Annotated in this window: 50 protein-coding genes (1 of these 50 only partly in view); 21 read left to right on the top strand and 29 right to left on the bottom strand. The window is 73.5% G+C overall.

The annotated features are described in order from the left end of the window. From ABZ495_RS13880 to ABZ495_RS13860, 5 genes are all read left to right on the top strand, one after another. On the top strand, positions 1–736 hold the 3' portion of the coding sequence (locus tag ABZ495_RS13880; protein WP_359835856.1) for a class II aldolase/adducin family protein. 14 nt of this gene lie to the left of the window's left edge; the window shows 736 of its 750 coding nt (coding positions 15–750); its start codon lies off the left edge, out of view; it ends in the stop codon at positions 734–736. Between the two features lie 117 nt (positions 737–853). Then, positions 854–2122 (top strand): MFS transporter, encoded by a 1269-nt coding sequence (locus ABZ495_RS13875; RefSeq protein WP_359806723.1) that lies wholly within the window; start codon positions 854–856, stop codon positions 2120–2122. A 46-nt stretch (positions 2123–2168) separates the two neighbouring features. Further along, positions 2169–3620: a condensation domain-containing protein gene (locus ABZ495_RS13870; RefSeq protein WP_329485258.1), complete on the top strand. Its 1452-nt coding sequence runs from the start codon at positions 2169–2171 to the stop codon at positions 3618–3620. After that, positions 3617–4444, top strand: coding sequence for an HAD family hydrolase (locus ABZ495_RS13865; protein ID WP_359835854.1), 828 nt, complete (start codon positions 3617–3619; stop codon positions 4442–4444). The genes ABZ495_RS13870 and ABZ495_RS13865 overlap by 4 nt, the downstream gene beginning before the upstream one ends. After that, positions 4441–5580: an acyl-CoA dehydrogenase family protein gene (locus ABZ495_RS13860; RefSeq protein WP_329485260.1), complete on the top strand. Its 1140-nt coding sequence runs from the start codon at positions 4441–4443 to the stop codon at positions 5578–5580. The genes ABZ495_RS13865 and ABZ495_RS13860 overlap by 4 nt, the downstream gene beginning before the upstream one ends. Positions 5581–5697: 117 nt before the next feature. Here the strand turns inward: ABZ495_RS13860 and ABZ495_RS13855 are convergent, their stop codons facing one another. After that, positions 5698–6201, bottom strand: coding sequence for a GNAT family N-acetyltransferase (locus ABZ495_RS13855; protein WP_359806717.1), 504 nt, complete (start codon positions 6199–6201; stop codon positions 5698–5700). A gap of 525 nt (positions 6202–6726) precedes the next feature. On the opposite strand from ABZ495_RS13855, the gene ABZ495_RS13850 reads away from it, so the two are divergent. From ABZ495_RS13850 to ABZ495_RS13840, 3 genes are all read left to right on the top strand, one after another. After that, positions 6727–7101: a hypothetical protein gene (locus ABZ495_RS13850; RefSeq protein WP_359835852.1), complete on the top strand. Its 375-nt coding sequence runs from the start codon at positions 6727–6729 to the stop codon at positions 7099–7101. Between the two features lie 386 nt (positions 7102–7487). After that, positions 7488–7847 (top strand): hypothetical protein, encoded by a 360-nt coding sequence (locus ABZ495_RS13845; protein WP_359835920.1) that lies wholly within the window; start codon positions 7488–7490, stop codon positions 7845–7847. Beyond that, positions 7847–8533, top strand: a complete 687-nt coding sequence (locus ABZ495_RS13840; RefSeq protein WP_359835850.1) for a rhomboid-like protein — start codon at positions 7847–7849, stop codon at positions 8531–8533. Before ABZ495_RS13845 ends, ABZ495_RS13840 begins: the two co-directional genes overlap by 1 nt. Positions 8534–8653: 120 nt before the next feature. On the opposite strand, the gene ABZ495_RS13835 is transcribed toward ABZ495_RS13840, so the two are convergent. From ABZ495_RS13835 to ABZ495_RS13825, 3 genes are all read right to left on the bottom strand, one after another. Further along, on the bottom strand, positions 8654–9547 hold the full coding sequence (locus ABZ495_RS13835; RefSeq protein ID WP_359835848.1) for a carbon-nitrogen hydrolase family protein: 894 nt from the start codon (positions 9545–9547) through the stop codon (positions 8654–8656). A gap of 184 nt (positions 9548–9731) precedes the next feature. Continuing rightward, positions 9732–10130 carry a VOC family protein gene (locus ABZ495_RS13830; protein ID WP_352292756.1) on the bottom strand — a complete coding sequence of 133 codons (399 nt, stop codon included), beginning with the start codon at positions 10128–10130 and terminating at the stop codon, positions 9732–9734. A 189-nt stretch (positions 10131–10319) separates the two neighbouring features. Then, positions 10320–11120, bottom strand: coding sequence for a helix-turn-helix domain-containing protein (locus tag ABZ495_RS13825; protein ID WP_359835846.1), 801 nt, complete (start codon positions 11118–11120; stop codon positions 10320–10322). A 64-nt stretch (positions 11121–11184) separates the two neighbouring features. Here ABZ495_RS13825 and ABZ495_RS13820 point away from each other — a divergent pair, with 64 nt between their 5' ends. Further along, positions 11185–11778, top strand: a complete 594-nt coding sequence (locus ABZ495_RS13820; RefSeq protein ID WP_359806703.1) for a TIGR03086 family metal-binding protein — start codon at positions 11185–11187, stop codon at positions 11776–11778. A gap of 258 nt (positions 11779–12036) precedes the next feature. On the opposite strand, the gene ABZ495_RS13815 is transcribed toward ABZ495_RS13820, so the two are convergent. Then, positions 12037–12504, bottom strand: coding sequence for a MarR family winged helix-turn-helix transcriptional regulator (locus tag ABZ495_RS13815; RefSeq protein WP_359835844.1), 468 nt, complete (start codon positions 12502–12504; stop codon positions 12037–12039). A 282-nt stretch (positions 12505–12786) separates the two neighbouring features. On the opposite strand from ABZ495_RS13815, the gene ABZ495_RS13810 reads away from it, so the two are divergent. The 6 genes from ABZ495_RS13810 (at position 12787) to ABZ495_RS13785 (ending at position 17390) form a co-directional block, all read left to right on the top strand. Next, positions 12787–13371, top strand: coding sequence for a hypothetical protein (locus tag ABZ495_RS13810; RefSeq protein WP_359835842.1), 585 nt, complete (start codon positions 12787–12789; stop codon positions 13369–13371). Further along, on the top strand, positions 13368–13748 hold the full coding sequence (locus ABZ495_RS13805) for a transcriptional regulator (protein ID WP_359835840.1): 381 nt from the start codon (positions 13368–13370) through the stop codon (positions 13746–13748). The genes ABZ495_RS13810 and ABZ495_RS13805 overlap by 4 nt, the downstream gene beginning before the upstream one ends. 180 nt (positions 13749–13928) lie before the next feature. Further along, positions 13929–14819: a MerR family transcriptional regulator gene (locus tag ABZ495_RS13800; protein WP_359835839.1), complete on the top strand. Its 891-nt coding sequence runs from the start codon at positions 13929–13931 to the stop codon at positions 14817–14819. 277 nt (positions 14820–15096) lie between these two features. Further along, entirely contained in the window at positions 15097–15804 is a 708-nt protein-coding gene (locus ABZ495_RS13795) for a tRNA-dependent cyclodipeptide synthase (RefSeq protein WP_359806694.1), read from the top strand. Further along, positions 15801–17021, top strand: coding sequence for a cytochrome P450 (locus tag ABZ495_RS13790; protein WP_359835837.1), 1221 nt, complete (start codon positions 15801–15803; stop codon positions 17019–17021). The genes ABZ495_RS13795 and ABZ495_RS13790 overlap by 4 nt, the downstream gene beginning before the upstream one ends. 195 nt (positions 17022–17216) lie before the next feature. Next, positions 17217–17390 carry a hypothetical protein gene (locus ABZ495_RS13785; RefSeq protein ID WP_359806689.1) on the top strand — a complete coding sequence of 58 codons (174 nt, stop codon included), beginning with the start codon at positions 17217–17219 and terminating at the stop codon, positions 17388–17390. Between the two features lie 89 nt (positions 17391–17479). Here the strand turns inward: ABZ495_RS13785 and ABZ495_RS13780 are convergent, their stop codons facing one another. From ABZ495_RS13780 to ABZ495_RS13765, 4 genes are all read right to left on the bottom strand, one after another. Further along, positions 17480–19420 carry a YhgE/Pip domain-containing protein gene (locus ABZ495_RS13780; protein ID WP_359835835.1) on the bottom strand — a complete coding sequence of 647 codons (1941 nt, stop codon included), beginning with the start codon at positions 19418–19420 and terminating at the stop codon, positions 17480–17482. Beyond that, on the bottom strand, positions 19417–20196 hold the full coding sequence (locus ABZ495_RS13775; protein WP_359806685.1) for an ATP-binding cassette domain-containing protein: 780 nt from the start codon (positions 20194–20196) through the stop codon (positions 19417–19419). Before ABZ495_RS13775 ends, ABZ495_RS13780 begins: the two co-directional genes overlap by 4 nt. Positions 20197–21516: 1320 nt before the next feature. Beyond that, positions 21517–21873 carry an STAS domain-containing protein gene (locus ABZ495_RS13770; RefSeq protein ID WP_359806682.1) on the bottom strand — a complete coding sequence of 119 codons (357 nt, stop codon included), beginning with the start codon at positions 21871–21873 and terminating at the stop codon, positions 21517–21519. Positions 21874–22173: 300 nt separating this feature from the next. Further along, positions 22174–23067 carry an SDR family oxidoreductase gene (locus ABZ495_RS13765; RefSeq protein ID WP_359835833.1) on the bottom strand — a complete coding sequence of 298 codons (894 nt, stop codon included), beginning with the start codon at positions 23065–23067 and terminating at the stop codon, positions 22174–22176. A gap of 186 nt (positions 23068–23253) precedes the next feature. Between ABZ495_RS13765 and ABZ495_RS13760 the strand changes: the two genes are divergently transcribed. Next, positions 23254–23727: a hemerythrin domain-containing protein gene (locus tag ABZ495_RS13760; RefSeq protein ID WP_329485275.1), complete on the top strand. Its 474-nt coding sequence runs from the start codon at positions 23254–23256 to the stop codon at positions 23725–23727. Positions 23728–24446: 719 nt separating this feature from the next. Beyond that, positions 24447–25502, top strand: a complete 1056-nt coding sequence (locus ABZ495_RS13755; protein ID WP_359835831.1) for a substrate-binding domain-containing protein — start codon at positions 24447–24449, stop codon at positions 25500–25502. A 98-nt stretch (positions 25503–25600) separates the two neighbouring features. On the opposite strand, the gene ABZ495_RS13750 is transcribed toward ABZ495_RS13755, so the two are convergent. Continuing rightward, positions 25601–29086, bottom strand: coding sequence for a carbohydrate binding domain-containing protein (locus ABZ495_RS13750; RefSeq protein ID WP_359835828.1), 3486 nt, complete (start codon positions 29084–29086; stop codon positions 25601–25603). A 715-nt stretch (positions 29087–29801) separates the two neighbouring features. On the opposite strand from ABZ495_RS13750, the gene ABZ495_RS13745 reads away from it, so the two are divergent. Beyond that, positions 29802–32078 carry a carbohydrate-binding module family 20 domain-containing protein gene (locus ABZ495_RS13745; RefSeq protein WP_359835826.1) on the top strand — a complete coding sequence of 759 codons (2277 nt, stop codon included), beginning with the start codon at positions 29802–29804 and terminating at the stop codon, positions 32076–32078. A gap of 82 nt (positions 32079–32160) precedes the next feature. Here the strand turns inward: ABZ495_RS13745 and ABZ495_RS13740 are convergent, their stop codons facing one another. The 18 genes from ABZ495_RS13740 to ABZ495_RS13655 form a co-directional block, all read right to left on the bottom strand. Further along, positions 32161–33096 (bottom strand): aldo/keto reductase, encoded by a 936-nt coding sequence (locus tag ABZ495_RS13740; protein WP_359835824.1) that lies wholly within the window; start codon positions 33094–33096, stop codon positions 32161–32163. Then, positions 33093–34586, bottom strand: coding sequence for a GMC family oxidoreductase (locus ABZ495_RS13735; RefSeq protein WP_359835822.1), 1494 nt, complete (start codon positions 34584–34586; stop codon positions 33093–33095). Before ABZ495_RS13735 ends, ABZ495_RS13740 begins: the two co-directional genes overlap by 4 nt. Next, a complete protein-coding gene (locus ABZ495_RS13730) occupies positions 34583–35509 on the bottom strand; it encodes an adenosine kinase (protein ID WP_359806665.1) in 927 nt (308 codons plus the stop codon). Before ABZ495_RS13730 ends, ABZ495_RS13735 begins: the two co-directional genes overlap by 4 nt. A gap of 172 nt (positions 35510–35681) precedes the next feature. Next, a complete protein-coding gene (gene malQ / locus ABZ495_RS13725) occupies positions 35682–37781 on the bottom strand; it encodes a 4-alpha-glucanotransferase (protein WP_359835820.1) in 2100 nt (699 codons plus the stop codon). Next, positions 37765–38673, bottom strand: a complete 909-nt coding sequence (locus tag ABZ495_RS13720; protein ID WP_359806660.1) for a Cof-type HAD-IIB family hydrolase — start codon at positions 38671–38673, stop codon at positions 37765–37767. The genes malQ and ABZ495_RS13720 overlap by 17 nt, the downstream gene beginning before the upstream one ends. 3 nt (positions 38674–38676) lie before the next feature. Continuing rightward, positions 38677–40836 carry a glycogen/starch synthase gene (locus tag ABZ495_RS13715; protein ID WP_359835818.1) on the bottom strand — a complete coding sequence of 720 codons (2160 nt, stop codon included), beginning with the start codon at positions 40834–40836 and terminating at the stop codon, positions 38677–38679. 38 nt (positions 40837–40874) lie between these two features. Continuing rightward, positions 40875–41417, bottom strand: a complete 543-nt coding sequence (locus ABZ495_RS13710) for an NUDIX hydrolase (protein WP_359806654.1) — start codon at positions 41415–41417, stop codon at positions 40875–40877. Next, entirely contained in the window at positions 41414–42301 is an 888-nt protein-coding gene (locus ABZ495_RS13705; RefSeq protein WP_359806651.1) for a sugar nucleotide-binding protein, read from the bottom strand. The genes ABZ495_RS13710 and ABZ495_RS13705 overlap by 4 nt, the downstream gene beginning before the upstream one ends. Beyond that, positions 42298–43326 (bottom strand): ROK family protein, encoded by a 1029-nt coding sequence (locus ABZ495_RS13700; protein ID WP_359806648.1) that lies wholly within the window; start codon positions 43324–43326, stop codon positions 42298–42300. The genes ABZ495_RS13705 and ABZ495_RS13700 overlap by 4 nt, the downstream gene beginning before the upstream one ends. After that, on the bottom strand, positions 43319–44419 hold the full coding sequence (locus ABZ495_RS13695) for a sugar phosphate nucleotidyltransferase (protein WP_359806645.1): 1101 nt from the start codon (positions 44417–44419) through the stop codon (positions 43319–43321). Before ABZ495_RS13695 ends, ABZ495_RS13700 begins: the two co-directional genes overlap by 8 nt. Continuing rightward, positions 44412–46517 (bottom strand): glycosyltransferase, encoded by a 2106-nt coding sequence (locus tag ABZ495_RS13690; protein ID WP_359806643.1) that lies wholly within the window; start codon positions 46515–46517, stop codon positions 44412–44414. Before ABZ495_RS13690 ends, ABZ495_RS13695 begins: the two co-directional genes overlap by 8 nt. A gap of 5 nt (positions 46518–46522) precedes the next feature. Further along, positions 46523–47989, bottom strand: coding sequence for a hypothetical protein (locus ABZ495_RS13685; RefSeq protein WP_359806640.1), 1467 nt, complete (start codon positions 47987–47989; stop codon positions 46523–46525). A 2-nt stretch (positions 47990–47991) separates the two neighbouring features. After that, positions 47992–48798: an ABC-2 family transporter protein gene (locus ABZ495_RS13680; RefSeq protein ID WP_329485290.1), complete on the bottom strand. Its 807-nt coding sequence runs from the start codon at positions 48796–48798 to the stop codon at positions 47992–47994. Continuing rightward, on the bottom strand, positions 48795–49640 hold the full coding sequence (locus ABZ495_RS13675) for an ABC-2 family transporter protein (protein WP_359835816.1): 846 nt from the start codon (positions 49638–49640) through the stop codon (positions 48795–48797). The genes ABZ495_RS13680 and ABZ495_RS13675 overlap by 4 nt, the downstream gene beginning before the upstream one ends. Next, on the bottom strand, positions 49637–50653 hold the full coding sequence (locus ABZ495_RS13670; RefSeq protein ID WP_359806633.1) for an ATP-binding cassette domain-containing protein: 1017 nt from the start codon (positions 50651–50653) through the stop codon (positions 49637–49639). Before ABZ495_RS13670 ends, ABZ495_RS13675 begins: the two co-directional genes overlap by 4 nt. Continuing rightward, a complete protein-coding gene (locus ABZ495_RS13665; RefSeq protein WP_359835814.1) occupies positions 50650–51951 on the bottom strand; it encodes an aminotransferase class III-fold pyridoxal phosphate-dependent enzyme in 1302 nt (433 codons plus the stop codon). The genes ABZ495_RS13670 and ABZ495_RS13665 overlap by 4 nt, the downstream gene beginning before the upstream one ends. Further along, on the bottom strand, positions 51948–52355 hold the full coding sequence (locus tag ABZ495_RS13660) for a cupin domain-containing protein (RefSeq protein WP_329485294.1): 408 nt from the start codon (positions 52353–52355) through the stop codon (positions 51948–51950). Before ABZ495_RS13660 ends, ABZ495_RS13665 begins: the two co-directional genes overlap by 4 nt. Positions 52356–52422: 67 nt before the next feature. Beyond that, positions 52423–53643: a sedoheptulose 7-phosphate cyclase gene (locus ABZ495_RS13655; RefSeq protein ID WP_359835812.1), complete on the bottom strand. Its 1221-nt coding sequence runs from the start codon at positions 53641–53643 to the stop codon at positions 52423–52425. 176 nt (positions 53644–53819) lie between these two features. Between ABZ495_RS13655 and ABZ495_RS13650 the strand changes: the two genes are divergently transcribed. From ABZ495_RS13650 to ABZ495_RS13640, 3 genes are all read left to right on the top strand, one after another. Then, a complete protein-coding gene (locus ABZ495_RS13650) occupies positions 53820–55481 on the top strand; it encodes a glycoside hydrolase family 13 protein (protein ID WP_359806625.1) in 1662 nt (553 codons plus the stop codon). A gap of 132 nt (positions 55482–55613) precedes the next feature. Continuing rightward, on the top strand, positions 55614–56048 hold the full coding sequence (locus ABZ495_RS13645) for an Hsp20/alpha crystallin family protein (RefSeq protein ID WP_359835810.1): 435 nt from the start codon (positions 55614–55616) through the stop codon (positions 56046–56048). Between the two features lie 162 nt (positions 56049–56210). Then, positions 56211–56609, top strand: coding sequence for a DUF2267 domain-containing protein (locus tag ABZ495_RS13640; RefSeq protein ID WP_329485298.1), 399 nt, complete (start codon positions 56211–56213; stop codon positions 56607–56609). Positions 56610–56709: 100 nt separating this feature from the next. Here the strand turns inward: ABZ495_RS13640 and ABZ495_RS13635 are convergent. Next, positions 56710–56981 (bottom strand): carbohydrate-binding domain-containing protein (locus tag ABZ495_RS13635; protein ID WP_359835808.1); only part of this gene is annotated, 272 nt, incomplete at its 5' end.

Here is a 56981-nt window from a genome sequence, read left to right as displayed (position 1 = left end):
GGGGCGGCCGCTGAGCCCCGCCGAACACCGGCTCGTCCTCCAGGTCGCGGTCGGCGCGCGGATGCTCTCCCTCGACGGGCACGACGACTTCAACCAGGGCCAGATCTCGGCCCGGATCCCCGGCCGGGACGAGTTCTTCATCAAGGGCGCCCTGGTCGGCTTCGACGAGGCCGCCCCCGCCGACGTGGTCCGCTGCCCGGTCGACCACACGCTGCCCGCCCCGCCACTGGCGCCCCCGGAGCTGCCGCTCCACCAGGCGATCTACCGGGCGCGCCCGGACGTCAACGGCATCGTGCACAGCCATGCGCCGTACACCCTGCTGTTCGGGGCCACCGACCTGCCGATGCGCCCGATCTCGCACGACGGCGCGTACTTCCGGGACCGGATCGGGCTGTTCACCGAGACCAGCAACACCGTCCTGGACATCGAGACCGGTGACCACATCGCCAAGGACCTCGACGACCACCCGGCCGTCCTGCTCCGGAACCACGGCGGCGTGATCGTCGGCAAGAGCGTGCGGCACGCCGCCGTCTTCGCCCAGGTGCTGGAGCGCGCCTGCCGGCTCCAGCTGACCGCCGAGGGCACCGGCGTCCCGTACACCTGGTCCACCGAGCAGGACGTGGCCGCCAAGCAGGACTTCATCTACGCCGACCTCTCCGTCCGGTCGTACTGGGACTACGCCGTCCGCCGGGTCGGCCGGCACTGGCCCGAGACCGCCGACTGGGCCCGCGGCTGACCCGCGGGCCCGGCCCGCCACGGGCCGCCCCTCGGGGCGGCCGGAGATCCCCCCACCACCCCCACCACCCCCGCAGACACGCACAGACCCCGCAGACACGCACAGAGCCGGAGCGCCATGCCGACCTTGACCACCACCACCGACCCGCCGCGCCACGACCGCGCCCGGGTGCAGCGACGGACCGTCCGGACGCTCGTCGTCGCCGAGGTGATCAGCGGCAGCGGCATCGCCACGGGCTTCGCCGTCACCAGCCTGCTGGCCGAGGACCTCGGCGGGAGCGCCACCCTCGCCGGCCTGTCGCAGACCGCGGCGACGCTCGGCGGCGCGGCCGCGGTGGGGGCGATCGCGGCGATCACCCACGTCCGGGGGCGCCGGCCCGGGCTGGCCACCGGCTACCTGGCCGCCACGGTGGGCGCGGTGGCCTGCGTGGTGGCCGCCGTGGCGCACAGCTTCCCGCTGTTCCTGGTCGGCATGGTGCTCTACGGCGCCGCCGGGGCGACCGGCCTGCAGGCCCGCTTCGCCGCCGCCGACCTGGCCGAACCGCAGCACCGGGGCCGGGCGATGTCGCTCGTGCTCACCACCACCGTGGTCGGCGCCGTGATCGGCCCCAACCTCACCGGGCCCGGCGCGGCGATCGCCGAACACCTGGGCCTGCCGCCGCTCTCCGGCACCTACCTGTTCGCGGTCGTCGGCTTCGCGATCGCGTTCACCGCGATCGCCGTCCTGCTGCGCCCCGACCCGCTGCTGCTGGCCCGCGGGCAGGACGAGGCCGGGGAACGGGAGAAGCCGCCGCCGCTGCGCACCATGCTGAAGGCGCTGCGCGGCAACCGGCCGGCCGTGCTGGCGATCCTCAGCATCGTCGCCGGACACCTGGTGATGATCGCCGTGATGTCGATGACCGGCATCCACATGCACCACGCCGGTACCGGCCTGGGCGTGATCGGCATGGTGCTGAGCGGCCACCTGGCCGGGATGTACGGCTTCTCCACCCTGTTCGGCTGGGCCGTGGACCGCTTCCGGAGCACCCCGGTGCTCTACGGGGGCACCGCCGCGATGCTGCTGTCGCTGTGGCTCTGCGGCACCGCCGACGGCGACGACGTCGTCCAGCTCTCCATCGCGCTGGCGCTGCTGGGGCTCTCCTGGTCGGCGGTGCTGGTGGCGGCCTCGGTCCTGCTCTCCGAGAGCGTGCCGGTCGCCGAACTCCCGGCCGCCCAGGGGTTCTCCGACATGGCGATGAACCTGGCCGCGGCCGCCGGCGCCGCACTGTCCGGCGTCGTCCTGGAACGCCTCGGCTTCGCCACCCTGAGCGCGCTGTCCGCGATCGTCCTGCTGCTGCCCCTGCTCGCCCACCCCGCGCTGCACCCGAAGTCCGACCGATCCGCCTGACTCCCCGGCCGCCCCGGGCCTCTCCCTGCGAACGGACCGCCACACCATGACGATCCCCACCACCGTCCACGTCACCCGGCCGGAACCCAACACCTCCACCGAGGTCCGCCCCGCCACCCGGGGCGCGGCCGTCCCGGCCACCCACACCCAGCGGGAGCGCCTGCTCTGGGGCCGGCACGTGCACCAGGTGAACAACAACATCGCGCTCGGCCTGCGCTTCGACGGGCCGCTCGACGTCGCCCTGCTGGAGCGCAGTCTGAACCTGCTGGCCGAGCGCCACGAGACCCTGCGCACCGTCTTCCCCGAGGTGGACGAGGCGGCCGGGGAGGAGCACGTGATGCTGCTGCTCCCGCCGGAGCCGCGCGCCCTACCCGTCCTGGAGGCGCCCGACGAGCCGGCGCAGACCCGCCTGCCGCGGGTGTTGGCCCTGCTCGCCGAGCACGCCAACCAGCCCTTCGACCTGGCCGCCGGACCGCTGTTCCGCCCCGTGCTCGGCCGGGTGAGCGAGAGCCTGCACGTGCTCTCGATGACCACCGACCACATCGTCTTCGACGCCTGGTCGGCCCGGATCATGATCAACGATCTGCTGACCATCTACGCCACCGAGCAGGGCGACGCCGTCCCCGCGCTCCCCGAACTCGGCGTCCAGTTCCCCGACTTCGCGCTCTGGCAGCACGGCCACCTGGACGGCGTCCAGCTGGAGCGCCAGCTCGGCTACTGGCGCAAGCAGCTCGACGGCATCACCCCAATCCCCGCCTCCGGCCTGGCCGACCCGCAGGCGCCGACCGGCGCCGAGCCGGGCGTGACCAAACTGCTCGAACCGATCGGACCGGAACTGAGCGCCACCGTCGAGGAGTTCGCCGCCCAGGAGCGGGTGACCTCGGCCGTCGTGGTCTCCGCGGCGCTCAAGGCGGCCATGTGGCGGCTGCGCCTGGAGACGGTGGGCGAGGACGCCGCCGGCGACGTGGCGACCTTCGGTTCGCTCGCCAACCGGACCCGGCCGGAGACCGACGCGATGGTCGGCTACGTGGCCACCCCAGCCACCTTCCGCACCCGCTTCACCGGCGCGACGCCGTTCGGCGAACTCGTCCGCCTGGAGGCGCAGACGCTGTTCAACGCGATGCGCCACCAGCGGATCCCGTTCTCGCTGATCAGCCGGGAACTCGCCCCCGAGCAGTACGGCATCCGCTTCCGCGAGCCCGGCAGCGTGCCGATCTACCTCAACTTCGACATGGACATGGTGGAGGACGAGCGCGAGCCGCTGCTCCAGCCCACCGGCCTCGGCGTGCAGCCGATCGGCATCCCGATGCCCGAAGTCCCGCGCGGCGGCCTGCGGGTCATCGGCTACCAGCGCAAGGACGGCATCGCGCTCGAACTCCGCTACCGCCACGACCTCTACGGCCGCGACTGGTCCACGCGCTTCGTCCGCCTGATCCACGCGTTCCTGCAGCACGGCGTGGACGCGCCCGGCACCCCGATCGAGGAGCTCCCCGCATGACCGCCACCCCCGACCTGCCCCGACTGATCGCCGTCGACCTCGACGGCACCCTGCTGCGCCCCGACTACTCGGTCGCCTCGCGGACCCGCCGCGCCGTCGCCCTGGCCCACGAGCAGGGCATCGAGACGGTCTTCGTGACCGTCCGCCACGCCGCCGCCATCGAGTACATCGTCGAGGCCCTGGACCTGACCGGCGAGGCGATCTGCTGCGGCGGCGCCGCACTCTGGCAGGTGCCGTCGATGGAGCTGACCGAGGCGTCCACGATCGACGCCGCGACCGCGCGCGAGACGGCCGCCCGGCTGAAGCGGGCGCTGCCGGACGCCAGGATCGGCTGGATGCTGGCGGACCGCCGGGTCGGCTACGCACCCGACTACCCCGAGCCGCTGCTGATCGGCGAGTCCTACCGCGCCGACCCCGAGACCATCGACGTCCCGGTGCTCAAGCTCTTCGCCGTCACACCCCGGCTGCGCGAGATCGACACCGCGGAGGTCGAGGAGGTCCTCGGCGGGCTGGTCACCGTCTCCCACCACCACAGCGGTGTGGTCGACCTGGTCGCCCACGGGGTGAGCAAGATCGCCGCGCTGGAGAAGCTCTGCGCCGAGCGCGGCGTCGCCCCCTCGGAGGTGATCGCCTTCGGCGACGCCCGGACCGACCTGGACATGATCCGCTGGGCCGGCCGCGGGGTGTTCATGGCGAACGCCGACCCCGCCCTGCACGCCGAGGCCGACCTGATCGCGCCCTCCAACGAGGAGGACGGCGTCGCCGTCGTCCTGGAGAACCTGCTGCGGTCGCAGCACCCGACGCTCACCGAGGTGGCCCGATGAAGGTCCAGCGCATCCTGCCCACCGAGGAGGCCGCCGACCTGCTCGACCTGGTCCGGGATCTCACCGCCAACGAACTCGCCCCGAGGGTCGCCGAGTTCGAGGCCAACCACGAGTTCCCCCGGGAGGTCGTGCGCACCCTCGGCAAGGCCGGACTGCTGAGCCTGCCCTACCCCGAGGAGTACGGCGGCGGCGGGCAGCCGTACGAGGTCTACCTGCAGGCGCTGGAGGAGGTCGCCTACCACTGGCTCGCCGTGGCCGAGTCGGTCAACGTGCACAACCTCGCCTGCTTCGGCACCGCCACCTACGGCACCCGGGCCCAGCGCGAGGAACTGCTGCCCGCCATGCTCGGCGGCGAACTCCTCGGCGCCTACTGCCTGTCCGAGCCGGAGGCCGGGTCGGACGCGGCCTCGCTCACCACCAAGGCGGTCAAGGAGGACGGCGGGTACCGGATCTCGGGGACCAAGTCCTGGGTCACCCACGCCGGTTACGCGGACTTCTACAACGTGTTCAGCCGGACCGGCGGGCCGGGCGCCCGCGGCCTCTCCTGCCTGGTGGTGCCCGGCGGCACACCCGGCATGGTGGTGCACGAGCGGGAGAAGAAGCTCGGCGTCTGGTCCTCCCCCACCGCCCAGATCGGCTTCGACTCCGTCCAGGTCCCCGCGGACCGGCTGATCGGCCGCGAGGGCAAGGGCTTCCTGATCGCGATGGGCGCGCTGGACTGCGGCCGGCTCGGCATCGCCGCCTGCGCGGTCGGCCTCGCCCAGGCCGCCGTCGACTACGCGGTGCGGTACGCCAAGGAGCGCCGGCAGTTCGGCGAGCGGATCATCTCCTTCCAGGGCATCGGCTTCATGCTGGCCGACATGGCCACCCAGGTCGCCGCCGCGCGGGCGCTCACCCTGGCGGCCGCCCGCCTCAAGGACGCCGGCCTGCCCTACTCGCTGGAGGCGGCCAAGGCGAAGCTCTTCGCCACCGACATGGCGATGAAGGTGACCACCGACGCCGTCCAGGTGCTCGGCGGCGCGGGCTACGTGGCCGACCACCCGGTGGAGCGCTGGATGCGTGAGGCCAAGCTGCTGCAGATCGTCGAGGGGACCAACCAGATCCAGCGGCTGGTCATCGCCCAGGGCCTGGCCTGATACCGCGGTGTGGTGCGCCCGGCCGGACCGGTCGGGCGCACCACACCGTCACGCTCTCCCGGGCGGGCCCAAACTCCCGACAGCGCCGCGAGGCGGGCGATCCGGCGCACCCCGGTGCTACGCGCCGGGGTGCGCCGGCAGGGCGAGCCAGCGCGACCAGGAGATCTCGCGGCCGACGAAGCGCGGCCGCCCGAACGGCCAGTCGGCGGCGATCCACTCCGGTACCAGCGCGTCCAGCGCCCGCTCGACCCCGCTGCCCACCAGCTCGTCCACCACCCACCAGGAGATCTCGGCGTCCGCGCCGGCCCGCTCCGGCGGGTCGATGTAGACGCAGCCCAGCAGGGCCGTCTCCGCCGTGTCGAACAGCGCGTAGTTGAAGGACTGGTGTGCGGCGATCTCCTTCTCGTGCCGCAACAGGTCGGCCTGATCGGCCTCGTAGGTCATCGTGGCCGCGGGCCAGCCCCAGGCCGGACCGAAGAGGGTCCACAGTCGCTCGCGCGAGCCCATCACCGCCGGATAGTCCAGCGGGGTGTCCGCCTCCCGGATCGGCCGCAGATGATGACCGCCACCCGGCAGCGGCACCAGGACGGGGTGGACGAAGTCGTCGGGAAGCCAGTTCATGGCGCCCGACCGTAGCACCGCGCGGGCATCCGGGCTCCTGGATTTCCCCCGCACCCCCGCCCGGTGGTCACCGCCGGGTCCAGGCCCGGCACGCCATCTCGTGCCAGGTCGTGCGCACGGCCGCGCCGCCCAGCGTGAGGTGCTGGCTGGACCAGGTCCGACAGCATCCGCCCGTCACGCGCGGCCGGGCCGGTGCCGCCGGCCTCGCCACGCGGACCGGGGCGGCCGGGGAGGCCGGGGAAGCCGGGGAAGCCGGACGGCGCCGGCGTAGTGGACCACTGGTCGAAGGTGTCGTCATGCCGCAGGCTCTGCCCACGTCGCCGGGGCACCGAACCCCGCCGCCACTCGAACGGCCCAGCCCAAACCGCCCCCAGGCGTACGCTGCGCCGCACCGGACAGCCGGAGGCCGGGCGGGCGTGCCCGCCCGGGGGGCGCCCGGCGTCGACGGCCGGGGACCGACGGATAATGGCCTGGCCGCAGGCCGCCCGCGCCGGTGGCAGTGACCGACGGAGAGGCGGAGAACGGATGACCCTGGACGAGGGCCGACGCGTGAGGTTGGCCGAGGACCTGGCGATCGGTGAGGCGGTCGCCGGGGAACCCGGGGCCGCCGTCGGGTTCCTCTCGCTGGGGGCCGGGGCGGAGGGCACCGTCGAGCGGGTGGACGGGGAGCTCCCGGAGAGCACGGAGGTCCGCGAGTACCAGCGGCTCAAGGCTCTGTTCGAGGACTACGGGCACACCATGCCGGCGGCGAGCCGGGAGCGGCTGGAGAGGGAGATCGCCGCGCTCGAGCCGGCGTGGGCCGCGTACCGGGAGCGGGGGCGGCGGGTGACGGTCCGGGTCCGGCTGGACAGCGGCTTCGTCCTCGACGGGCTGCACCAGGACGTCCTCACCCCGCTGTGACGCAGGGCGTCCCGGTGCGACGGCGGCGGCCGGGGTTCCCCTCGGCGGACGGAGAAGCCCGGTAACGGGACGGCCGGTGGCACCGGTGCCCCGTCCGGTCGGCAGGGGCCGGTCTCCCGCGGGCAGCGGAGGAGCCGGGGCCGGCTCCGGCCCGCACCACCCGTACGCTGGTGGCCGGTCCCCTCGCGTCGACGAGCGCGAGGGGGCCGACCATCTTCGCGGGCCGTCCATCTTCGCGGGCCGTCCACGGCCGGGGACCGCCGGGGCGGGGCGGGTGGAGCGGGGCCGGGGCGGGGCGGGTGGAGCGGGGCCGGGGCGGGGCGGGTGGAGCGGGGGCGGCATACGATCGGCGGGTGTCGGAACGCAACGATCCCTCGTCATCGGCTCTGTCGGCCTCGGTCGCCGCAGCGGCCTCGTCCGTGTCGTCCTCGCCCTCGTGGTCCCGGTGGTCCGAGGACTCCACCCTCTCGATCGGCTCGGTGGCCTCGGTGCTGTCGATCGGTTCGGTCGGCTCGGTGCTCTCGGTGGGGTCGGTCGGCAGCGTGCTGTCGATCGGCTCCGCCGGTTCGGCCCTGTCCGTGCTGTCCGCCGGGTCGTGGCTCTCCCTCGGGTCACTGCTGTCCGCCAACTCGCGCTGGTCGGTGCTGTCCTGGCGCTCCCGCCACGGGCTGATGGCCGCCGGTGCGGTGGCCGTCGCCGCGGGCGCCGCGCTCGTCGGCGGTCCGCGGCCGCGGCGCGCCCGGTAGTGGCCGGCCCGCGCCCGACGCGCGCTTCGCTGCGGCGGCTGGTACGGAACCCGGCGTTCTGGTTCGTCGCCGTGCTCGCCGTGATGTGGCCGGTCCTGCGGCTGCTGCCGCCCGAGCGGGTGCTGGCACTGCGGGAGTGGGCGTCGACCAACCTCGACAACCTGCGCCTCTGGCCGTCGGGGCACCCCGTCGAAGCCCTGACGGTGTCCGTGTTCGTACCGCAGAGCACCCTCTGGGTGTGGCCGGTCTTCGCGCTGTCCGTGTTCGCCGTGGTGTCGGCGCTCGGCGCCCGCCGCGCGGTGGCGGGACTGGCCCTGGCCCACCTGACCGCGACCGGGCTGACGGAGGCGCTGGTGTGGTGGCGCATCGAGCACGGCGAACTGCCCGCCGCCGAGGCGCACGTGCTGGACACCGGCCCGTCCTACGTGGTGGTCGCCGCGCTGGCGGTGGCGATCGTAGTGGCCCGCCCGGCGTGGTCGCGGGCGGTGTGGCTGGTGATGCTGGCGGTGGCCGCACCGGACCTGCTGTCCGGGCTCGGGGACGGCGAGGTGTCCGCGGTGGGCCATGTGCTCGCCTTCGCCGCCGGCCTGGCCATCGCGGGCGCCCACCGGCTCGGCCTGCCACCCGTGGCCCGCCGGGCCCGTCCGGGCGCGGCGCCGGCGCCGTCCGGAGGCCCTCGTCGCTGAGGCGCCGCCGCTCCGGGTGGAGGCCCCTCGACGGGCCGGCCGCCGCAGGTCGTCCCACGCGCGGGGGCGCCGGGCCGGGGACACCGGGAGCCCGTGCCCGCGGGACGGGATCGTCTGCCGTCAGAACGCGGTGCGGTCGGCGCTGCGGGGGTCGTCGGCCGCCGTGTGGCCGTCGTAGAGGCCGGTGCGGGCGAGGCGGCGCCAGGGGCGGACGAGGTGCAGGGCGGTATGGATGTCGGGCTCGGTGCTGTCGAGGTCGAGGTCGGCGATGGCGAGGCCGGGCCGGCCGTCGCCGGGGCAGCGCGCGAGCCAGCGGCCGCCCGGGGCGACCAGGCCGGCGGGGACGGTGGCGCTGTACTGGGCGGGCAGGGCGTAACCGAGCCAGTAGGAGTGGAGGTTTGCGTAGGCCTGGGCGAGGGTGGCGCGGGCGGCGTCGTCGACCATGACGGAGAGCAGGACGCAGTCGACGTCCAGGGCCTCGTACTCGGCGAACAGGGCGGGGAAGTTCGCCTCGATGCACAGGGCGGTTCCGAAGCGGATGCCGTCCACGTCGAAGACGAGCGGGTCGGTGCCCGGGGTGTAGAGGTAGGAGAGCTCCGTGTGCGAGAGGAAACGCTTGTCGTAACGTGCGCTGAGGCGGCCCTGGTCCGAGACCACGTAGAGGCTGTTGTGCGGGCGGCCGGGGGCGGTGAGGGGGTGGATCGAGCCGAACACCGTCCACAGGGCCAGCTCCCCCGCGAGCCCGGCGACCGCCTCCGCCTCCTCGCGCAGGACGTCCCAGGCGGCCCCCTCCCAGCTCGCCGGGCCGAGGCCTCCCTCCGGGCGGCCGGCGACCACGTGCTTGTCCGGGTAGACGAGCGAGCCCTCCGGGAACTGCACCAACCGGACGCCCGCACCCGCCGCCTGACGCATCAGCGCCCGCATCTGCCGCCCGGCGCCCCGGATCGCCTCCTCGTCCCGCGGGTCCTCCGGGACCGTGCTCTGCGCCACCGCCAACCGCAATGTCCTCGCCATCGGGCGACGATACAACGCCACGCTCGCCGGCCCTGGGGAACGGCCGCGGACGGGCCGCCGATGACCGGATCCCGCGCGAGCGGATCAGGCCACCGACCGGCCCACGTCCCGCGCCCCGGCCCGTGCGGACGAGCCGCGGCCCCGCCCTCCGGGTGCCGCGGCTCGCCGTTCCGGACCGGGGAGGTCAGCGGGCGAACTTCTGCCGGGCGGCCGGGGTCACCGGGGTGAAGAAGTTCACCAGGTTGCCGTCGGGGTCGCGGAGGAGGAGCGAGCGGTTGCCCCAGGGCATGGTGGTGGGCTCGTTGACGAAGTCCTCCACGACGCCGGTCAGGTCGCGGTGCACGCGGTCGACGTCGTCGACGAGGAACTCGATGACGACGCTGCGGTTCGCGCCCGGCTCGGCCGAGCCGGGCGCGAAGAGCGGGACGGTGCGGGTGCTGCCGATGGCGAGCGCGGCCGTGGCGGTGGTGAGTTCGGCGAAGTCTTCGTTGGCCCACTGCGCCGTCACGCCGGTGGCGCGCTCGTAGAAGCCGACCAGTCGTGCGACGTCGGCCGTGATGACGCGGATCGAGACGAGGTTCACGGGTGTTTCTCCTGGGGTACGTCGTGCTGTCGACCACACGTTATGGCCGATACCGGACAGAATCGGCCCGGTATCGGCGAGTGGATTCCGGGCAGGCCGCGACCGGTCATCCCCTGGTCGAACCCCATCGGCGGAGGGAACGGCCCGGACCCTCGGTGCAGGCGGCAACCCGCCTGCCGGGGACCGGAGTTACGGCCTTCCCGAGGCGTAGCGGACCGGTGACGTACCGACCGTGGCCGTGAAATCGCGGGTGAGGTGGGCCTGATCGGCGTAGCCGAGGTCGGCGGCGAGCGCCGCCCAGTCGATGTCGGTACCGCGGTCGGCTCGCTCGGCGGCCTCGTGCAGGCGGGCCCGGCGCAGCACCCACTTCGGGGTGGCCCCGACGTACTCGGCGAACAGCCGCTGCAGGCGGCGCACGGTGATGCCGAACTCCTCGGCCAGTTGGTCGACCCGGCGCAGATCGGTGGCGCCGGCGATCCGCTCGACCATCGCGGCGACCTGCTCGGCCACCGGGTCGGGCGCGGGCGTCCGGGCGAGCAGGAAGGAGTCCACCCGGGCGGCGAGGGCGTCGAGGTCCCCGGCACCGCGGAGCACCTCGTCGTTGAGCCGGTCCGCCCCGGGGCCGAAGACCTCGGCCGCCGGGACGATCCGGTCGGCCAGGTCGGCCACCGGGCGGTCGGTGAACGGGCGGAAGCCGCCGGGGCGGAACTTGGCTCCGAGGACGTGGCCGGTCCCCTCCAGCCTGCGGACGAAGAGGGACTTGCCGACCCCGTGGACGTGGGCCGCCGGCGCCTCCAGGACGAGGTGGACGCTGGGGTGGACGAGCACCTTCTGCTCGTGGGCGGGCAGGCCGTCACGGTTCCAGCGCACCAGCCAGTAGAACTCGACGAAACGCGCCAGCTCCGGGGCGGGCTCGTACCGGATCAGGCTGATCGCGGCCGCGGCCCGGTCGGGATGGAGCACTCCGCGTCCGAGGTCCGGGAAGGTCATGCCGCCAGGCTAGCCGTCGCGTTTGTTCAAGACGGCGCCCGGCCCCCGGGGCGAGGATCGGCACATGAACGGTCACGCACTCCACCCCCTCATGTCCCGCGCCGCAGCGGAGGCCGCGCGCATCGCCCGCGGTGTCCGACCGGAGCACCTGGACGGGCCGACGCCCTGCACCGCGTTCGACACCAGGACCCTGGTCAACCACTGGGTGCTGTACACCTCCCACGGCCTCGAACGCCGGGCACGCCGGGAGCCGCTGCCGGAGGAACTGGTGGCGCGCGACTTCACCGCCGACCCCGATTGGGCGCTCGCCTACGCGGACCAGCTCGACCGTGCCGTGGCGGCCTGGTCGGACCCGGCGGCCTGGGAGGGTGAGATCGATCTGGGCGGGATGTCGGTGTCGGCGGCATCGGTCGCCCGGATGGTGGTCAAGGAGATGGTGCTCCACGGCTGGGACGTCGCCCGGGCCACCGGCCGGCAGGCGGACGTCGACGACGATCTGGCCCGTCTGGTTCTCACGGTGGTCGAGGAGAACGCCGAGATCTACCGCCAGTACGGCGGCTTCGCCGAGGCGGTGCCGGTGGCCGCCACCGCCTCGTCCCTCGACCGCGCCCTCGCCGCCTCCGGCCGCGACCCGGGCTGGGAGCGTGCCACGGGCTGAGTTCCCGACGGCCGCCGTCGGTACGGCGGCCGAACCGATGGAGGGCGAACCGACGGCGGGCGAACCGACGGCGGCGCAGCGGCTTTCGCGCGGCCACGAGCGGCGTGAGCCACTGGCAGCCGACCGGATGGTGCCGCCCGGAGGTCGTGTTCGACCGCGGCTGAGACCCGCAGCCGAGACCCGCGGCTGAGCCGCGGGGCGGAGGCCCGGGGCCGTGGTGCGCCCCTGGCCCGGGCCGGACGCCCGGGCCAGGGGCCGCTAGGCGAGCAGCCCGCCCGCGTTGCGGATCAGTCGCCGGAGCACCTTCAAGGCGGTGACGTAGTCCGCGTCGTCGATGCCTTCGTGGAGCGCGGCGCGGATCGCGGGGGCGTTGCGCGCCAGGTCCAGGCGGGCCCGCTCCCCCTCCTCGGTGAGCCGGAGCCGGTCCCCGGTGTCCCGGCTCAGCCAGCCGCGCTCCAGGAGCACCGCGGCCTCCGCCGCCAGGTCGTCCTCGGGCCGGAGGTACGAGGCCATCGCCTCCCGCAGCTCGGACAGCGTCATGCCCGCGCCGTCGGGCGAGATGTCGTTCACCGACAGATTGCGCAGCAGCCAGAACTGCGGCTGCGTGTAGCCCTTCTCGGCCTGCCGGGCCCGGGTGAACGCGATGAGCGACTCGTAGGCGACACCGGTCCAGTACGCGGCGGGCTGGCCGGCGAGCTCGACGTCGGACATCTGCTGGGTCGTCATGGGGTGTCCCCTCGTGGTGCTCAGGTGGAATCCGCGGGCCCGGCACCTGCCGGGCGGGTCATACGAAGACCGTAGAACCTCAAGTCCGGTTGAAGGCAAGCCGCCCGAGCCGGTCCGACCGAGCCACGCTCGACGCCGCCGGTCCGGATCCGTCGTCACCGAGGGCGCACCGCAAGGAGATCTCTAGGCAGAACAAGTTTGTTGTGCAAACCTGTCTGCATGACAACTCATCCTGGCCCGGCCGCGGGCGACCCTCGCCATCTCCTGACGATGCAACGGGACTTGGTCCGCCGTGTCCGCCGTGAGCAGCGCGGAGCCTGGTTCCCGCTCCTGGTCTTCGCCGTGGTGCGGTTCGGCGCTGCGCCGGTGGTCCGCTTCGGCCAGGGCGACAACGTCCGGCTGGCGATCTGGTACTACCCGGTGGCGTTGGGGCTGGCGTTCGCCCTGATCGGCTGGTTCTACCTGCGCCGTTCCGCCCGGCTCGGTGTGGGCACCCGGGTCGGTCCCTACCTGGCCGTCGGCCTCGTCCTGGCCGTGCTCACCACGGGTTACCAGGTGTGGGCGGCGCTGGGGACGGCGCCCTACCCCCACTTCCGCGAACCGACGTTCCTCTACACGCTCTACAACGCGGTGGAGAGCCCGGCCGGATCGATCGGCTTGGCGCTGCTGCTGCTCGCCCGGATCGAACGCAGCTGGCTGCTCCTCGCCATCACCTGCGCCTACCTGGCCCTGCTGCTCGATTTCGACAACCGCCCCACCGCCTCCGCGTGGGGCGGCTGGGACCTCCTGTTCTCGGGGGGCGTGCTGCTGCTCGGCAGTGCCGTCCTCGCCCTGCGGCAGCGGTTCCAGAGCCGGTCAGCCGAATGAGCGAGCATCCCACCAGCAGCCTCGACGACGTCGTGCACCAACGGGTGCGCCTGGGCATCCTCGCGGTGGCCAGGGAAGCCCGGCGGGTGGAGTTCACCTTCCTGCGCGACACGCTCGGTCTCACCGCCGGCAACCTCTCCCAGCACCTCGGTGTCCTGGAGAAGGCGGGCCTGGTCACGATCGACAAGGGCTACGAGGGCAGACGCGCCCGCACCTGGATCCATCTCACCAAGGCGGGCAGGCAGGCGCTGCACGACGAGGTCACGGCGCTCAAGGCGCTGATCCGGCAACTCGAAGGACCAGCGGCGCTTCCGGGGCCCGAGGAGCATGACGGACACGACGTGCAGGCCCGTCCGGCGGAGGACGGCACTCCGTAGCGACGGCACGAGGCCCTGCCGCGCGCTGTGAGCCGGGTGCCCACCCGCTCTCCCCGGCCCGGTCGGGGCGACAGGCCACGGCCGGGCACCCCGACCACCGGGCCCGGATGGGGGGTTGCAGATGCCGTAGCGGCATGTGGTGTCGTCGAGGGCACCACAGCACGAAAGGCCCTGTCTGCGATGTACTCCTCGTTCACGCCTCCTCGCCAGGTGAGGATCGGTGACGCCGCCGCCTTCGCCGGGACCACCCCGCGCGCCGTTCGCCACTACCACCAGATCGGTCTGCTGCCGGAGCCCGAGCGGGGAGGAGACGGCCGCCGCCGGTACAGCTACGACGACATGGTCCGCCTGCTGTGGATCCGCAGAATGGCGGAGGCCGGAATCGGCCTGGACGACATGCGGACGGCCTTCGACGACGCCCTCGACATCGAGCAGACCCTGGCCCGGCTGGAGCGCGCCCTCGCCGCCAAGGAGGCCGACCTCAAGCGTCAGCGCGCCGCCGTCCAGCGCCTGCGGGCCGTCGGCAGCCCGCTGGGCCTGCTCTCCCCGCTGGTGACGGACCGGCTCAGCCACCTGCCCCCGGGCGCACTGCTCCCTTCCGATCTGGACGCCCTGCTGATCACGCAACGCATCTTCGGACCGCTGGGCGCCGCCATCCAGGCCAGTGTGTTCATCATCCTGGCCACCCACCCCGACCTGCGGGCCGAAGCGGACCGCCTCGACGCGGCCGGCGCCGCGCTCGACGACGGCGTCGACCCCCACGATCCGCGCGTCGAGGAGCTCGCCGCGCAGAACTGCGGCCACCACAAGGCGCTGCTACGGGCGATCGAGGCGGCCGGACTGGACGCGGCCGAGGAGAAGCTCTTCGAGCTCTACGACGCCGAACCGGACGCCGCATCACATGCCGCATCACATGCCGCATCACATGCCGCATCACATGCCGAGGAGGACACCGGGATGAGCGCCTTCGAGACGGCCGCGAAGATGCCCTACGACTTCTCACCAGCCCGGATGCGGTGCATGGAACTCACGGCCCAGCTCCTCGCCCGGGACCTCTCCGACGACAGCTGACGGACACCCGCCGGCCGGCCCCGGCGGCGCCCGCGGCTCGTGGCCGGCGCCGGCCGCGAAGGCCCGCAGCCGGTTCCCGGACGCGTGGCGCTGGGCGAGGGAGTCCCGGCCGCCCCTGGTCGGGGCCCGCGGCGTGCGGACGCCGGCCACCGTTTCGGACAAAGCCCGGCGGTGACTGTCAGTGCCCGTGCACTGCGGATAGAGTGACGGGGCCGCGGCGTCACACCGAGGGGCACGGGGCCCGGTCGGCAGCAGCGCGCGGTGGAGGACTACGCGTGTGATCACAGCACCCCCGGTGAAGGCCGCCGACGTGTTCCGGGTCAAGCCCTACACGCGCCACTGCGAGGTCATCCACGACGAGGGCGCGCACGCCGTCATCGGCGTCTCGCCCGGCAACAGCTACTTCTCCGCCCAGCGCCTGCACGACCTCGCCGCCTGGGGCCTGGACCATTACGGCCGGGTCGACTTCGTCTACACCGACCTCCATGTGGCCGAGATGTACGAGGCGTGCGGGTACGGCCCCGACGACGCCCGCAGAAAGGCGGCGAAGAACCTGCGGAGCGTTCGGGCGAAGGTCCGCGACGCCGTGACGACGGCGGATCCGGGACAGACGCGGCTGCACTGGCGGCCCATGTCCGACTTCCGCCCCAACACCGCCTACCAGGAGATCCACCGGCAGCTGACGCGCCGCCTCGAAACGGACGCCGACCTGCGCCGGGCCTGCGACGACCTGGTGAGCCGGTTCCTGACCGCACGGGGGCAGGAACCCACCGAACGGCAGCGCGCCGTGTGCCTGGAGTACGTGTGCGCCGAGGCGCCGCTGTTCCTCGACACCCCCGCAATCATCGGCGTGCCGTCCTCGCTCAACTGCTACCACCAACTCCTGCCACTCGCCGAACTCCTGTACGCCCGGGGCGCCGGCCTGCGCGCCTCCCGCAACCAGGGCCACGCCATCGTCACCCCCGCCGGAGGAGCCCGCGCATGAGCACGACCACCACGACCGGGCACCCGGCCGTCGCCAGCCCCGGCCTGCTCGACTTCCCGTTCTCCCGGGACGGCACCCGGCTCCCCGCCGACCTGGCGCGGCTGCGCGCGGCCACCCCGGTCCGGCGGGTGCGCACGATCGCCGGGGACGAGGCCTGGCTGGTGTCCTCGTACCGGCTGTGCAAGCAGGTCCTGACGGACGACCGGTTCTCGTTGAAGGACACCTCGGCACCGGGCGTGCCGCGCCAGTACGCCCTGACGATCCCGCCCGAGGTCGTCAACAACATGGGCAACATCACCGGCGCCGGACTGCGCCGAGCGGTGCTGAAGGCGCTGAACCCGAAGTCGCCGGGGCTGGTGCGATGGCTGCGCCAGGAGGCCGAGCGGCTCGTCGACGGGCTCGTCGAGGACGGCCCCACGGCCGACCTGCGCGGCGCGTTCTGCGAGCCGTACTCCGCGGGGCTGCACTGCCGCATCCTCGGCATTGCGCAGAGCGAGGGCCGCGCGTTCCTGCGCAGCCTGGACATCGCCTTCATGAACTCGGCCTGCCCGATCGCCGGCGCCGCGATCAACTGGGATCGCGACATCGCCCGCATGACCGTCCTGCTCGACGACCCCGCCACCTCCGGCCTGGTGGGCGAACTCTCCGCCCTGCGCGAGGACCCGGACTACGCGCACCTGACCGACGAGATGCTGGCCACCGTCGGCGTCACCATGTTCGGCGCCGGCACCGTCTCCACCTCCGGCTTCCTCACCATGGCCCTGGTCCACCTCCTCACCCACCGCGACACCTGGCACCTGTTGCGCGACCGCCGCGACCTGCTCGACGCGGGCGTGGAGGAACTGCTGCGGGTGAACCTCTCCATCGGAGATGCCCTGCCCCGGCTCGCACTCGCCGACGTGCGGCTCGGCGATGTCGACGTCCAACAGGGGGAGTTGGTCCTGGTGCTGGTCGAGGGCGCGAACTTCGACCCGGAGGAATTCCCCGACCCGCACCGCTTCGACCTCGACCGCGCCAACGCCGCCGACCACCTCTCCTTCGGCGGCGGTTCCCACTACTGCCCCGCCACCGCGCTCGGACGCGTTCACGCCCGGATCGCCCTGGAGACCCTGCTCGACCGGCTGCCGGACCTCGAACTCGCCGTTCCCGTCGCTCAACTGGTCTGGCGGACGGGCTTCATGAAGCGGATTCCCGAACGGCTCCCGGTGATGTGGTAGGCGGGGCCGCCGCCTCCGCGGCCCACCATCGGTCCGGGCCCGGCGTGACCGCGGTCAGCCGGCCACCCTCCCCGCGGGCCCGCCCGCCCGCGGGACCACCGCCACCATAGGCCGCACCGCCTCCGCCGCCGCGGGCCAGGTCCGCGACATCGCCGCGCCGCCTGGAGCCGCGCCGCCGGCTGGACGCCCTGGATCATGACCGGTGACTGGAAGTACGGCGGCTCCCCCACCACGGTCTACAACCCGGACACCAGGACGGCCGAGGTGTTCGCCCTGCGCACCGACGGCGTCATGGCCCACGCCGCCGACCCGGCCGGCGGAGGCTGGACCGGCTGGTCCGTGGTCGGCCGGATCCCCACGACCGGCTGACGGGGAGGGCCGGGCGCCGTGCGGCCCGCCCTCGACGTGAGGGCGAGCCGCACGGCGCCCCCGTGCGGGGCCGCGGTCGGGTCCGTCCGTCAGAGGTCCAGGTCGGGGTGGAGCCGGGCGACCGTCCACACGCGCCGACGGCGCACGGCCAGCGAGGTGAGGACCAGGAACAGGACACCGAAACCCGCCAGAACGGCGATGTCCCGGATGACATGGGAGGACGGGCCGCCGCTGATCGTCACCCGGAGCCCGTCGACCAGGTAGGTCATCGGCAGGAAGGGGTGGACCGCCTGGAACGGTGCCGGGGTGGTCTGCATCGGGTACAGGCCGCCGGAGGCGGTGAGCTGCAGGATGAGCAGGACCAGTGACAGGACGTCGCCCGCCGTACCGAACGCCGTCCGCAGGCAGTGGTCGATGGCGATGAACGCGGCGGCGCCGACCGTGAGGAGCAGGACGGTCGTCCACGGGGCGGCGGCGTGCAGCCCGAGACCGGCGCTGACGACGCCGTAGAGGATCACGGCCCCGAGCACGCCCAGCGCCGCGGCCGGGAGCCAGCCCGCCACGGCGACGGTGGAGGCCCGGGTGCGGGCGGCCAGCGCCCGGGTGTTGACCGGTCGCAGGAAGAGGTAGGCGAAGAGGCCGAACACCCACAGCGCGATGCCGAAGAAGAACGGGGCCAGTCCGCGGCCGTACACGCCGGCCGGGTGGAGGTTCGACCGGTCGATGGCGACGGGTGTCCCCAACACCTCGGCGGCGTGTTCCAGTTGGGCCGAGTCCAGGACGGGCACCTGCTTCTTCCCGTCGTCGATCACGGTGGCCAGGGTCGTGGCGCCGTTGTGGGCCTGGTCGGCGGCGGTCTGCAGCGCCACGGATCCCTGCTGAAGGGCGGACAGCCCCGTGGACACGGTGGCCGTCCCGGCGGCGATGCTCCGGGCGCCGGAGTCGACCAGGGCCAGCGGGGTCTGCGCGTTCTGGGCCGACTGCTGGACGGCCGCGGCCGTCCTCCGGAGACCGACGGCCTGCTGGAGCGCCGCGTGGGCGTTGCCGGCGGCGGTGGCGGCGTGACCGTCGATCTGCCCGGCCGCGGCGTCGGCCGCCGTCACGTCCTGTTGGAGGCGCTGGAACAGGGGGTCGTCGCCCAGTCCCGGGTGCGCCGCGGCCAGGTGGTCCAGATCGGTCACCGCCTTGGCGGTTCCCTGCTTCACCGTCGACGTCGCGGTGTGGACGGCGTCCACGCCCTGGGTGACGAGAGTGGCCGCGCTCACCACGGCGTCGGCGGCCGCGCCCAGCGGCGGCGCGGCCTCGCCGAGGGCGGTCGCCGCCGCGTGCACCTGGGTCGTGGCCTGGCTCAGCTTCTGGGCGCCGTCGGCGAGCTGGGTGGAGCCGGACCGCAGCGTGGCGCTCGCGCCCGCGGCGGCTGAACTACCCTGCTGGGCCACGGTGGTGGCGTTCACCAGCCCCTGGGCCGCCTGCGCCGCCGTGTCCAGCTTCCCGCCGATGTCCGCGAGCCGACCGTAGACGCCGCGGACGTAGGCCTCGTGCGCGGCGGAGTTGACCTGCTCCTGCAGCTTCGCTTCGACGACCTCGGTCATGACGCCCGCGATGTAGTTGTTCGCGTCGTTGAGCAGGATGTGGATCCGGGCCTGTTCGGGCTGGGTGTCGGGGCCGGTGGCGAGGCCGGCGCTGAAGTCGGCGGGGATCCGGATCGTGAACGCGTAGCGCCCGCGCTCCAGGCCGTCGCGGGCCGCGGCCTCGTCGACGAACGCCCAGTCGAACTGCCGTGAGGCCTTGAGCTCCGTCACCACCTGGGCGCCCGCGTCCACCCGCTGTCCCTGCCGGGTCTCGGCCGGGTGGTCCTCGTTGACCACCGCCACAGGGATGTGCCCCGTCTTGCCGTAGGGGTCCCAGTTCGCCCACAGGTACATGGCGCCGTACAGCAGCGGAACCAGGCACAGCACGAGCGGGACGAAGCGCCTCAGTGGGCCCCGGAAGCCGCGCAGCTCCAACACGGCCAGCCTGATCGCGGTCATGCGTCCTCCTCGCCCCGGCGCGCGCCGGTGCGCCCGCCGTCCGGTTCCCGCCGCCCGAGCAACCGCCACGACCGACGCGCCGACGCGTCCGTCCCGTCTGGCTCGGCTGCCCTGTCCGCCCCGTCTGGCTCGGCCGGCTCGCCTGCCCCGTCCTCCTCGGCGGCCGGCGCCGGCCGCTCGGGCAGGTGGCTGCGGCGGGGCAGCGCCACCAGCACCGGCGCCGGGTCGAGGCCGGAACCGGAGGCGGGAGGGTCGAGGGCGCCCGCCACGACCGTGCAGCCCACCCGGCAGACCCGCCCCACGAGCTGCCAGGCCCGGACACGCTCGTCCGCCGGGCACCCGCGGTCCACGTCGTCCGCGACGATCACGGCGGGGCGCGTGGCCAGAGCGAGCGCGAGGGCCACGCCCAGTGCCTCCACCGGCGGCAGGTCCCGGACCAGCGTCCGGTGGTCCACGTCGACGCCGAGGACCGAGAACGCCTCCCCGAGCTGTGCTCTGCTCAGCCGGCGGCTCAACCAGCGGCGTTCGTCCACCAGCTCCCGCACCCGCAGATCCGGGTCCAGGCCGAGGGCGGGCTCCGCACGGGCCACCGCCACCAGGTCCCTGACACGACGGCCGTCGCGGGGCAGGACGTGCCCGCCCACCCGAACCGCTCCGCCGTCCAGCCGCATCCGCCCCGCGAGCGCGAGCAACGCCGTCGTCCGGCCCGAGCCGCCCGGCCCGTGGAGCACCAGCAGCCCGCCGGGTTCCACCCCCAGGTCCAGATTCTCGAACACCGCTCCCCGGGGCCCTCGCACGCTCGCTCCGCGCGCGACCACGTCCATGCCGGCAATCTCCACTCCCAGTGGGTAACCCGTCCGTGCCGCGCCATGTCTGTCAGACCGGTCACACTCCCGCGTCCGCGGACCGCGGTCACCCCTCCCGGCCGGGCGGCGGGAGGGCGGACTGCCGGGCCGTGCACAAGCTACCCACGGCACAGCGGAGTTGGGCGGCATCGCAGTCGGAGCACATCGGCCTCCCGTAGCGCCATGGGCGGCGCGGCGAGCGCGAGGCTGTCGGCCGGCGGTCAGCCGTGCCCGATCGACGCGGCCGAGGGGGTCGGGAGGGGGTCGGGTCACGGTCACCGCTCTGCCGCACGCGGACGCCCCGATCGCGTACGCGAAGCTGCTCGGCGCCCGTGGGCCGCCGGCCGCCGCCCAGCGGCCCACGGGCCCGCGCGGTGCGGTACCTCCGCTCAGCCGTCACTCCGGCTCGGCAGGACCGCACCGGCTCAGGCCCCGCACGCCACGGCGCCTCGCCCTCCGGGCGACGGTCGGCCCGGCGGAAGTCCCCGGCCACCCGCCCGCGGGGCGGGCACTCCCCCGAATGGCAGGCCGGCGCCCGCCGCCGACCCGGGCGGCGGGCCGTGCCGGTCGGCAGCGGGGTGCGGCAGCGGTACTCCGGGGGCGGCGTCCTCGTCCACGTGCGCGCGCGGGTACGCCCCGCGCGGGCACGGGCGGCGAGGGAGCGGACGCCGCTCGGGGTCATGCCCATCCGCTGGGCGACGGTGGCGGCCGGCTCACCCTTCACCACGAAGCACCAGAGCAGCACCTGCCAGCGCTCGGGTAGCGACCCGTAGGCCCTGGCGACCAGGGCCGTCTCCTCGGCCGCGAGCAGCACGCCGTCGGTCTCCACCTCGTCCGCCAGGCGCTCGGCCCATTCGGTGAAGTCCTCCGGCAGCACGACGCGGCCCCTGGTCCGCGCGCTCCACTCCATCGCGGTCCGGCGGACGACCGCCATCAGGTAGGGGCGCCAGTGTTCCTCCTCGACTCTGTCCTTCTCTCGGCGGGGAGTTCGTGGGCCTGACCGACGGGACGGCCGGACGGACCGGGAAGGGGAAGTGGTGGCCGGATGAAGGGCGTCGACGGCGGTCTGCTGCTGCGGCCGACGGGACGGTGTGGCGGGAAGAGCCACAGCACACCCGTGCTACGGGTTTCAGGGCAACAGTTCCGGACACCGCCGGCCGCCCGGCGATTCCGGATCAGCCGTGGGAGAGTCAGCCCTCGCTCATGTCACCGTCCCCAGCGACGAGGCCGCCTGTTCCGTCCCGACCCTTCTCAGGCGGTGCGCGCCGGCGGCCCCTCGGTCACCTCGAACACCTGGTCCGTGCCGGTGACGTCGAGCAGCCGGACCACCTGGTGCGAGGGGCGGGCGAGAGCCAGGAGAGTCCCGCGCTGCTCGGCTTGCAGGCGGGCCCGGAGCAGCTCGTTGAGGCCGCTGGAATCGCAGAACGGGACCGCCGACAGGTCGACGAGCACCACGGACGGGGCCGGGGTGCGTAGCAGGACCCGGTTGAACACGGCATGCAGGACGTCGACTTGGTCGATGTCCAGGTCCCCCGAGACCTCGATCACCGGCCCGGTACCGGTCTCCCGGACGACGGCCGCGATCTCACGCCCTGGGGTATCGCTCACGGTGGCCCCTCTTTTCGCTGTCTCGCATCGAATGGACACGGCGATCCTAGAGGGGGCCGACCGCTGGTGATCCCGCCAAGCCTCTGTCCACCGCCCCGTCTCGTCAGTGATCGAGGGCGGGGTGTGCGGCGCCTGTCGGCCCCGGGGTGGGCGATCCCCGCCGGGGCCGGCGGTCGTCTCGGCGGGCCTGCCGTCCGCTCACGGGCACGCTGCCACAAACCCGCCCGGCTCGACCGGATGCGGCCGCCCGCCGTCCGGGCCTCCGCGAGCCCGGGGGCCCGGAGGCCGGGGCCCCGCTGGTCAGGGCAGAGGCGTGCCGCCGGTGGCGTTGACGATCTCGGCGGTGATGTACGAGGACTCCTGGGAGGCGAGGAAGACGTAGGCGGGGGCCATCTCGGCGGGCTGGGCGGCGCGACCGAGCGGGGACTGCTCGCCGAAGTGCGCGACCTTCTCCTCGTCCATCGTCGCCGGGATCAGCGGCGTCCACACCGGGCCGGGCGCGACGGCGTTCACCCGGATGCCGTCGGGCGCGAGCTGCCCGGCCAGGCCCTGGGTGAACGCGACGATCGCGGCCTTGGTCATGGCGTAGTCCAGGAGGTGGGGGCTGGGCTTGTACGCCTGGACGGAGGCGGTGTTGATGATCGAGGCGCCTTCGCGCAGGTGGAGCAGGGCGGCCCGGGTAATCCAGAACATCCCGTACAGGTTGGTCCTCATCACCCGGTCGAACTGGTCGGTGGTGATCGCGGCGAGGCCGTCGGGCTGGGACATCTGGTAGGCGGCGTTGTTGACCAGGATGTCGAGGCGGCCGAACACGTCGACGCAGCGGGCCACCAGCTCGGCGCAGAAGTCCTCGTCGCGCAGGTCGCCCGCGACGGCGAGGGCGCGCCGCCCGGCGTCCTCGACCAGCCGGGTGGTCTCCGCCGCGTCGGCCTCCTCCTCGGGGAGGTGGCAGAAGGCGACGTCGGCGCCCTCGCGGGCGTAGGCGAGGGCGACGGCGCGGCCGATGCCGGAGTCGCCGCCGGTGATCAGCGCGACGCGGCCGGCCAGCCGGCCGGCGCCGCGGTAGCTGTCCTCCCCGTGGTCGGGGCTGGGGCGCATGGTCTCACCGCTGCCCGGGTGGGGCTGGGACTGCTCGGGGAACGGCGGCTGCGGCTGCTGGGAGGTGGGGTCCTGAGGGGTGTGCTGGTCGCTCATCACGGCGGATCCGGTGCTCCTTCGGAGTGGGTGCGTCGGGTTCGGGGCGAGTCTGGCGCCGCGCGGGGCCGTTCGCGCGGTGGGACGGGCCGTGCGGGTGGTCCGCGCGCCGCCCGGGTGTCCGCGGCGGCGCACGGGGTACACGTGCGCCCGACCACGGGCCGTCTACCCCGGAAAGGAACGCGCATGGACGCGATCGTGCTGCTGAAGGAAGACCACAAGACCGTCGAGAGCCTGTTCAAGGCCTTCGAGAAGGCCGGCGACCGGGCCTTCGCCGAGAAGCGCCGGATCGCCGACCAGGTGATCGAGGAGCTGACGGTCCACGCCGTCATCGAGGAGGAGGTCTTCTACCCGGCCGCCCGCGAGGCCGCGCCCGACACGAAGGACCACGTGCTGGAGAGCGTCGAGGAGCACCACGTCGTCGTGTGGATGCTCTCCGAGCTGGCCGGCATGGACCCGGAGGACGAGCGGTTCGACGCGAAGATGACGGTGCTGATGGAGAACGTCCGCCACCATGTCGAGGAGGAGGAGAAGGAGTGGTTCCCCGAGGTCCGCAAGGCGATGGGCCGCAACCGCCTGGTCGAACTCGGCGAGCAGCTGGAGGAGGCGAAGAAGTCCGCCACCCGCGACCCCCTCAAGGTGCCCAGCGCCACCGCGTGACGGGTGCGCGCGAGATGTACGGGAGCGTGTCGTCGCCGTCGACGGTGAGAGGTTCCGCTGCTTCGGCTGCCAGGGCGTGGCGGTGACACGTTCGTTCACGGGGGATCGTGTGGTGAAACCGAACATCCGCCCGTGAGCATCCGGGGGGACGCGGTGGAGGCCGTCCTCGGAGCCTCTCCGCGGTGCAGCGCGTCTGGAAGGACGCCGGCCCGGCGTGTTGTGCTCGCCGGCGCCGGGCCTCCTGGTGAGCGGAGGAGCAGAGCAGCAGCCCGGTGGGCCGCCGGTCAAGGGCCCACCGGGCTGTCGGCTTTCCGCTGGTGGGGCGGCACTCGGGGGAATCGTGCCGGTGCGCGCGGGGGATCCTACGGCTCGGTCGGGCCGCCCCCCAGGCCTCCGGAAGCATGCCCCGACAGACCGTGACGGAATGTCAAGGCGATCTCTTTAACGTCCGATCTCTTGACGCTCGTCGGCATGAGGGTCTTCCATGTCACTGCACGTCGGAACCTGTTGCATTCCGTTTCCTTCTGTTGTCATGGTTCCGTCTGTGTGCGCCCGGCACCCACCCCTCCGCCGGGCACCTCTCGTCCCCGGTCCTCGGGTCCGGCCACCTACCCCCGTCGTCGTGACTCCCCAGCCACCACCAGCAGCCCGGCCGCCCTACCGGCCTGCGACGCACCCTTCCTTCCGCGCAGAGTCGCGCGCCCCCCACTGGAGCCGTCATGTTCACCACGCCCCCACGCCGAGCCGTGGCCGCCACCGGCCTCCTGCTCACCTTCGGTCTGAGCAGTGCCTGTTCCACCGGCCAGGAGTCCACCTCGGCCTCGGGGGCGGACGCCCCGATCGCTCCGGTCAGCGGGAAGATCTCCATGACCTACCTCCAGAAGCAGGGCGACCAGGAGTACTTCGTCGGCGAGGCCGAGGGCGCCAAGGCCAAAGCGACCGAGCTCGGCGTCGACCTCAGGATCGTCAACCTCGGCAGCGACGCCAACAGGACCGTCAGCGAAGTCCGGTCCGCCATCGCGCAGAAGAGCAACGGCCTGATCGTCGTCGTCCCCGACCCGGCGGTGGGCCCGCAGGTGGTCCAGGCCACGCGGGACGCCAAGGTCGCGCTGCTCACCTCCGACGACCAGATCTGCGCCACCGGCCCCGACCCCTCCACCTGCGCGAAGCAGAACCTGGTGCCCCGGATCGGCTTCTCCGGCGCCCAGATGGGCGGAGAGGTCGGCAAGCGGGCCGCCGAGGAGTTCAGGAAGGCCGGCTGGAACCCGGCCGAGACCCGCACCATCTCCGCCTGGAAGCAGGACGTCACCGTCTGCACCGACCGCGTCAAGGCGGCCAAGGAGGCCTTCGCCGCCGGCGCCAGCGCCGGTGTCCAGAACATCGACGTCGCCACCGACAACACCCCGACCGGCGCCCAGGACAGGATCGCCGCGACCGTGACCGCGAACCCCGGGGTGAAGAACTGGGTCGTCTGGGGCTGCAACGACGAGAACGTCCAGGGCGGCGTCACCGCGCTGGAGAACGCCGGCATCGGCCCCGACCGGGTCATCGGGGTGGGCCTCGGCGCCTACCTCGCCTGCAAGAACTGGGCCGGCGGCAGGCCCACCGGCATGAAGGCCGCCCTGTTCATCAACGGCAAGGACGTCGGCGCCCTGGCCGTCCAGACTCTGTACGACAAGCTCAAGAACGGCAAGGACATGCCCGCCGAGGCCTTCGCCCCCACCACCATGGTCAACGCCACCACCTGGCAGAGCAGCGGCGTCACCTGCCACTGACGTCGCTCCCCCACCGGGCGCCCCCGGGCGGCGAAGCAGGCTGTGGCCGCCGGGGGACCCGGCGGCCACAGCTGGTGGAGCGTTGCCTCGACCCTCCCCTACTTCAGGTAGGGACCGTCGGTGCCGATCTTGCCCGGGGCGGCGTTCTTGCCGCCCAGGTCGAGGACGTAGACCCGCAGGTTGCCCTTCCCGGGGGCGGCGATCGCCATGGTGCCGTCGGCGACGACCTTGACGTCGCCGGAGACGGCGTCCTTGTAGGTGCCGTTGGGGATGCCGGTGAAGGTGGCGCCGTCGGTGACGGAGACCAGGGCGAAGGAGTCGACCCCGCTGGTGGCGTCGGTGTAGCGGCGCTTGAAGGACATGCCGCCGCCGTTGACACCCTCGGTGGAGTACTGGCCCATCTGCAGGGCGGGGACCGCCCGGCGGATCTGGTTGAGCCGCTGGACCTGCTTGACCAGCGGCTGCTGCAGCGTGGTGGCCACCGCTCCGCTCGCACTCGACACCACCGAGAAGTCGGAGGCGGTGACGCTGCCCTCGACGTGGTCGCCGTAGTAGGCCCGGCCGGTGGTGGCGAGCGGGCAGGACGGGCCGCAGTCGATCTGCTTGCCGGCCTGGAACTCGATCTCGGAGCCGTAGTACAGGGTCGGGATGCCGCGGAAGGTCCACATCAGGGCCATGTCCTCGGCCCAGGCGTCGGTGCCGCCGGTGTACCGGACGCTGGACTTGTTGGGTCCGTAGTCGTGGCTGTCGACGTACACCACGTTGTAGGTCGCGTCGTTGGTGGAGTCGTCGGAGTCCTTGCCGTTGTTGAAGGCGTTGTGCGCGTCACCGAAGTTCATGTGCATCCGCATGTCGATGATGTTCATGCCGGAGAACTTCGCGTGGTCGGGCGCATGGTAGGTGTTGCCGTCCAGGAAGGCGTTGGTGGACGTCGGCTGGTTGCCGGTGCCGAGCTGCTCCTCGTAGGTGTACTGGTCGAGGGCGGCCTGCACGTCGTTGCTGGTGTAGTCCTTGCGCTCCTTCCAGGTGTAGAACTGCGCGGAGTGGTTGACCGAGCCGCGGTTCCACTTGTCGTTGACGAACGCGGCGACCTCGCCGAAGACGAAGAAGTTCTGCGCCTTGGCCGGCCCCCAGTCCTGCGTGACGCGCTGCTGGATGGCCGGCAGGAAGCGCCGGTTCCAGGTGACCCGCGGGACGTGCACGGCGGTGTCGACGCGGAAGCCGTCGACGCCCATGTCGATGTACTTGTTGTACGCGCCGATCAGGTAGTTCTGGACCTCGGCGTTCTCGGTGTCGAAGTCCGCGAGGTCGTCCGCCAGCCAGCAGGAGCGCGAGTCCTCGCCCTCCCAGTTGCCGATCCAGCACTGGTGGTAGTACTTGGACGGGAACATGCCCGAAGTGGGGTTCGGCCACTGGCAGTTGTAGATGGTGTAGCCCTCGGGGCCCTTGTACTGCGTCGGGGTGCCCCAGCCGACGCAGGTCTGGCCGGCGGGCTGGGTGGAGGACCAGAGGTCGCCGTTGTAGTACGACTTGCCGGTCTTCGGGTCGATGGTCAGGCCGTCGTACTCGAAGCCGTCCTCCTTCTCGTCGTAGTACCAGGACCACTGGGAGTCCCGGACGCCGTAGACGGTCGGGACGAACAGGCCCTTGGCGCCCCAGCGGGAGCTGTGGTTGTAGACCACGTCCTGGTAGATCTTGACGCCCTTGGCGTGGGCGGCGTTGATCAGGTCCTGGTAGGACGCCCCGGCGGACTCCAGGCGCGGGTCGACCTTGTAGAAGTCGTAGCCGTGGTAGCCGTGGTAGTCGTAGTCGGAGCGGTTCAGCACGACCGGGGTGATCCAGATCGCGGAGAAGCCGAGGCCCTTGATGTAGTCGAGCTTCTGGACGAGGCCCTTGAAGTCGCCGCGGAACATCGGGTCGTTGTTCGCCGCGTTGCCGGAGGCGACGTTCTGGTTGCCGCCCCGGTCGTTGGACGTGTCGCCGTCGTAGAACCGGGCGGTCAGCACGAAGTAGATCGGGTCCTTGCGCGGGTCGGTCCCGATCATCTCGCCGGCCTTGGCGGGCGGCGGGGCGTCACCGGTGGTGGCGACCGCGGCGGCCGAGGCCGCCGAGACGTTCCCGGCGGCGTCCAGGGCCTTCACCGTGTAGGTGTAGACGGTGCGCGCCTCCAGGCCGGTGTCGGAGTAGACCGTCGAGCCGGCGGTGATCACCGAGGTGCCCATGGTGCCGCCGGTGCGGGTGATCTGGTAGCCCGTCACCCGGGTGTCGTCGGTGGACGGCTCCCAGGTCAGCACGATGGACGTGTCGGTGGCGGAGGCGTTCACCGAGCCCGGCACGCTCGGCGCGGTGGTGTCCGGCCTGACGCCTGCGCACGGGTCGGCGGTGTTCGCCGTGACCTTGCTGTTCTGCACGGTGCTGATGCCCGCCGGGACGACGTAGTTGTTGCCGTTGTTGTTGTCCCAGGTGCCGAGGCCGTTGTTGAACGTGGCCGCCATGACGGTCGCGGAGCCGAGCGGGACGGTGCGCTTGAACCAGCCCGGGCAGGCCAGTTCCATGCCGACGCCGGGCACCGCCGTCCACGCCCCGCCCGTCGGGGCGTAGTGCAGGTTGACGGTGCTCCAGCCCACCGCCGCGGTCGAGTAGAAGACGGTGGCGCTGTTCCCGGCCGGCGGGGTGCTACTGCCGGACGGCGACGGGGACGCCGAGGAGGACGGCGACGCCGAGGACGAGGGGGAGGTCGACGGCGAGGGGGAGGTACTCGGGCTCGAACTCGCGCTGGGGCTGGGACCGGGGCTGCCGTCGGTGCCGCACGGCTCGGCACTGCCGACCACGCCGTCCTTGACCGTGACCACGCCCGTTCCGAGGGCGTAGTTCTTGCCGCCGTTGCTGTCCCAGCTGCCGGCACCGTTGTTGAAGGTGGCCGCCAGTCCGTTCGCGGTGCCCAGGGCGAGGGTCTTCTTCACCCAGTCCGTACAGGCCCCCTCCATCGCGACGCCCGGCACGGTGGTCCAGGTGCCGCCGTTGGGGGCGTAATGCAGGTCGTAGGCCGACCAGTTGCGCGACTTGGTGTAGTAGTAGACCGTCGTGCTCGCGCCCGCCGGGGACTGGCTCGGGGCCGGGCCGGGCGAGGCGCTGCCGCCGCCGTTGTCGGCGCCGCACGGGTCGCTGTGGGCGATCACGCCGTCCTTGACCACCACCGTGCCGGTGCCCAGGGTGTAGTTCTTGCCGCCGTTGCTGTCCCAGGTGCCGGCGCCGTTGTTGAACGTCGCCTGCAGGCCGCTGGCGCTGCCCAGGTCGACGGTCTTCTTCACCCAGTCGGTGCAGGCCGCCTGCATGGCGGTGCCCGGCGTGGCGGTCCAACTACCACCGTCCGGAGCCCAGTGGAGGTTGTACGTCGACCAGTTGTGGGTCTTGGTGTAGTAGAAGACGGTGGCGGTGTTGCTGCCGGTGGCCGTACTGGCCGTCGTCGCCGCGGTCGCGGCCGTGTCGAGTGGAGCGGTCGACAGCAGACCGGCGGTCAGGGCCGCCGCCGCTGTCAGGACGGCGACTGTGGAGCGCCGCCGGTGCCGTGCTCGTCCGGTCAAGGGAGAGTCCCTCGGTCATGGCCGCAGGCGGTGGGGACTGCCTTGCGGCAGGGGGTGGGTGGGGCCACTTGCGCAAGAACCTGCAAGAGCTTCCAGGAGGTTACTGACGCATGACCGGGCTGTAAAGGCTTCCCGGCCACCTGTGAACACCGGCATAGCGCCACGAATCCCTCCGCTCCGCGGCCGGATCTTTCGCGCCCGACGCCGGCCCGAGCCCGGGGAGCCGTTCGGGACGCCGCACGCGGGGCGGCGCGCCGATGCGGAACATCCCGGGCGCACCCGCGGCAGCGACCTACGCTCACCAGGGCTCTGCCGCCGGCCTGGTGACCCGCCGTCGGGAGATCCGACCTGAAAAGGTTTGCAGCACATTCATGTACGACTTTGCATGAGCCCTTGACGATCCCGCGCCAGGGCGGGATCGTCGTCTCACATCCTCCACCGCCCGCCCCGAAGTCTCCGGGCGCCCCGCACCGCCGTCCAGCCGGACGTCCACCCCCGCGTCCGTCCGACGGCCGGCCCGCCGGAACTCCTGGCGGGATCCCCACGGCCTGCAGAACGTCCTGCCGCACCGGGCTGCCGCTCGTACCCGGACGCCAGTCGGCTTCCCGGCCCCGGCCGTGCCCGCCTTGCCTCTCCGCGCCGTTCCGGGCTCCACGCCCGACGTGTGCGGTATGCCGTCGAACACCCCCTTCCACCCACCCAACGGAGCTTTTCCATGAACGAGTTGATCCGCAAATCCCGGCCCGAGGAACGGCCCGGACCCTCCGGACGCCGCCCGGACCGGTCGGCGCGCACCGGACGCGGACCGGTCGGCCTGCTCGCCGCCGGGGCCCTGGTCGCCGGCGTGGTCCTGCCGCTCGCCTTCCAGGGCGACGCGCAGGCCGCGGCGACGCCGAACGGCGGCGACGTGATCGCCAACCTCTTCGAGTGGAACTGGAAGTCCGTCGCCTCGGAGTGCACCGACGTCCTCGGCCCGAAGGGCTACGGCGCGGTCCAGGTCGCCCCGCCGGCCGACTCGATCAAGCTGAACGGTGCCCACCCCTGGTGGGAGGTCTACCAGCCGGTCTCCTACTCCCTGAACAGCCGGATGGGCACCGAAGCCCAGTTCAAGGCCATGGTCACGGCCTGCCACAACGCCGGTGTGAAGGTGTACGCCGACGCGGTGCTCAACCACACCGCGGGCGTCAACCAGACCAGTGGCAGCTCCTACGGCGGCGCGGCCTTCAACCCGGCCGCGTACACCTACAACGACATCCCGTACGGCCGAGCGGACTTCCACGGCTCGCCCCCGTGCCCGAACGCGGACCTGGGCATCAACGACTGGAACAGCGTCGCGCAGGTCCAGGAGTGCCAGTCGCTCTCGCTGTCGGACCTGAACACCGAGTCGGACTCCGTCCGGGGCAAGATCGCCGGATATCTCAACAGCATGGTGGCCGCCGGGGTGGACGGCTTCCGGATGGACGCGGCCAAGCACGTCGCGCAGGCCGACATGGCCGCCATCCTCTCCCGGGTTCACGACACCGCCTGGGGCGGACGGCCCTACATCTACCAGGAGATCTTCCCGGGCAGCGGCGGCCAGCTCGCACCCGCCGCGTTCGAGGGCAACGGCAGCGTGCTGGAGTTCACCTACGCCTTCAAGCTCAAGGACCAGTTCAACGGCAACATCGCCAACCTGAAAACGTTCGGGCAGAGTTGGGGCCTCGAACCGAGCGACAAGTCCGCGGTCATGGTGACCAACCACGACCTGGAACGCGACCAGACCACGCTCACCTACAACAGCGGCGCCAAGTACAATCTCGCCCACGTCTTCGAACTCGCCTGGGGCTACGGCACCCCGCAGGTCTACTCCGGCTTCCGCTTCGGCAACCGGGACGACTCCCCGCCGGCCGATGCCAACGGCTTCGTCACCGACACCAACTGCTCCACCAACACCTGGACCTGCACCGACCGCAATCAGGGCATCGCCAACATGGTCGGCTGGCACAACGCCGCCCAGGGCCAGGCCGTCGCCAACTGGTGGGACAACGGCAACAACGCCATCGCCTTCAGCCGCGGCAACAAGGCCTGGGTCGCGATCAACAACAGCTCCACCGCCGTCACCCAGACCTTCAGCACCGGCCTCGCCGCCGGCACCTACTGCGACGTCATCCACGGCGACCTCACCGCGACCGGCGCCTGCACCGGCACCACCGTGACCGTCGACGCCTCGGGCAAGGCCACCACCACCGTTCCGCCCGGCGACGCCGTCGCCCTGCGCACCGGCGTGGGCGGCACCACGCCCAGCCCGAGCACCAGCCCGTCCGGCAGCCCCTCCACCAGCCCGTCCGGCACTCCCTCGGGCAGCCCGTCCCCGAGCACCACGCCGGCCGACGGCACGACCGTCTTCTACAGCACCGACCGGAACTGGCCCGCCTACAACCTCCACTACGCCCCCAACGGCGGGAGTTGGACCACCGCCCCCGGCGTGGCGATGACCCCCGCCTGCACCGGCTGGGTGAAGAAGAGCATCGACCTCGGCGGCGCCACCGGCCTCGCCGCCACCTTCAACAACGGCGCCGGCACCTGGGACAACAACAACGGCAACAACTACGCGCTGCGCACCGGCGCCGTCACGGTGAAGAACGGCGTGGTCGGCAGCGGCGATCCGTGCGCCACCGCCACCTCCAGCCCGACCCCCAGCGCCACCGCCGCCCCCTCCACCGCCGGTGCCTCCTTCGCGGTCAACGCCACCACCGCGACGGGCCAGAGCGTCTACCTGGTCGGCAACACCGCGGCGCTCGGCAACTGGAACACCGGCGCCGCGCTGCCGCTCTCCCCGGCGAGCTACCCGGTGTGGAAGCTGGACGTCGCCATGGCCGCCGGCACCGCCTTCGAGTACAAGTACATCCGCAAGGACGCGAGCGGGAACGTCACCTGGGAGAGCGGGGCCAACCACACGGCCACCGTCCCGGCGAGCGGGAACGTCACGCTGAACGACACCTGGCGCCCCTGACCCGCCGCCCGCATCACGGCGGAGAGGACGGCAGGTGTGAGCACCGCACCCGCCGTCCTCGCGGGACCGGACCGGCGCCGGATCAGGGCAGCGGGGCGCCGCGGGCGGCGATCCACAGCTCGTACCACTCCTCGTGGCTGAGCTCCGGCTCGCGCAGCACGGCGTCGCGGCAGGCCGCGATGCGTTCGGGGCGGGCGGTGCCGATGACCGGCGCGATGCCGGCCGGGTGGCGCTGGAGCCACCACAGCACGATCGTCTCCGGCGTCGTCGCCCTGCGCTCGGCGAGCCTGCCGACGAGTTCACCGGCCGGCGTCGGCTCGCTGCCGGTGAAGCGGCCCCGGGCCAGGGCGCCCCAGGCCTGGAGCCGGATCCCGTGGGCGGCGCAGTACTCGACCGTCCCGTGCGGGAAGCCGTTCGAGGCGGCGGCGGAGGTGTTGACCAGGACGCCGGCCTCGACCCAGTCCCGGCGGTCCAGGCTCATCTCCAGCTGGTTGACGACCAGGGGCACGTCGAGCACCGACTGGAGCCGGGCGATCTGCGCGGCGCTCATGTTGGACACGCCGAACCGCCGTACCAGGCCCTGCCGGTGGAGCGAGCCGAGGGCCTCGGCGATCTCCTCCGGGCCGGCCAGCGGGTCGGGCCGGTGCAGCAGCAGCACGTCGAGGCTGTCGGTGCGCAGCCGGGTCAGGCTCTCCTCCACCCGTCGGAGGATGCTCGGCCCCCGCAGGTCGTAGTGGCCCGGCCGCCCGCCTTCGGGGAGCCTGATGCCGCACTTGGTCTGCAGGGTGATGCGCTCCCGCAGGCCGGGGGTGCGGGCGAGCACCTCGCCGAAGACCGCCTCGGACTTGCCGTACCGGTAGATGTCGGCGTGGTCGAAGGCGGTGATCCCGGCGTCCAGCGCGGCGCCGACCGCCGCCTCGGCGTGGTCGATGTCCGTCGCCGTGTACGGGCTGTCGTCCCAGCTGCCGCCGAGGCCCATGCATCCGTACAGGACGCGGTCGGCGGTGGCCCCGGTCATGCCGCTCCTCCGATCAGGTCCGCCAGCATCTCCGCGACGGCGAGCACCGGAAGCTGGGTGTTCGCCGCCGGGACGGTCGGCAGGACGGAGGCGTCGACGATCCGCAGGTTCGCCACGCCGCGTACCCGGGCCTCGCCGTCGACCACCGCCAGGGGGTCGTCCGGCGCTCCCATGGCGCAGGTGCCGACGGGGTGCCAGTAGGTGCCGAGCCGACCGCGCAGGTCCTGGTCGGACAGGTCCCGGGCGGGGTGGCCCCGGACCGGACCGGCCAGTGGCTTCAGGGCTGCCGTCGCGGCCATCCGCTCGACGATCTCCAGGCCCGAGCGCAGGACGGCGAGGTCGTGGCCGCCTTCGTCGGTGAGGAAGCCGGGGTCGATCTCGGGGGCTGCGGCGGGGTCGGCGGACGCCAGCCGCACGGTGCCGCGCGAGGTCGGTTTCATGACGAAGGCGGAGATGCCCGCCTCGTACCGGCCCGGCGGGAGCTTGCCGAACAGCGGCGGGCCGGCGACGGGCAGGATGTGGAGGTCCCAGGAGTCGTCCGGGCAGAGTTCGCCGGCCGCCCGGACCAGCATCCGGCTGACGTACAGGTCGCCATCGGCCTCCTTCGCGGCGAGCGCCGCGTTCAGCTCGTCGGTCGGGGCCAGCGGCACGAAGACGCCGGGCTGGTCGGTGAGGTTCGATCCGACCCCGGGGAGGTCGATCTCGGGGCGGACGCCGACCGTCCGCAGGTGGTCCGCCGGGCCGACCCCGCTGCGCATCAGCACCGCGGGCGAGCCGAAGGTGCCGCAGGCCAGCAGGTAGGCGTCGGCGACGAGGGTCTCGTGCCGGCCGCCGATGTCGACGCGGACGCCGCGGACCCGGCCGTCCCCGATGTCCAGCCGGTCCACGGCGGCTCCGGCGAGGACGGTCAGGTTCGGCCTCGCGCGTGCCGCGTCCAGGTAGGCGAAGGCGGCGTTGTGGCGCACTCCGTCGAAGGCGTTGAGCAGGGGCGTGCCGTAACCGGGCCCGCCCGGGGTGCCCATGTCCACCTCCCGGAAGCCGAGTTCCGCGGCCGCCGCCAGGGCGGCGCGGCTCCACGGTGAGAACTCGCGCTCCGGTACCCGGCGCAGGCCCATCTGTTCGACCGCCGCGAGGCGGTACGGCTCCAGCGCCGCGGCCGTCCAGCGCGGACCGCCGGTCCGGGCCCACTCGGCGTGGTCGGCCTCGGATCCCCAGGTGTTCCAACAGCCGTTGATGCAGGAGGAGCCGCCGAGGACGCGGGCGCGGATGCGGTGCGCCGGGGCGTGCCGCTCCCACACCTCCTCGCGCGGCAGGGCGCGGGCGTTCAGCACCTTCGCCGGCCAGTCCTGCCGGTCGGGGCCGAAGTCGGGACCGGCCTCGACCAGGCAGACGGTGCGGTCCGGGTCCTCGCTCAGACGGGCCGCCAGCACGCAGCCGGCCACTCCCCCGCCGAGGACGATCACGTCGTAGCCGGCCGGTGTGCCCGTCACGCGCCCGCTCCCGCTGCCGCGGCGTCGAGTTCGGCGAGGCGGGCGAGGAGTGCGTCCCGGCCGATGGAGTCGGTGCCGGTCGCCGGCACGGTGCAGGCGAAGGCTCCGGCGATCGCGCCGTACCGGGCGCAGCGCGCCGCCGGCTCACCGGACAGCCAGCCGAGCAGGAAGCCCGACGCGAAGGCGTCGCCCGCGCCGTTGGAGTCGATCACCGGTGCGGGCGGGGTGACGACCGGCACGTGGGTGATCTCCCCGTCGACGAGCAGGTACGCGCCTTCGGCGCCGGCGGTGGCGACGACCACCCGGGCCCGGCCGCGTTCGGCGATCTGCCGCATGGTCCGCTCGGGGTCCGCCAGGGCGGTGGTGGACACGAACACGACGTCGGCCTCGTGGGCGAACGGCTCGTGGTAGGGGTTGGTGCCGTCCCAGTTGTGCAGGTCGGTGGAGAGGGTCAGGCCGGCCTCGCGCAGCAGCGGCAGGGCGAAGGCGCAGGGATAGGTGATCGAGACGTGCGCGTGGCGGCTCACCGCGGCCAGCGCCCGGACGGTCTCCTCGGGCAGCCGGTCCGCCTCGTGCGAGCGGCTGTCGTCGTAGAGCGACAGGCGCCGCCCGTCGGGGCCGACCAGGTTGACGGCGCGCTTGGTGCCGCCCGGCAGCGGGACCTCGGTGAGCGGGATCCCCCGGTCGCGGTGCAGGGCCCGGATCAGGTCGCCCGCGTGGTCGGCGCCGATCATGTCGAGGTGGTGGGTGCGCAGGCCCAGCGCGCTCAGGCCGAGGGCGACGAAGTCGCCGGTCTGGCCTGCCCGCATCTCGATCCTGGGCACCATGTAGCTGTCGGCGAACGGGAGCGGCAGCTCGGGCACGTACACGATCGTGTCGACACCGGCGCCTCCCAGGACGAGGACGTCTGTCTCGGTGCTCATGGGTGTTCCTCTCGGACGTAGGGTCCGGGTGGCGGTGGCCGTGGGCCCCCACCCGGTGGTGGGCCGCTCCCCCGGCGGGCGGGTCGGCGGGGCGGTGCGGCGGACGGGCAGGGTCCCGCGGACGGCTCCGGCGTGAGCCGTCACCCGGTCGAACGCGGGGCCGCCCCGGACGTCACGGGGCGGCCGGCAGGTCCCGGTAGACCTCGGCGACGGCACGGGGACCCGGCAGGACGGCCAGCTCCTCCAGGGTGAGCGGCCGGCCGGCCGGATCGGCTATGGGCAGCCGCCAGTTGGGGTACTCGTCGACCGTGCCGGGCAGGTTCTGCGGGCGGCGGTCCCCCACCGTGTCGGGCAGCCAGACGCCCAGCAGCTTCGCCGGGGTGAGCGCGAGGAACCGGTGCAGGCCGAGCACCTCCCGGCTCGGCACCTCCGGGCCCGGAACCTCCCCGGTCCGCGGGCCGGGTGCGCCGAGTGCGCCGGCCCGCTCCGCCTCGGCGAGCCAGCCGGCGCTCTCGGCCGCCGCCGCGGCCGCGGCCTGCTCCACCGGTTCGGCGAGCAGGCCGAGCTTCTCGTGCAGGCCGACGTGGTCACCGTCCAGCCAGGCGGCGGTGCTGGGCAGGTCGTGGGTGGTGAGGGTGGCCAGGCAGCCGTCGCGCCACTCCTCGGGCGGGAGCGGACCGGAGCGCTGTTCCGAGCCCCCGAGGTACTCGAAGCGAAGCACGGACGTACCGAGGATCCCCCGGTCCGTCAGCTCCTCGCGGACTCCGCGCTCGACGGTGCCCAGGTCCTCGCCGATCACCATGCTGCCGGCCCGGTGCGCCTCCAGGGCGAGCACGCCCAGCATCGCCTCGTGGTCGTACCGGACGTAGGCGCCCTCGGCGGCCCGCGCCCCGGCGGGTACCCACCAGAGCCGGAACAGCCCCATGATGTGGTCCAGCCGCAGTGCGCCGGAGCGGTGCAGCGTGCCGCGCAGCACCTCGGCGAACGGCGCGTACCCGGCCTCGGCGAGCGTGTCGGGCCGCCAGGGCGGCAGACCCCAGTCCTGGCCGTGCGGGTTGAAGTCGTCGGCCGGGCAGCCGACCGTCATGCCCTCGGCGAGGTAGCGCCGCAGGCTCCAGGCGTCCGCGCCCTCGGGATCGACGCCGACCGCCAGGTCGTGCATCAGCCCGATGGCCATGCCCGCCCCGGTCGCGGCCCGCTGCGCCTCGCCGAGCTGTTCGTCGACCAGCCAGGCGACCCTGCGGTGGAACTCGATCCGGCCGGCCAGCTCGCGCCGGGCGCCGGCGACGTCGGGCCCGTCGGGGCTGCGCAGCCCGGCGGGCCATGACCGCCACCGGGTGCCGTGCACCTCGGCGAGGGCGCACCAGGTCGCGAAGTCGGTCAGCCCCGGACCCTCCGTGTCGGTGTACCGCCGGTAGGCGGCCTGCCGGGCCGCGTCGAGCGGTACCCGGTGGAGGAGTTCCAGGGCGCGGAACTTGAGGTCGCGGACGGCCGCCCGGTCGATCAGTGCGCCGGTGAGGACGGCCTCGCGCAGCCGGCCCCCGCTCGCGGCCAGCTCCTCGACGGCGGCCCGGTCGGCGGGTGACAGGGCCGCGTACTCGGGTACCGCCTCGATGCGCAGGTTCATCGGGTCGGGGTAGCGCCGGCTGCTGGGCCGGTACGGGGACGGGTCGGGCAGCGGGCCGGGCACGTACGCGTGGAGCGGGTTGAGCTGGACGAAGTCGGCGCCGAGGGCGCCGGCCCAGCGGCCCAGGTCGGCCAGGTCGCCGAGGTCGCCCATGCCCCAGGAGCGCGCGGAGAGCACCGAGTAGAGCTGGGCCAGGAATCCCCAGCCGCGCCCGGCGGGACCGGCCAGCCGGGTGGGCGCGACCAGCAGCGGGGCGGCCTCCCGCCGGCCGGCCCGCTCGGCGTGGAGGGTGTGGCGGCCGACCGGGAGTTCGGCGAGGTCCGTGCCGAGGTCGCGGACGGGCCTGGTCCGGCCGTCCTCCGTCTCGACCAGCAGGTCGGTGCGGGGCGGTGTCCGCAGGTCGGCGCGCGGGCGTCCGGAGCGGAGCACGACGCTGGGCGGGAGCAGGCGTTCGGCGAGGGCGCGCCGGCGCTCGGAGAGGGCCGCCCGGACGGAGCCGCCGGTGGCGGCGTCGACGCCCAGGGCGGCCAGCACGGCCCGCAGCGTGTCCGGGGAGGTCTCGATCCGTCGGCCGACGTCGGTGGTCCAGTGGGTGGAGACGCCGTGCAGTTCGGCCAGTTCGGACAGCTCACGCGTGGGCGACATCGGTCGGACTCTCCCGTCGGTGGGTGGTGGATGGGGCGGCGGCGGGCCGGTCGGCGGCGGATCGACCGGCGTCGGGCGGGAAGAACCGTTCGAGCACCACCGCGACCCCGTCCTCCTCGTTGCTGGGGGCCGTTTCGTCCGCGCGGCGCCGGAGTTCGGCGTGGGCGTTGCCCATGGCGACTCCGTATCCGGCCCACTCGATCATCGGGATGTCGTTGGGCATGTCGCCGAACGCGATGGTGTCGGCGGGGGTGAAGCCGAGCAGGGCGGCCGCGGCGGCCAGTCCGCTCGCCTTGCTGACTCCGGCGGGGAGCAGCTCCACCAGCCCCTCGCCGGAGTGGGTGACGGCGACCTCGTCCGCGCAGACCCGTCGGGCCAGCGCGGCGAGCTCGTCGTCGCCCAGGTGGTCGTGCCGGATCAGCACCTTGTCCACGGGCCGCGCCCAGAGGTCGTCCGGGCTCTCGGCCAGCCGCCAGCCGTGCCGCAGGCGGCTCTCGAACCCCGGTGTGACCAGGAAGTCCCCGGTCAGGCCGGCGGTCACCACCGCGAGTCGCAGCGGCCCCGCCTGCTCGGCGATGCGCGCGACCAGGGGTCGCACGGTCGGACCGTGCAGGCCCTGCGAGGACAGCAGCCGGTCGGCGCCGACGTCGTAGAGCTGGGCGCCCTGGCCGCAGACCGCCAGTCCCCGGTAGTCGAGTCGTTCCAGCAGGGTCCGGCAGCCGGCCGCTGCCCGGCCGGTGACCACCAGGTGGAGGGCGCCGGACGCCTCGGCCCGCGCGAGCGCGGCCCGCGTCCGGGCGGAGAGGCTGAGGTCGCCGCGCAGTAGCGTCCCGTCCAGGTCGGTGGCGACCACCCCGAAGGGCGGCGGACGGCGGCAGGTGGGTGCGGTCATGGGTCAGTCCCTCTCCAGTCCGGCGCCGACCGGCGTGACCCGCCGGGGGGTTTCCAGCGGGCACTCGTCCCAGGCGGAGCGGCCGTCGCGCAGCCGCAGCAGGAGGACCAGCGGCCCCTGCGGCCGCTCCCGCAGCACGGTGGTGAAGTGCCCCTCGGCCCCGGCCAGCCGGTGCTCGCCGGTCGGCAGTACGAGCAGCACGCTCTCGGCGTGCGGCAGGCGGTAGTCGATCCGCAGGCCGTCGCCGACCGGCTCGACCAGGCAGCGCCCGTCCACGAGGGCGGTTCGGCCCGGGTCGTCCAGGAGGACGGCGAGTTCGGCGCAGCGGGCGAAGTCGGCCCTGGCGTACGCGGCGGCGAACAGCTGCTCCAGCGCGGTCCGGTCCACCGCCGGCACACATCTGCGGTAGTTCGCCAGGTCACCGCGGCCGAGCGCCGATTCGGCGATCTCGCGCCGGTGGGTGACCCAGTCGGTGTCGGCCAGGCTCTCGAACCAGCCGTACCCGGCGGCCCGCTCCGGCGTCAGTCCGGGCAGGACTCCGGCGGCGGCGGCCGCGAAGGTCGCCAGCCGGGTGGTGGCGGCCTTGCGCCAGGTGAATCGGCGGGCGAGCGCACGGGAGTTGTCGGAGAGGCGGCGGTACTCGGCCGGGTCCTCGCGGTGGATCCGGGCGGCCTCCAGGATCCGGTCCGTCAGGGCGGCGGCGAGCAGCGGGTCGTCCTCGGTGAACGAGCGGGGGACGGCGAAGCCGGTGGCGTCCGGGTGTTCGCGCGGCAGCTGGTGCCGGTAGTGGGTGGTGACCTCCTGTGCGGTGCCGATCGGCACCGCGCCGCAGGCCATCAGCTGTCCCTGGGCGATCAGGAAGGAGTCCAGCTCGAACTTGGACGGGAAGAGGCAGAAGTCGGCCGCCACGGCCTCCCGGTGGAGCACGTCCTCACCGGCCATGGACCAGTCCAGCCGGACCCGCCCGGGGTGACGGTTCGCGACCTCCTCGAAGAAGGGGTCGCCGACCGGGCTGACCACGCCGTCCCCGCCGGCCGCGACGGCGCAGCGGACGACGAAGTTGATGTCCGGGTCGACGGCGAGCACGGCGTCGATCGCCCGGAACAGTTCGACCTGCCCCTTGTGGTGCACGGAGAAACGGGCCACGTGGTAGAAGGTCGGCAGGGCCGGGTCCAGCCCGCGGGCGGTGAGCAGTCGCGCGCGGTCGGCCCCGGCCGGGTCGCGGGCCAGCCAGCCGTCGGGCACGGCGCAGCCGCCGACGAACTGGCGGGCCGCCGACTCCCGGACGATCCGCGCGACGGTCAGGTCCTGGAAGGCGCGTTCGAAGGGCGTGTCCCGGAAGGTGGAGTAGAAGTCCAGCTGACCGGGGGTGAGGAAGTCCAGCAGGTCGCAGTTGGCGGCGACGAGCGCGTAGTAGCCGATGCCGTCGGCGGTGGGGCGGTCGGCCAGGTGGGTGCTGGGCAGTTGGGAGGTCATCGCCGCGGCGAGCCGGCCGGTGGCCGGCGGGTCGGCGAGCGCGTCCAGGTCGGCGTCGGTGTCGAACAGTTCCAGCAGCCGCTCCAGCTGCGGCCGGTGGACCTGCTGGTTGATCGGCATGTTGCTGGCCAGGGTGCTGACCACCAGGAAGCGCGGGTCGGTGCGCAGCACCGGCGGCAGCAGGTAGTGGTAGTAGGGCTCGTAGGCCTGCACCACCGCGGGCTCCGCGCCCAGGTCGAGGTGGGCGCGCAGGAAGCGCAGGCCGGAGACCTGGAAGACGAGCGGCTTGAAGAAGGCCAGGTCGTGGCCCTCGCTCGTGCGGGCCGGGTAGATCCGCTCGGGCAGCAGGTCGAGGTACTCGTCGGACAGGAAGTAGATGTCGACGCCCTCGTGCCGGAGCCGGTGGGCGCGGGTGGTGAGCCGGAGTTCGAGCTCGGCGGGGTGGCCGGGCCAGACGGCGCGGTCGAGTACCAGCGGCACGGTGTGCCGGTCGACGTGGTCCAGTTCCTCCAGCTCGTAGTGGGCCCTGAGGTGTTCGAGGCAGCCGTGCGCCGGGGTGATCACGGAGACGCGGTGACCCTGGTCGGCGAACTCGCGGGCCAGGTTCCACACCAGTGAGGCGAGGCCGCCACGCATGAGGCGGATGTCGAAGCCCACGCTCTCGAAGGCGAATTTGACGATGTGCACCGCCGGGTCCTCTCTGTCGTCGCGTCGGTCGTGCTGTCTCAGGCCTCGCCGGGGGCGTGCAGCGTGAGCAGGGTGTGCGCGGCCAGGGTGGCGGCGTCGGTGATCCGTCCGGACCGGACGAGGGCGCGCCATTCCTCCGGATCGGCCCAGCGCTGGACCATGTCCGCCTCGGAGGCCTCCCGCTCCGGCTCCCCCGCCGTCAGCTGTTCCGCCAGGAAGACGTGGCAGCCCTGGCTGGAGTAGCCGTAGGCGACGTGCAGCCGGCCCAGGTAGGTCATCCGGGCGGCCCGCAGGCCGGTCTCCTCGCGCAGTTCGGCGCGGGCCAGGTCGAGCGGGGCCTCGCCGCGGTGGCCCTCGGGCCAGGAGCCCTGCGGGAACTCCCAGTACCGGCCGCCGGCCGGGTAGCGGTACTGCTCCACCAGGTGCACCCGGCCGTCCTGGCGGGGGACGACCAGGGCGTAGTCGGGTTTGTCGACCACCCCGTACCGGCCGGCGCTGCCGTCGGCCCGTTCGATGTCGTCCTCGCGGACGGTCATCCACGGATTGCGGTAGACCTCGCGGGAGCGGACGGTGCGGATCACGGGTTGTCCTCCAGCAGGGCTCGGGTGCCCTCGGCGACTCCGCGCACCCGCAGGCCGTGGGCGGCCAGGAAGCCGGCCAGCCGGTCGCTGGTCAGGCAGGTGTTGGTGGGGCGGCTGGCGTAGCGGCCGGCGGCCTTGGGCACCTTGCGGACCAGCGAGCGGGGCACGCCGAGGCCGTCGGCGACGGCCTCGGCCCAGGCCGCCCGGGAGATCCGGTCGGGGCCGCCCAGGTGCAGCAGCGGGGGCGCCGCGCCGGCCAGCGCGGCGGCGGTGACGGCGGCGACGTCCTCGACCAGGACGGGTGTCGTCCACTGGTCGTCCGGGGCCTCCACCGGCTCGCCCCGGCGCAGGCTGTGGGCGCAGGCCGAGAAGAAGTTGAGCCACTTCCCCGCGTCGGCCGGCTCCCAGCCGTAGATCAGGCTGACCCGCAGCACGGTGGCGCCGGGTGTGCGTCCGACGATCCGCTCGGCCCGCAGCTTGGCCCGGCCGTAGGCGTTCGCGGGGGTGGTGGGCGCGTTCTCGTCATTGGCCGGCGAGCTGCCGTCGAAGACGTTGTCGGTGGAGATCAGCACCGTCCGGCAGCCGGGTGCGGCGGCCGTGAGGTTGGCCGCCGCGGCCGTGTGCAGGTCGGCGGCGCGTTCGGGGTTGGCCTCGCACCAGGTCACGTCGGAGGGGCCGTGCACGAGCACCAGCCGGTCGGGGCGGACCTGCTCCACCACCCGGGCGCAGGACCGGGCGTCGGCCGCGTCGAGCGCCACCCAGGGGGCGGGCGGGGCGGTGAGCGGGTGCCGGGAGGCCAGCACGGGGCGGTCGCCGGAGGCGGCCAGCCGGGTGGCGACGGCGCGTCCGACGAAGCCGCTGCCGACGATCAGGGTGCGGGTCACCGGGCGGCCACCGCCTGCCGGGCGGTGCCGCGGGCGGTGAGCAGCCGGCCGGCGCCGATCAGCCCGTGGTCGTCGTCCGGCTCGCCGAGGACGACCATCCGGCCGATCTCCTCGGCGCTCAGGCCGAAGCAGCCGAGCCGTCGGAGCTCCTCGGTGAGCAGTTCGACGAAGCGCGGGCCGACGGCCAGGGCGAAGCCGCCCATCAGGACGTAGCGCCGTACGCCGATCGAGGCGAAGACGGAGGTGATCGCGGAGGCGAGGTGGGCGAGGCCGCCCCGCAGCACGGCGGTGGCGAACGCGTCGCCGGCGCGGACGGCGGCGACCAGGGCGCGGTTGTCGAGCCGCGCGGGGTCGGGCGCGTCCTGCGCGAGCCGGGAGCCGGCGTAGCCGGCCGGGTCGGCGAGGGCCGCGCGGCGGGCGGCGGCCTGCATGCCGCGGCCCGAGGCGATGGCGCCGAGGTGGCCGCGTCCGCCGCAGTCGCAGCGCGGTGCCCGCGGGGACGGGTCGCTCGTCCAGTGGCCGAGCTCGCCGCCGTGCCCCTCGGGGTCGAGCAGCACCTCTCCGGCGCGGTAGACCTTGCTGCCGATCCCGGAGCTCACCGTGATCAGGCAGAACGGCTGCCGGCCCTCGGTGGCGACGTACCGCCAGACGGCGGCCGTCAGGTCGTTGACGACGACGACCGGGAGGCCGAGCCGCTCCTCCAGCAGCAGGCGCAGCGGCAGGGGTTCGCCGCGGCCGCCCCAGACGGTGGGTGCGGTCATCACGCGGCCGTCGGCCGTGACGGGGCCCGCGAAGGCGAGCGCCAGGGCGCTGCTGCGGTGGCGCCGCACGGCCCGGCCGGCCAGTTCGGACAGTTGCGCGACGATCCGGTCCTGCAGTTCGGGCACCGGCGCGCCGGGGTGCCGGTCCATGCCCTCGGTGGGGGTGCGGCGGATGTCGGTGAGCGCGTCGGTGGCGGTGTCGTAGCGGGCGATCCGCAGGGTGGTTCCGCCGAGGTCGGCGACGGTGAAGGCGGACTCAGACACGGGCCCCTCCCCGGGCGTACTCCATGGGCTGCACGTAGCCGTCCTCCAGGACGACCGCCGAGTCGATCTCGGCTCCCGCGGGCACGCTCGCGCCGGGCAGCAGGACGCTGCGGCGCACCACCGCCCCGGCGCCGATCCGCACGCCCGGGAAGGCGACGCTGTGCTCGATCCGGCCGTGGTTGGCCAGGTCGGCGGGCACCACGCTGCGCTCGACGCCCGGCGCGCGGACGACCAGGCCGCGCGCCGTCGCGGGCCGGACCGTGAGCGGCAGCCGGTCGAGGGGCAGGGTCGGGCCGTCCCCCACCATGGCCAGGTGGGCCCGGTGGTAGCGCTCGACGGTGCCGATGTCCTCCCAGTGCCCGGGGACTTCGTGACCGAGGATCCGCTCGCCCCCGGCGAGCATGGCGGGGATGACGTCGCGGCTGATGTCGTGCTGCCAGTCGGTGCCGTCGAGGTGCTCCAGGTAGCGGTGCAGCACCGTCGCGTCGAAGACGCAGAAGGCGGCGAACACCAGGTCGCTGGTCGGCTCGGCGGGCTTCTCCACGAAGCCGGTCAGCCGCCCGGCGGCGTCGAACTCGACCATTCCGAAGAGGTGGACGAAGCGGCGTTCGATCCGCTGGTAGGCCACGGTGAGCGCGGCGCCGGTGCGGCGGTGCCGCTCGATCAGCGGGCGGTAGTCGAAGCGGTAGACGTGGTCCGCGTGCAGCACCAGCACCTCGCTGGTGCCGGGGCCGAAGACGTAGCGGGCCTTGCGGATCAGGGCGTCCGCGGTGCCCCGCTCCGGCGGCCCGTCGGGGCGGACGAGCGCGCTCGCCCCGCCGTCGCGGTAGGCCCGGTCGTAGGGGCCGAAGTGCACCCGGAAGCCGGGGCGCCACCACGTCCGGTGCAGGTCGTCCATCAGCTGCTTCTCCTCGTACTGGGAGAGCAGCAGCACCTCGCCCAGGCCGGAGGCGGCGGCGTTGGCGAGCGAGAAGTCGATCAGGCGGCAGGCGCCGCCGAAGGGCACCAGCGGCTTGAGCCGGCCGTGGCCGAGCCGGCCCATCCGGCGGCCCTCGCCGCCGGCCAGCAGGACGGTGCGCACGGAGTCAGCCATGTCGGATCACGTCCCAGGTCGCGCGGCCGGTGGTGAGGGTGAGCAGGAAGTGCAGGTCCTCGCCGGGGGCCGGCAGCGGGCAGGTGAACACGTCGCCGCTGCGGTCGAGCTGGTGCACGATCACCTGTCGGCGGCCCGGTCCCGGCGGGGCGAGCCGGACCAGTTCGACCCGCTCGGCGTGCGGCAGCCGGTAGACGACCGAGCCGTCCTCGACGGTGCAGCGCCCGTCCAGCCTGGCGCGCAGCGCCGGGTCGCGGTCCGCGGTCGGCTCGCAGCGGACGAAGTCGGCGCGGGCCCAGGCCGCTTCGAACAGGGCGCGGTCGGTCGCCGGGTCCGGTTGGTGGCAGCGCCGGTGGGCCTCGGCGTCGCCGAGCCGGGCGGCGGCCTCGGCCACGGCGGCCCGGTCGCTCTCGTACGCCTCGTCCGGCAGCAGGTCGAACCAGCCGTGCCGGAGCACGCGGTCCAGGCCCAGCTCCGGCGAGCGTCCCTCCCAGAGCGGGGTGAAGGCCGCCACGTGCAGGTCGGCGGCGTGACTCCAGGTGAACCGCCGGGCGTTGGCGACCGCGTTGGCGCGCAGCCGGCGGTACTCCTCCGGCCGCTCGCGCAGCAGTGCCGCGGCCTGGTGGATGCGCCGGGCGAGGGCGTCGGCGAGCAGGGGGTCGTCCTCGGCGAACGAGCGGTTGACGGCGAAGCCGGTGGCCCGCTCGGCCTCGGGGCCGGCCAGCGGGTCGGCGACGTGTCCGAAGTGCGCCATGCCGCGCTGGGCGGTGGCGATCGGCACCGCGCCCGCGGCCATCGCCTCGCCCTGGGCGATCAGGAAGGTGTCCATCTCGAACTTGGACGGGAAGAGGCAGAAGTCCGAGGACGCCGCGTACTCGACGATCCGCCGCTCGTCGACGCGCTGCCACTCCAGGTGCACGCGGCCCTCGTGGCGTCGCACCACGTCGTGGACGTAGGGGTCGTCGATCCCGGAGTCGCTGATGCAGCGCAGCACGAAGTTGGCGTCCAGGCCCTCGTTCAGGACCCGGTCGACGGCGCGGAACAGTTCGACCTGCCCCTTGTGGTTCACCGCGTAGCGCGCGTTGTGGAAGAAGGTCGGCCGGGCGGGGTCGAGCCCGAGCCCGCCCAGCACGGCGGCCCGGTCGACGGCGGGCGGCTCGCCGGTGGTCCAGGTGTCGCCGACGGCGCAGCCGCCGACGAAGCTCTTGTGGGCGTTGCGGCGCACCGTGTCGTGGATCGGCAGCCGGGTGAAGAGCTGTTCGAAGGGGGTGTCGGCGAAGTCGGTGTAGAAGTCCAGGTGGCCAGGTGAGAGGAAGTCGACCAGGTCGGCGTGGTCGGCCACCAGGTCGTACACCCGGACGTGCCCCGGGCCGTACTCGTAGTGCAGGTGCGTGAGTTGCTGGTAGCCGCTCATCACCTGCTCGTGCTCGGTGAGCGGGTGTCCGGCGTCCTCGGCGGGCAGCTCGACCCCGGCGCCGAGGAACTCCAGCAGCCGTTCCACCTTGGGACGGTAGACCTTCTTGGTGATCGGCATGTTGCTCTGCACGGTGCCCACCACCAGCTTGTCCGGGTCGTGGCGGAACGCCGCGGGCATCAGGTAGTGGTAGTACGGCTCGTGGGCGTGCAGGACGGCCTTCTCCTCGGCGAACCGCTCGCGCACGAAGCGGATGCTGTCCACCTGGTAGGCGAGCGGTTTGAAGAAGACCAGGTCGTGGCCCTTGCTCTGGTAGGGCGGGTAGAACCGGTCGGGCAGTTCGTCGAGCAGCCGGTTGGAGAGGAAGTAGAGGTCGACGCCGTCCAGGCGCAGCAGGTGCGCGGTGGTGGTCAGCGGGATCCGCACCTCGGCGGGGAAGCGCTCGCCCCAGGTCTGCGGGTCGAGGACGAGGGGCAGCTCGTACTCGTCCCGGTAGTCCAGGGTCTCCAGGTCGTGGAGGCGCCGCAGGTCGTCCAGCCGACCGTGGGCCGGGGTGACGATGGAGACGCGGTGGCCGCGGTCGGCCAGCGCCTTGGAGAGGTTCCAGAGGTAGACGGAGGTGCCGCCCTGGATGAGGCGGTGGTCGAAGCCGCCGCACTCGAAGTAGGTCTCGATGATGTGCACGGGTGTCAGTCCTTCGCCGCGGAGGCGGGGAGTCGGGCGGCCTCCACGGCGTGCCGCAGGTTGATCGCCGCGTGGTAGGCGCGGTCGTGGGCGTACGCGTAGTCGAGTTCGTGGACGAGCCGGCGCAGCCGCAGCAGCCGCCAGGCGGGGTGGCCGGCCAGCGGCCGGCCGTCGGTGATCAGCAGGTCGCCGGTGCGGGCCGCCCAGAGCCGGGCGGCGGACGTGAGCCGGGCCAGCTCGGCGACGTGCCGGGGGGTCCAGCCGGGGGTGTCCGGCGCCGCGCCGGCGGCGAGCAGCAGCGCCGTCCGGCAGGTGTCCTCGGGGTCCGTCCGGAGCGTCCGGGCCGCGTGGTCGGCCAGCTCGTCGGCGGTGAAGATCTCCAGGCCGCGTTGCAGGGCGGCGAGGTCCTGCCAGGGCGACTGCGCGGTGGACGGGTCGGCCGGGTCGGCCGCCGGGGTGGAGAGGTCGATCACGCACAGCTCCCAGCTGCCGTCCGCGCGCTCGCGGCGCAGCAGGTGGGACAGGTGCAGGTCGCCGTGGCAGGGGCCGGCCGGCCAGGGCCGCGGCGGCAGGGCGGCGATCCGCGCCAGCTCGCGGTCGAGACCGGCGGCGGCGGCCTGCCGGACGGCGACGGGGAAGCGGTCGTCGTCGAGGATCAGCGGGCGCAGCGCGGCGGTCCGCCCGGCGGTCTCGGCCAGGAAGTCGCTCGCCGGGAACTCCGGGTGCGGGCCGAGCCGTTCGGCCAGGTCCCGGTGGAACTCGTGCAGGAACCGGCCGGTCGCGCGCAGCGGCCCGGCCAGGGCGCGCTGGGAGTCGGCGACGGCGTCCTCCGGGTCGGCGCCGGCGTGCAGGAGGGGCCACATGGCGCGGATCGCGGCGCTCAGCGGAACGTTCAGGCCGTCGCCGTCGACGTAGCGGTAGAGCACGCCGAGCGGCTCCCGGCGGCCGGTGGCGGTCTCCACGTAGGCGTAGTCACCAGCCGGCTGCTGGGTCCGGCCGCCCGGTGCCATCAGGCGGAGCAGCTCGGGCTCGCGGGTGCCGACGCCGATCCGCCGGTACGTCTTGTGGGCGTGCGCGGCGCCGCCGAGGTCGAGCAGCGAGAGCGCGTTGGAGGACCAGCCCGGGTCGAACGGCAGCCGGCCGCGGTACTCGGCGGGGTCGCCGCGGAACTCGATCAGGTTGCCCCGGGCGGTGGGCAGCCGCAGGCCGTTCCGCAGGGCCCGGACGACCAGTTCGTCGTACTCGGGGGTGCGGTCGGCGCCCCGGCCGGGGTCGTCGTCCATGACGGGCACGAACCAGCGGCCGGTGCGCTCGCCGGCGGGGGCGACGATCAGCAGGCGGACGGTCTCCAGCGTGGCCTGGTCCAGGAGTTCGAACCGCCCGGCGCGGCGGCCGGTCTCGTCGATCCAGGAGGCCCGGCGCAGGAGGTCGACCGTGGCCGGCGGAAGGCTGCCGAGCAGCAGGGTGTCCATGTTCAGCTCCCGGTCATCTCGTAGCGGTCGACGCCCCGGTGCCACACCAGCAGGGCGAGTGCCGCCAGGGCGGCGGTCACCACCGGCAGCCAGCGCAGCAGGTCCGTCGCTCCGAAGAGCAGGTAGGACGCGGGGGCGTAGGCGGTGAAGGCGTAGGGCAGCAGCCAGGTGAGCAGCCACCGCAGGGAGGGGTGGTACAGGTCGAGGGGGTAGCCGGCGAAGTCGCCCAGCTGGTTGGCGGCGTACAGGGCCGGGAAGCTGTTGGTGGTCCAGAAGGACAGCGCGGCGAACGCCGTCTTGATCGAGGCGAGGATCAGGGCGCCGCACAGCACCAGCAGCGGGACGAGCAGCAGCCGGCCGGCGCTCGGGCCGAGGTCCAGCTGGTCGGCGGCGTACCAGGTGATGGCCACGCCGGTGACCAGCTCGCCGAAGCCGTCGGGGTAGAGGAAGCGTTCGGACAGCAGCGCGTACAGCGGGTGGACCGGCCGGATCAGGTACCGGTAGAACTCGCCGGACTGCACCAGGCGCCGTGCCAGGATCCACAGTTGGTCGGTGAACAGCCGGTCCAGGCCGCGCGGGAGGAGCGAGAACCCCAGCAGGAACAGCACCTGGTGGAAGTTCCATCCCGCGATCACCGGGACCTGCCGGAATACCATCCCGACCACGGCGAGCTGGCCGCCCACCCGGAGCAGCAGGCCGCCCGCCCCGAGGGCGAAGTCCATCCGGTACTCGGTCAGCCGGTGCAGGCTGACGGCGCTGAGGTACCAGGTCAGCCGGGTGTAGCGGGCCGCGGTGGTGAACGCGCTCATCCGCCCAGCACCTCCACCCTGCGGACGGCCCCGCGCCAGGCGAGGGCGGCCAGGGCGGTCAGGCCGACGGCCCAGCCGGCCTGACCGGCCAGGATCCCGGCGGCCTCGGCGGGCCCCCGGTAGTGGCCGAGCAGCAGCCGCAGCGGTCCGTCGACCAGGGCCTGGAACGGCAGCAGGTGCGCGACGGCGGCCAGCGGCCCCGGCATCAGGGCGAGCGGCACGACCTGGCCGGCGAAGAACGCGACCACGCTGTCCTTGACGATCCGCACGCCCCAGATGTTGGTGGTGACGAAGCCGGCCAGGCCGACCAGCAGGTTCATCCCGAACCCGATCACCAGCGAGAGCCCGGCGGACAGCGCGAACAGCAGCCCGCCCGCCCAGCTCGGCGCGGACAGCGGCAGCAGCAGCGCGTACAGCAGCACCACCGGGACGGCGACCGTCCCGGCGTTGACCAGGGAGACCGGCAGGCCGGCGGCGAACCGCGCCAGCGGGTAGCTGACCGGGCGCAGCAGCGAGACCGCGATGTCGCCGCGCTGGACCTCCCCGGCCACCTCCTCGTCCACCCGGCTGGCCTGGAGCAGCGCCAGCATCTGGGCGAGCAGCACGTACGTGGTCAGCTCGGGCAGGTCGTACCCGCCGGGCAGGCCGCCGGTGCGGCCCGCGTACACCGCGCGCCAGAGGAAGACCTGGAGGCCGACGGCCGTGGTCGCGGTGACCGCGTTGATCACGAAGGTCGAGCGGTACTGCAGCAGGCCCTGCAGGCTGGCGGCGGCGAACGGGGTGTAGCGGCGCCAGGTGACGGCGAGCGGGGTGCGGCAGTGCCAGGTGGCGGAGGCCGTCACAGCAGCGCCTCCCGGGGCTCGGCCCGGCCGGTGTAGATCCGGCGGAGCACCGTTTCGAGGTCGGGCTCGGGGGCGACGCAGTCGGTCACGTCGAAGTGCTCCAGCAGGAAGCCCATCACCTCCCGGGCGGACGAGTGCCGGGTCGGGTACTCGACCCGGATCCGTCCGCCCTCGACCGGCCCGGCGGTCACGCCCGGCAGCCTGTCCTCGATCATCGCGATCGCCTGGGCCGGCGCGGGCCAGCCCTGGTGCTCGAAGACGACCGCCCGCGTGTCGGCGGCGCGCAGTAGCTCGTGCACGGTGCCCTGGTGCACCACCTCGCCCCGGTTGACGACCAGGACCTGGTCGCAGATCGAGGTGATGTCGCCGATGTCGTGGCTGGTGAGCATGACGGTGGTGCCGAGTTCGGTGTTGACCCGGTTGACCAGTTCGCGCACGGCCTCCTTCAGGACCAGGTCCAGACCGACGGTCGGCTCGTCGAGGAACACGACGGCCGGATCGTGCAGCAGGCTCGCGGCCACCTCGGCGCGCATCCGCTGGCCGAGGCTCAGCTGCCGCACGGGAGTGCTGCCGAGGGCGTCGAGGTCGAGCAGCTCGCGGTAGAGCGCCATGTTGCGCCGGTAGACCGGGGCGGGGATCTCGTGGATGCGGCGCAGGATCCGGAAGGAGTCCGGGACCGGGAGGTCCCACCAGAGCTGGCTCCGCTGGCCGAACACCACGCCGATGTTGGCGGCGTTGCGGCGGCGCTCCCGGTACGGCTCCAGGCCGGCCACCAGGCAGCGGCCGGAGGTCGGGTTCATGATCCCGGTCAGCATCTTGACGGTGGTGGACTTGCCCGCCCCGTTGGCGCCGATGTAGGCGGCCCTGGCGCCGGCCGGGATCTCGAAGGAGACCCCGGAGACGGCGCGCACCAGGCGGTGCTCCCGGCTGAACAGCGTGCCGAGGCTGCCGAGCAGACCGGGCCTGCGCTCGTAGACCTTGAACTCCTTGACCAGGTTCTCCGCGACGATCACCGGCCGGCCTCCGTGACCTGCTCCAGGGCGCGCCCGAGCAGGGTGATGCCCTCCTCCAGGAGCGCCCGGTCGATGGTGAACGGCGGGGCGAGCCGGATGATGTGCCCGCCGAGCGAGGTGCGCAGTCCGAGGTCGAGGGCGGCGAGGTAGACGGCGCGGGCGATCTCGGGCGCGGGCTCCCGGCTCTCCCGGCTGCGGACGAACTCCAGCCCGTGCAGCAGTCCGAGTCCCCGGACGTCGCCGAGGACCGCGAACCGGGACTTGAGTTCGGCCAGGCGGTCGTCGAGCAGCGCGCCGAGGGTACGGACGTTCTCGATCAGGGTGTCGCGGGCCACCACCTGCAGGGTGGCCTTCGCGGCGGCGATGCCCAGCGGGTTGTTGGCGTAGGTGGAGGCGGTGGATCCGGCCCCGGCCGCCCGCGGGTGGCGCAGCACCTCCGCGCGTCCGGCCAGGACGGCGAACGGGAAGCCCGAGGCCATGCCCTTGGAGAGGGCGACCAGGTCGGGCTGGACGCCGAAGCGCTCGCTCGCCAGGAAGCTGCCGGTGCGACCGCCGCCGGTGAGGACTTCGTCGGCGACCAGCATGACCCCGTTCTGCCGGGCGCTGTCGGCGATCTGCTCCCAGTAGCCGGGCGGCGGCACGATGACTCCGGCCGCGCCGAGCACCGGCTCGAAGACCAGCGCCGACACGTTGGACTTCTCGGTGATGTGCCGCCGGACCAGCGAGGCGCACCGCACCCCGCAGGAGGGGTACTCCAGTTCGAGCGGGCAGCGGTAGCAGTACGGCGAGTAGCCGAGGATGCTGTTGCCCGCGTGGGCCTGGTTGCCGATGTCCCAGTGCACCAGCATCCGGGCGCCCTGGGTCTTGCCGTGGAAGCCGTGGCGCAGCGCGCCGATCCGGTTGCGGCCGGGGTCGGCGACGGCCTGCACGGCGCGCAGCGCGGCCTCGACGACCTCGGCCCCGGTCGAGAAGAAGCCGTAGGTGTCGAGCTGTTCGGGCAGCAGGCGGGCGAGCAGCTCGCACAGCTCGGCCCGGTCGGCGGTGGCGAAGTCGTGGACGTTCCAGAGCCGGCCGGCCTGCTCGGTGAGCGCCGCGACCACCTCGGGGTGGCAGTGGCCGAGCGACTGGGTGAGGGTTCCGGCGGCGAGGTCGATGTACTGGTCGCCGTCGAGGTCGGTGAGGACGGCGCCGCTGCCCTCGACGAACACCCGGCGCCCGAGGGCGGACTCCTCCGAGGCTCCCGGCGCGAGGCGGACGGCCTCCCGGGCCAGCAGCTCGCTCTGGCGCGGGCCGGTCACCGGGCGCCGCCCATCGGGCCGACCTCGAAGACCAGCAGCTGGAGGTCCTCGTCCGAGGCGTTGGCGAGGCCGTGCTCGCCGTACGCGCGGTTGGGGACGACGTCCCCGGCCCGGACCTCGAACTCCTCGCCGTCGAGGGTCATCAGGCCCCGGCCGGACAGGATCACGTAGGTCTCCTCGTCGTCGGCGTGGCGGTGCAGGCCGATCGAGGTGCGGGGCGGCAGCACCACCAGGTCGATGAAGGCGACGGGGGCCGGGGCGCTCTCGCCGTGGTAGGCCCGGTGGGCGAGGATCGTGCCGGCACCCCCGTGGTCGGCGTTCACCCCTCGGAGCAGGCCCTCGTGCAGGTTGGACACCCGGCTGCGGGTCACACCACGGGCCGGCGGCGGTTCGGCGGGACTCATCTCGGTGCGGGCTCCTGTCGGGGACGGGACGGACGGGGCGGACGGGGCGTCCGTCGGCGGGCCGGGTTCAGTGCGCGACGGCGAGCGGACCGGGGAGGGTTCCCGGGCGGACGGCCAGGGCGTCCAGCGCCTCCTCCAGCGCGGTGGCCGGGATGTCCTCCAGGTCGTCGACGAAGACCGCGGAGCCGATGCCGTCGGGCACCACCAGGTGCAGCCGGCGCCCGCGCCGCTCCCAGGACGCTCTCAGGGCCCGCTGCATCAGCTCGGGCGTGCAGGTCTGCGGGTCGTGCACCGGAAGGCCGAGGCGGGAGATCAGGCGGACGATCCGCTCGCAGTCCTCGGCGCCGATCACGCCGAGCACGCGGGCGAGTTCGCTGGAGATCGCCATGTCGACGGCCACCGACTCGCCGTGGGCGATCCGGTAGTCGCTGGCCGTCTCGATCACCGGCCCGAAGGTGTGCCCGAAGTCGACCAGCCGCGCCAGGTCGTGCTCGCGGAGGTTCGGGCAGAGCTCCTCCATCATCAGCGCCATGGAGGTGCGCAGTACGTAGTCCTCGACGCCGCGCCCACCGTCGGCGGACAGCCACGAGGGGGGCGGGCAGGGCTGCCGGAAGACCTCCGGGCACTCCTCCAGGGCGCGGAACAGCTGCGCGTCCTTGATGATCGCCATCTTGGCGATCTCCCCCAGCCCGCAACGGATCTGGCGCGCGGGCAAGGTCCGGAGGAAGGCCGGATCGTTGATCGACGCGTGCGCCGGGTGGTACGACCCGAGCATGTTCTTGGTGCCGAGGGCGTTGACCCCGGTCTTGACGCCGACGCCGACGTCGACCTGGCCCACCAGGGTGGTGTTGACCTTGATGTAGCGCACGCCCCGGCAGTAGACGGCCGCCGCGAAGCCCACCGTGTCGCAGGTGACGCCGCCGCCGACGGCGATCATCACGCCGCGCCGGTCCAGCCCGGCGGCCTTGGCCTCCGCGCAGATCCGCTCGACGGAGTCCATGGTCTTCTGTGCCTCGCCGCCGCCGATCACCACCACGCTCCAACTGCCCGGCGCCAGACGCTCGGCCAGGTAGCGGCGTAGCTGTTCGCCGTAGAGCCGGTCCACGGACGGGCCGAGGAAGGCGATCACCCGGCGCCCTTCGCAGTACTCGGCCAGCAGCGGGTTCCCCGGTGCGAACACGCCGTCGGTGAGGTCGACGCGGTACGAAGTCCCCTCCGGTGCACGGAGCGCGAAGCCCCCGTCGTCGGCCCGCACCCCGGGCCCGGCCCATGCTGTCTGCTCCGCCACAACACTCCTCGGATCGGCCGGTCCCTGACCGGACGTGTCGTCAACTGCGGTAACGGGCCAGAGTTAAACAGTTGATAGCCAGATATGGCAAGGATCTTCAGAAACTTGCAGCAATCTCTTGCAGAGGCTTGGGGCCGGTGCGAGCATCGAGGCTCCGCCACCCGAGGAGTCCTCAGATGACCGCACCCATGACGGCGCCGGCCCCCGCACGCACACGTTCGGACTGGTGGGAGGACGCCGTCATCTACCAGGTCTATCCGCGCAGCTTCGCCGACAGCGACGGCGACGGCTGCGGGGACCTGAACGGAATCCGCGACCGTCTGGGCCACCTGCGGGAGCTGGGTGTCGACGCGCTCTGGATCTCGCCGTTCTACACCTCGCCGCAGGCCGACGGCGGCTACGACGTGGCGGACTACCGTGCCGTCGACCCGGTGTACGGCACGGTCGGCGACGCCGACGCGCTGATCACCGACGCGCACGCCCTAGGCCTGCGGGTGATCGTCGACGTGGTCCCCAACCACTGCTCGGACCAGCACCCGTGGTTCCTGCGGGCACTGCGCGAGGGCGCCGGCTCCCCGCTGCGGTCCCGGTTCCACTTCCGCCCCGGCCGCGGCCCCGGCGGCGAGGAGCCGCCGAACGACTGGATCTCCCTGTTCGGCGGCCCCGCCTGGACGAGGACCACCGAACCCGACGGCACCCCGGGCGAGTGGTACCTGCACCTCTTCGCCGCCCAACAGCCCGACCTCAACTGGGACTGCACCGCCGTCCAGGACGAGTTCCGGTCCATCCTGCGGTTCTGGCTGGACCTCGGCGTGGACGGATTCCGGGTCGACGTCGCGCACGGCCTGGTCAAGGCCCCGGGCCTGCCCGACCTCGGGCGCTACGAACAGCTCGGCCTCCTCGGCGAAACGTCGGTACCGTACTTCGACCAGGACGGCGTCCACGAGATCTACCGGTCGTGGCGCGGCCTGCTGGAGGAGTACCCGGGCCAGCGGATCGCGGTGGCGGAGGCCTGGACCCGGACACTGGACCGCACCGCCCGCTACGTCCGCCCCGGCGAGCTCCACCAGGCCTTCAACTTCAAGTTCATGAACGCGCCCTGGGACGACGTCCGGCTGCGCGAACTGATCACGACGTCCTTGGCCGCCATGGGCACCGTCGACGCCCCCACCACCTGGACGCTCTCGAACCACGACGTCATCCGGCACGCCACCCGGTACGCGCAGGGCGACCCGGCCCGCGGCCTGCGCCGGGCCCGGGCCGCCGCGCTGCTGATGCTCGCGCTCCCCGGCTCCGCGTACCTCTACCAGGGCGAGGAGCTGGGCCTCCCCGAGGTCACCGACATCCCCGACGAGGTCCGCCGGGATCCGGCGTTCCACCGCGCCGACGGCGGCCACGGCATGCGCGACGGCTGCCGGGTCCCGCTCCCCTGGTCCGGCACCCGGGCCCCGTACGGCTTCGGCCCCGTGCCCGGCGGCCCCTCCTGGCTGCCGCAGCCCCCCGAGTGGGCCGACCTCAGCGTCGAGGCGCAGACCGGCGATCCGCGATCCGTCCTGGAGCTGTACCGCAGCGCGCTGCGCCTGCGCCGGACCCATCCCGCGCTCGGCGCCGGCCGGTCCGTCGAATGGCTGGACCTGGCACCCGGGGTGCTCGCGTTCCGGCGCGACAGCGACCAGGGCGCCGTGGTCTGCGCCGTCAACACCACCGGCGCACCGGTCCGCGTCACCGACGGCGGACTCGGCGCCCTCCTGCTCTGCTCGGCCGAACCACCGGTCACCGCGCACCCCGGCGAGGTGCTGCTGGCAGCCGACAGCACCGGCTGGTGGCTGGCCGGCTGACGAGCGTCCCCGGGGCTTGCCGCTGCCGTCACTCTATCGGCGACGCCAGAGCTTGTCATCGGATGGATGACGCGCTACAAAGGTGTCAGGTGAAGCGCACTGGCCCCCTGATCCTTCTGGAGGTGTTTCGCGATGCTGATGCGCACCGACCCGTTCCGCGAACTGGACCGTCTGACCCAGCAGTTCCTGAACACGACCGGCACCTGGTCGCGTCCGACCCCGATGCCGCTGGACGCCTACCGCACCGGCGACGAGTACGTGATGTGCTTCGACCTGCCGGGTGTGAGCCCGGACGCGATCGACATCGACGTCGAGCGGAACATGCTCACCGTCAAGGCCGAGCGCCGCCCCCGCCCCGAGGGCGACGACGTGAAGTGGGAGCTGTCCGAGCGCCCGCTCGGGATCTTCTCCCGCCAGGTGATGCTCTCGGACACCCTCGACCCGGCCGGGATCAGCGCCGACTACGACGCGGGCGTGCTGACCCTGAGGATCCCGGTCGCCGAGAAGGCCAAGCCCCGCAAGATCGCCATCGGCCACAGCGGCACCCCGAAGCAGATCCAGGCCTGACCCGCACCCCCGGAGCCGTTCCGGGCCGCCCCGCCCCTCCCCCCGCGGGGCGGCCCGGAAGACCTCGCTACGGATTCCTCCTCAGCCGCCCCGCACCACGGCACCGCTCCTGATGACACGTCCCGCACCGCGCGGGCCCCTCTCCCCCGGAAGGCCACCGTCATGACCCGGCACCGCCACCTGATCCAGCAGGTCCGCGCCCTGGGCCGCTACACCACCGACGAGGAAGCCGAGCGCGTCCTCACCGCGGTCCTCACCGTCCTCGGCTCCCAGCTCACCGGCGAGGAACGCTGCGACCTCGCCGCGGCGCTTCCCGAGCGGGCCCGCGCCCTCTTCGCCGCCCAGATCCCCCTTCCCGAACCGGTCACCGCCCCCGCCTTCGTCGAAGCCGTCGCCCGCAACCTGGGCACCAGCCTCACCGCCGCCCGCTGGGACACCTCCTCCGTCCTGGCCGCCCTCGGCGACCTCGCCGACGACCGGCTCACCGACCGCCTCCTCACCCACCTGCCCCGCGGCTACGCACTGCTGTTCGGCCGCGCGGACCTGACGATCGCCGCCTGAACGGCCCCGCGCGCCCAGGCGTCCCCGCCCCGGCCGGGCGCCCGTTCCGGAAGCTCGACCTGCCGCCCGGAGTCGCCGCGCGCGGACCAACGGCGGCCGGTCAGAGGTCGGCCCGGCCGCCGCGGACCACGCACGAGGCGCTGTTCTCCCAGCCCCACCCGTCACCGTCGGGGTCGGAGGAAGCGCTCACGCAGTACGGGTAGCCGTTCGGCGCCCTGGTCGGCAGCGGGGACGGGGTACTGCCGGTGTCGGCCCGGCCGCCGCGGACCACGCAGGAGGCGCTGTTCTCCCAGCCCCACCCGTCACCGTCGGGGTCGGAGGAAGCGCTCACGCAGTACGGGTAGCCGTTCGGCGCCCTGGTCGGCAGCGGGT

The organism is Kitasatospora sp. NPDC005748 (assembly GCF_040630735.1).
Lineage (GTDB): Bacteria > Actinomycetota > Actinomycetes > Streptomycetales > Streptomycetaceae > Kitasatospora.
The sequence above is the reverse complement of the archived record's forward strand: the minus strand, read 5'-3'. Positions and strand labels throughout refer to the sequence as shown.

Excerpts from the sequence above, each read along its gene's own strand:
- ABZ495_RS13875 (WP_359806723.1), top strand. The coding sequence starts at position 854 with ATGCCGACCTTGACCACCACCACCGACCCGCCGCGCCACGACCGCGCC.
- ABZ495_RS13870 (WP_329485258.1), top strand. The coding sequence starts at position 2,169 with ATGACGATCCCCACCACCGTCCACGTCACCCGGCCGGAACCCAACACC.
- ABZ495_RS13865 (WP_359835854.1), top strand. The coding sequence starts at position 3,617 with ATGACCGCCACCCCCGACCTGCCCCGACTGATCGCCGTCGACCTCGAC.
- ABZ495_RS13860 (WP_329485260.1), top strand. The coding sequence starts at position 4,441 with ATGAAGGTCCAGCGCATCCTGCCCACCGAGGAGGCCGCCGACCTGCTC.
- ABZ495_RS13855 (WP_359806717.1), bottom strand. The coding sequence starts at position 6,201 with ATGAACTGGCTTCCCGACGACTTCGTCCACCCCGTCCTGGTGCCGCTG.
- ABZ495_RS13850 (WP_359835852.1), top strand. The coding sequence starts at position 6,727 with ATGACCCTGGACGAGGGCCGACGCGTGAGGTTGGCCGAGGACCTGGCG.
- ABZ495_RS13835 (WP_359835848.1), bottom strand. The coding sequence starts at position 9,547 with ATGGCGAGGACATTGCGGTTGGCGGTGGCGCAGAGCACGGTCCCGGAG.
- ABZ495_RS13825 (WP_359835846.1), bottom strand. The coding sequence starts at position 11,120 with ATGACCTTCCCGGACCTCGGACGCGGAGTGCTCCATCCCGACCGGGCC.
- ABZ495_RS13820 (WP_359806703.1), top strand. The coding sequence starts at position 11,185 with ATGAACGGTCACGCACTCCACCCCCTCATGTCCCGCGCCGCAGCGGAG.
- ABZ495_RS13815 (WP_359835844.1), bottom strand. The coding sequence starts at position 12,504 with ATGACGACCCAGCAGATGTCCGACGTCGAGCTCGCCGGCCAGCCCGCC.
- ABZ495_RS13805 (WP_359835840.1), top strand. The coding sequence starts at position 13,368 with ATGAGCGAGCATCCCACCAGCAGCCTCGACGACGTCGTGCACCAACGG.
- ABZ495_RS13800 (WP_359835839.1), top strand. The coding sequence starts at position 13,929 with ATGTACTCCTCGTTCACGCCTCCTCGCCAGGTGAGGATCGGTGACGCC.
- ABZ495_RS13790 (WP_359835837.1), top strand. The coding sequence starts at position 15,801 with ATGAGCACGACCACCACGACCGGGCACCCGGCCGTCGCCAGCCCCGGC.
- ABZ495_RS13785 (WP_359806689.1), top strand. The coding sequence starts at position 17,217 with ATGACCGGTGACTGGAAGTACGGCGGCTCCCCCACCACGGTCTACAAC.
- ABZ495_RS13780 (WP_359835835.1), bottom strand. The coding sequence starts at position 19,420 with ATGACCGCGATCAGGCTGGCCGTGTTGGAGCTGCGCGGCTTCCGGGGC.
- ABZ495_RS13765 (WP_359835833.1), bottom strand. The coding sequence starts at position 23,067 with ATGAGCGACCAGCACACCCCTCAGGACCCCACCTCCCAGCAGCCGCAG.
- ABZ495_RS13760 (WP_329485275.1), top strand. The coding sequence starts at position 23,254 with ATGGACGCGATCGTGCTGCTGAAGGAAGACCACAAGACCGTCGAGAGC.
- ABZ495_RS13755 (WP_359835831.1), top strand. The coding sequence starts at position 24,447 with ATGTTCACCACGCCCCCACGCCGAGCCGTGGCCGCCACCGGCCTCCTG.
- ABZ495_RS13745 (WP_359835826.1), top strand. The coding sequence starts at position 29,802 with ATGAACGAGTTGATCCGCAAATCCCGGCCCGAGGAACGGCCCGGACCC.
- ABZ495_RS13740 (WP_359835824.1), bottom strand. The coding sequence starts at position 33,096 with ATGACCGGGGCCACCGCCGACCGCGTCCTGTACGGATGCATGGGCCTC.
- ABZ495_RS13730 (WP_359806665.1), bottom strand. The coding sequence starts at position 35,509 with ATGAGCACCGAGACAGACGTCCTCGTCCTGGGAGGCGCCGGTGTCGAC.
- malQ (WP_359835820.1), bottom strand. The coding sequence starts at position 37,781 with ATGTCGCCCACGCGTGAGCTGTCCGAACTGGCCGAACTGCACGGCGTC.
- ABZ495_RS13720 (WP_359806660.1), bottom strand. The coding sequence starts at position 38,673 with ATGACCGCACCCACCTGCCGCCGTCCGCCGCCCTTCGGGGTGGTCGCC.
- ABZ495_RS13695 (WP_359806645.1), bottom strand. The coding sequence starts at position 44,419 with ATGGCTGACTCCGTGCGCACCGTCCTGCTGGCCGGCGGCGAGGGCCGC.
- ABZ495_RS13685 (WP_359806640.1), bottom strand. The coding sequence starts at position 47,989 with ATGGACACCCTGCTGCTCGGCAGCCTTCCGCCGGCCACGGTCGACCTC.
- ABZ495_RS13680 (WP_329485290.1), bottom strand. The coding sequence starts at position 48,798 with ATGAGCGCGTTCACCACCGCGGCCCGCTACACCCGGCTGACCTGGTAC.
- ABZ495_RS13660 (WP_329485294.1), bottom strand. The coding sequence starts at position 52,355 with ATGAGTCCCGCCGAACCGCCGCCGGCCCGTGGTGTGACCCGCAGCCGG.
- ABZ495_RS13650 (WP_359806625.1), top strand. The coding sequence starts at position 53,820 with ATGACCGCACCCATGACGGCGCCGGCCCCCGCACGCACACGTTCGGAC.
- ABZ495_RS13645 (WP_359835810.1), top strand. The coding sequence starts at position 55,614 with ATGCTGATGCGCACCGACCCGTTCCGCGAACTGGACCGTCTGACCCAG.
- ABZ495_RS13640 (WP_329485298.1), top strand. The coding sequence starts at position 56,211 with ATGACCCGGCACCGCCACCTGATCCAGCAGGTCCGCGCCCTGGGCCGC.